Source organism: Streptomyces sp. NPDC086766, assembly GCF_044746005.1.
Lineage (GTDB): Bacteria > Actinomycetota > Actinomycetes > Streptomycetales > Streptomycetaceae > Streptomyces.
Genome location: NZ_JBIVBI010000007.1, coordinates 223,969 through 278,619, shown reverse-complemented (window position 1 = coordinate 278,619; position 54,651 = coordinate 223,969). Strand labels below are relative to the sequence as shown.

At 75.6% G+C, this 54,651-nt stretch carries 55 protein-coding genes (1 of these 55 only partly in view); 33 read left to right on the top strand and 22 right to left on the bottom strand.

From position 1 onward, the window contains the following. The 5 genes from ACIPM1_RS16505 to ACIPM1_RS16485 all read left to right on the top strand — a co-directional run. Window positions 1-899 carry the 3' portion of a phosphoketolase gene (locus tag ACIPM1_RS16505; RefSeq protein WP_402434661.1) on the top strand. 1,486 nt of this gene lie to the left of the window's left edge, so 899 of the gene's 2,385 nt are visible here — the last part of the coding sequence; its start codon lies beyond the left edge, outside the window; the stop codon is at window positions 897-899. Between the two features lie 143 nt (window positions 900-1,042). Next, window positions 1,043-1,663 (top strand): DoxX family membrane protein, encoded by a 621-nt coding sequence (locus ACIPM1_RS16500; RefSeq protein WP_356188815.1) that lies wholly within the window; start codon window positions 1,043-1,045, stop codon window positions 1,661-1,663. A gap of 322 nt (window positions 1,664-1,985) precedes the next feature. Beyond that, on the top strand, window positions 1,986-2,426 hold the full coding sequence (locus tag ACIPM1_RS16495) for a pyridoxamine 5'-phosphate oxidase family protein (protein WP_402434658.1): 441 nt from the start codon (window positions 1,986-1,988) through the stop codon (window positions 2,424-2,426). A gap of 297 nt (window positions 2,427-2,723) precedes the next feature. Continuing rightward, a complete protein-coding gene (locus tag ACIPM1_RS16490) occupies window positions 2,724-3,416 on the top strand; it encodes a response regulator transcription factor (protein ID WP_356188811.1) in 693 nt (230 codons plus the stop codon). Window positions 3,417-3,604: 188 nt separating this feature from the next. Then, a complete protein-coding gene (locus ACIPM1_RS16485; RefSeq protein ID WP_402434655.1) occupies window positions 3,605-5,347 on the top strand; it encodes a GAF domain-containing protein in 1,743 nt (580 codons plus the stop codon). A gap of 106 nt (window positions 5,348-5,453) precedes the next feature. On the opposite strand, the gene ACIPM1_RS16480 is transcribed toward ACIPM1_RS16485, so the two are convergent. The 4 genes from ACIPM1_RS16480 to ACIPM1_RS16465 all read right to left on the bottom strand — a co-directional run bounded on the left by ACIPM1_RS16480 (window position 5,454) and on the right by ACIPM1_RS16465 (window position 8,983). Continuing rightward, a complete protein-coding gene (locus ACIPM1_RS16480) occupies window positions 5,454-6,338 on the bottom strand; it encodes a universal stress protein (RefSeq protein WP_402434651.1) in 885 nt (294 codons plus the stop codon). Window positions 6,339-6,501: 163 nt separating this feature from the next. Then, window positions 6,502-7,374, bottom strand: a complete 873-nt coding sequence (locus tag ACIPM1_RS16475) for a universal stress protein (RefSeq protein ID WP_402434648.1) — start codon at window positions 7,372-7,374, stop codon at window positions 6,502-6,504. Between the two features lie 214 nt (window positions 7,375-7,588). Then, complete coding sequence (locus ACIPM1_RS16470; protein ID WP_402434645.1) at window positions 7,589-8,170, bottom strand: hypothetical protein; 582 nt, start codon at window positions 8,168-8,170, stop codon at window positions 7,589-7,591. Window positions 8,171-8,308: 138 nt separating this feature from the next. Continuing rightward, window positions 8,309-8,983: a CBS domain-containing protein gene (locus ACIPM1_RS16465; RefSeq protein ID WP_402434642.1), complete on the bottom strand. Its 675-nt coding sequence runs from the start codon at window positions 8,981-8,983 to the stop codon at window positions 8,309-8,311. Between the two features lie 240 nt (window positions 8,984-9,223). Here ACIPM1_RS16465 and ACIPM1_RS16460 point away from each other — a divergent pair, with 240 nt between their 5' ends. Beyond that, the gene (locus ACIPM1_RS16460; protein WP_402434639.1) at window positions 9,224-10,147 is read left to right on the top strand and encodes a pyridoxamine 5'-phosphate oxidase family protein; all 924 of its coding nucleotides are present in this window, start codon (window positions 9,224-9,226) and stop codon (window positions 10,145-10,147) included. Between the two features lie 168 nt (window positions 10,148-10,315). On the opposite strand, the gene ACIPM1_RS16455 is transcribed toward ACIPM1_RS16460, so the two are convergent. Further along, the gene (locus tag ACIPM1_RS16455; RefSeq protein WP_402434636.1) at window positions 10,316-11,251 is read right to left on the bottom strand and encodes a CBS domain-containing protein; all 936 of its coding nucleotides are present in this window, start codon (window positions 11,249-11,251) and stop codon (window positions 10,316-10,318) included. Window positions 11,252-11,483: 232 nt separating this feature from the next. On the opposite strand from ACIPM1_RS16455, the gene ACIPM1_RS16450 reads away from it, so the two are divergent. The 15 genes from ACIPM1_RS16450 to ACIPM1_RS16380 all read left to right on the top strand — a co-directional run bounded on the left by ACIPM1_RS16450 (window position 11,484) and on the right by ACIPM1_RS16380 (window position 26,235). Beyond that, on the top strand, window positions 11,484-11,927 hold the full coding sequence (locus tag ACIPM1_RS16450) for a hypothetical protein (RefSeq protein ID WP_402434633.1): 444 nt from the start codon (window positions 11,484-11,486) through the stop codon (window positions 11,925-11,927). Then, entirely contained in the window at window positions 11,924-13,096 is a 1,173-nt protein-coding gene (locus ACIPM1_RS16445; RefSeq protein ID WP_402434630.1) for a hypothetical protein, read from the top strand. The genes ACIPM1_RS16450 and ACIPM1_RS16445 overlap by 4 nt, the downstream gene beginning before the upstream one ends. Next, window positions 13,083-14,516, top strand: coding sequence for a V-type ATPase 116kDa subunit family protein (locus tag ACIPM1_RS16440; RefSeq protein WP_402434628.1), 1,434 nt, complete (start codon window positions 13,083-13,085; stop codon window positions 14,514-14,516). The genes ACIPM1_RS16445 and ACIPM1_RS16440 overlap by 14 nt, the downstream gene beginning before the upstream one ends. Continuing rightward, window positions 14,501-14,911 carry an ATP synthase subunit C gene (locus ACIPM1_RS16435; protein WP_402434625.1) on the top strand — a complete coding sequence of 137 codons (411 nt, stop codon included), beginning with the start codon at window positions 14,501-14,503 and terminating at the stop codon, window positions 14,909-14,911. The genes ACIPM1_RS16440 and ACIPM1_RS16435 overlap by 16 nt, the downstream gene beginning before the upstream one ends. Window positions 14,912-14,914: 3 nt before the next feature. Then, window positions 14,915-15,133, top strand: a complete 219-nt coding sequence (locus ACIPM1_RS16430) for a V-type ATP synthase subunit F (protein WP_402434622.1) — start codon at window positions 14,915-14,917, stop codon at window positions 15,131-15,133. Then, complete coding sequence (locus ACIPM1_RS16425) at window positions 15,130-15,648, top strand: hypothetical protein (RefSeq protein ID WP_402434620.1); 519 nt, start codon at window positions 15,130-15,132, stop codon at window positions 15,646-15,648. The genes ACIPM1_RS16430 and ACIPM1_RS16425 overlap by 4 nt, the downstream gene beginning before the upstream one ends. Further along, on the top strand, window positions 15,645-17,381 hold the full coding sequence (locus tag ACIPM1_RS16420) for a V-type ATP synthase subunit A (protein WP_402434617.1): 1,737 nt from the start codon (window positions 15,645-15,647) through the stop codon (window positions 17,379-17,381). The genes ACIPM1_RS16425 and ACIPM1_RS16420 overlap by 4 nt, the downstream gene beginning before the upstream one ends. Then, on the top strand, window positions 17,378-19,069 hold the full coding sequence (locus ACIPM1_RS16415) for a V-type ATP synthase subunit B (protein ID WP_402434614.1): 1,692 nt from the start codon (window positions 17,378-17,380) through the stop codon (window positions 19,067-19,069). The genes ACIPM1_RS16420 and ACIPM1_RS16415 overlap by 4 nt, the downstream gene beginning before the upstream one ends. Beyond that, on the top strand, window positions 19,066-19,689 hold the full coding sequence (locus tag ACIPM1_RS16410; RefSeq protein ID WP_402434611.1) for a V-type ATP synthase subunit D: 624 nt from the start codon (window positions 19,066-19,068) through the stop codon (window positions 19,687-19,689). The genes ACIPM1_RS16415 and ACIPM1_RS16410 overlap by 4 nt, the downstream gene beginning before the upstream one ends. Window positions 19,690-19,829: 140 nt before the next feature. Further along, a complete protein-coding gene (locus ACIPM1_RS16405) occupies window positions 19,830-20,573 on the top strand; it encodes a CBS domain-containing protein (RefSeq protein WP_402434608.1) in 744 nt (247 codons plus the stop codon). After that, complete coding sequence (locus tag ACIPM1_RS16400; RefSeq protein ID WP_402434605.1) at window positions 20,570-21,313, top strand: OsmC family protein; 744 nt, start codon at window positions 20,570-20,572, stop codon at window positions 21,311-21,313. Before ACIPM1_RS16405 ends, ACIPM1_RS16400 begins: the two co-directional genes overlap by 4 nt. Continuing rightward, window positions 21,310-21,975, top strand: coding sequence for a DUF4389 domain-containing protein (locus ACIPM1_RS16395; RefSeq protein WP_402434602.1), 666 nt, complete (start codon window positions 21,310-21,312; stop codon window positions 21,973-21,975). The genes ACIPM1_RS16400 and ACIPM1_RS16395 overlap by 4 nt, the downstream gene beginning before the upstream one ends. After that, a complete protein-coding gene (locus ACIPM1_RS16390) occupies window positions 21,972-24,857 on the top strand; it encodes a cation-translocating P-type ATPase (RefSeq protein WP_402434599.1) in 2,886 nt (961 codons plus the stop codon). Before ACIPM1_RS16395 ends, ACIPM1_RS16390 begins: the two co-directional genes overlap by 4 nt. A 65-nt stretch (window positions 24,858-24,922) precedes the next feature. Further along, window positions 24,923-25,582: a potassium channel family protein gene (locus ACIPM1_RS16385; RefSeq protein ID WP_402434596.1), complete on the top strand. Its 660-nt coding sequence runs from the start codon at window positions 24,923-24,925 to the stop codon at window positions 25,580-25,582. After that, window positions 25,579-26,235: a TrkA family potassium uptake protein gene (locus ACIPM1_RS16380; RefSeq protein WP_356188764.1), complete on the top strand. Its 657-nt coding sequence runs from the start codon at window positions 25,579-25,581 to the stop codon at window positions 26,233-26,235. The genes ACIPM1_RS16385 and ACIPM1_RS16380 overlap by 4 nt, the downstream gene beginning before the upstream one ends. A 24-nt stretch (window positions 26,236-26,259) precedes the next feature. Here the strand turns inward: ACIPM1_RS16380 and ACIPM1_RS16375 are convergent, their stop codons facing one another. The 5 genes from ACIPM1_RS16375 to ACIPM1_RS16355 form a co-directional block, all read right to left on the bottom strand. Next, window positions 26,260-26,712 (bottom strand): universal stress protein, encoded by a 453-nt coding sequence (locus tag ACIPM1_RS16375; protein WP_402434593.1) that lies wholly within the window; start codon window positions 26,710-26,712, stop codon window positions 26,260-26,262. Between the two features lie 144 nt (window positions 26,713-26,856). After that, complete coding sequence (locus tag ACIPM1_RS16370) at window positions 26,857-28,212, bottom strand: nicotinate phosphoribosyltransferase (RefSeq protein WP_402434590.1); 1,356 nt, start codon at window positions 28,210-28,212, stop codon at window positions 26,857-26,859. A gap of 614 nt (window positions 28,213-28,826) precedes the next feature. After that, on the bottom strand, window positions 28,827-30,779 hold the full coding sequence (locus ACIPM1_RS16365) for a PAS domain S-box protein (protein WP_402434587.1): 1,953 nt from the start codon (window positions 30,777-30,779) through the stop codon (window positions 28,827-28,829). A 246-nt stretch (window positions 30,780-31,025) separates the two neighbouring features. Continuing rightward, on the bottom strand, window positions 31,026-32,009 hold the full coding sequence (locus ACIPM1_RS16360) for an Acg family FMN-binding oxidoreductase (RefSeq protein ID WP_402434584.1): 984 nt from the start codon (window positions 32,007-32,009) through the stop codon (window positions 31,026-31,028). A 390-nt stretch (window positions 32,010-32,399) separates the two neighbouring features. After that, entirely contained in the window at window positions 32,400-34,124 is a 1,725-nt protein-coding gene (locus ACIPM1_RS16355) for a SulP family inorganic anion transporter (protein ID WP_402434581.1), read from the bottom strand. Between the two features lie 308 nt (window positions 34,125-34,432). Here ACIPM1_RS16355 and ACIPM1_RS16350 point away from each other — a divergent pair, with 308 nt between their 5' ends. From ACIPM1_RS16350 to ACIPM1_RS16340, 3 genes are read left to right on the top strand one after another with little or no spacing between them, the layout of a single operon-like run. Continuing rightward, window positions 34,433-35,335 carry a universal stress protein gene (locus ACIPM1_RS16350; RefSeq protein ID WP_356188754.1) on the top strand — a complete coding sequence of 301 codons (903 nt, stop codon included), beginning with the start codon at window positions 34,433-34,435 and terminating at the stop codon, window positions 35,333-35,335. A 20-nt stretch (window positions 35,336-35,355) separates the two neighbouring features. Next, window positions 35,356-36,378 carry a zinc-dependent alcohol dehydrogenase gene (locus ACIPM1_RS16345; RefSeq protein WP_402434578.1) on the top strand — a complete coding sequence of 341 codons (1,023 nt, stop codon included), beginning with the start codon at window positions 35,356-35,358 and terminating at the stop codon, window positions 36,376-36,378. 5 nt (window positions 36,379-36,383) lie between these two features. Next, entirely contained in the window at window positions 36,384-37,250 is an 867-nt protein-coding gene (locus tag ACIPM1_RS16340) for a universal stress protein (protein WP_402434576.1), read from the top strand. A 13-nt stretch (window positions 37,251-37,263) separates the two neighbouring features. Here the strand turns inward: ACIPM1_RS16340 and ppk2 are convergent, their stop codons facing one another. After that, window positions 37,264-38,067 carry a polyphosphate kinase 2 gene (ppk2, locus tag ACIPM1_RS16335; RefSeq protein WP_402434574.1) on the bottom strand — a complete coding sequence of 268 codons (804 nt, stop codon included), beginning with the start codon at window positions 38,065-38,067 and terminating at the stop codon, window positions 37,264-37,266. Between the two features lie 283 nt (window positions 38,068-38,350). On the opposite strand from ppk2, the gene ACIPM1_RS16330 reads away from it, so the two are divergent. Then, window positions 38,351-39,076, top strand: a complete 726-nt coding sequence (locus ACIPM1_RS16330) for a CBS domain-containing protein (protein WP_402434571.1) — start codon at window positions 38,351-38,353, stop codon at window positions 39,074-39,076. A 55-nt stretch (window positions 39,077-39,131) separates the two neighbouring features. After that, the gene (locus tag ACIPM1_RS16325) at window positions 39,132-39,638 is read left to right on the top strand and encodes a flavodoxin domain-containing protein (RefSeq protein WP_402434568.1); all 507 of its coding nucleotides are present in this window, start codon (window positions 39,132-39,134) and stop codon (window positions 39,636-39,638) included. A gap of 146 nt (window positions 39,639-39,784) precedes the next feature. On the opposite strand, the gene ACIPM1_RS16320 is transcribed toward ACIPM1_RS16325, so the two are convergent. The 4 genes from ACIPM1_RS16320 to ACIPM1_RS16305 all read right to left on the bottom strand — a co-directional run bounded on the left by ACIPM1_RS16320 (window position 39,785) and on the right by ACIPM1_RS16305 (window position 43,603). Then, window positions 39,785-40,924, bottom strand: coding sequence for a site-2 protease family protein (locus ACIPM1_RS16320; protein ID WP_402434565.1), 1,140 nt, complete (start codon window positions 40,922-40,924; stop codon window positions 39,785-39,787). Window positions 40,925-40,975: 51 nt separating this feature from the next. Then, a complete protein-coding gene (locus ACIPM1_RS16315) occupies window positions 40,976-42,310 on the bottom strand; it encodes a phosphoribosyltransferase family protein (protein ID WP_402434562.1) in 1,335 nt (444 codons plus the stop codon). 179 nt (window positions 42,311-42,489) lie between these two features. After that, window positions 42,490-43,080, bottom strand: a complete 591-nt coding sequence (locus ACIPM1_RS16310) for a hypothetical protein (RefSeq protein ID WP_402434559.1) — start codon at window positions 43,078-43,080, stop codon at window positions 42,490-42,492. Window positions 43,081-43,201: 121 nt separating this feature from the next. Beyond that, window positions 43,202-43,603: an STAS domain-containing protein gene (locus ACIPM1_RS16305; RefSeq protein ID WP_402434556.1), complete on the bottom strand. Its 402-nt coding sequence runs from the start codon at window positions 43,601-43,603 to the stop codon at window positions 43,202-43,204. Window positions 43,604-43,746: 143 nt separating this feature from the next. Here ACIPM1_RS16305 and ACIPM1_RS16300 point away from each other — a divergent pair, with 143 nt between their 5' ends. From ACIPM1_RS16300 to ACIPM1_RS16270, 7 genes are all read left to right on the top strand, one after another. After that, window positions 43,747-43,893 (top strand): hypothetical protein, encoded by a 147-nt coding sequence (locus ACIPM1_RS16300; protein ID WP_402434553.1) that lies wholly within the window; start codon window positions 43,747-43,749, stop codon window positions 43,891-43,893. A 49-nt stretch (window positions 43,894-43,942) separates the two neighbouring features. Then, a complete protein-coding gene (locus ACIPM1_RS16295) occupies window positions 43,943-45,013 on the top strand; it encodes a zinc-dependent alcohol dehydrogenase family protein (protein WP_402434550.1) in 1,071 nt (356 codons plus the stop codon). 19 nt (window positions 45,014-45,032) lie between these two features. Further along, complete coding sequence (locus ACIPM1_RS16290; RefSeq protein ID WP_402434547.1) at window positions 45,033-45,713, top strand: helix-turn-helix domain-containing protein; 681 nt, start codon at window positions 45,033-45,035, stop codon at window positions 45,711-45,713. A gap of 179 nt (window positions 45,714-45,892) precedes the next feature. Further along, complete coding sequence (locus tag ACIPM1_RS16285) at window positions 45,893-46,333, top strand: pyridoxamine 5'-phosphate oxidase family protein (RefSeq protein ID WP_402434852.1); 441 nt, start codon at window positions 45,893-45,895, stop codon at window positions 46,331-46,333. Between the two features lie 241 nt (window positions 46,334-46,574). Then, entirely contained in the window at window positions 46,575-47,414 is an 840-nt protein-coding gene (locus ACIPM1_RS16280) for a universal stress protein (RefSeq protein ID WP_402434543.1), read from the top strand. A 216-nt stretch (window positions 47,415-47,630) separates the two neighbouring features. Beyond that, the gene (locus ACIPM1_RS16275) at window positions 47,631-48,350 is read left to right on the top strand and encodes a CBS domain-containing protein (RefSeq protein ID WP_402434540.1); all 720 of its coding nucleotides are present in this window, start codon (window positions 47,631-47,633) and stop codon (window positions 48,348-48,350) included. Between the two features lie 118 nt (window positions 48,351-48,468). Further along, the gene (locus tag ACIPM1_RS16270; RefSeq protein WP_402434537.1) at window positions 48,469-48,888 is read left to right on the top strand and encodes an Hsp20/alpha crystallin family protein; all 420 of its coding nucleotides are present in this window, start codon (window positions 48,469-48,471) and stop codon (window positions 48,886-48,888) included. A gap of 115 nt (window positions 48,889-49,003) precedes the next feature. On the opposite strand, the gene ACIPM1_RS16265 is transcribed toward ACIPM1_RS16270, so the two are convergent. From ACIPM1_RS16265 to ACIPM1_RS16235, 7 genes are read right to left on the bottom strand one after another with little or no spacing between them, the layout of a single operon-like run. Further along, entirely contained in the window at window positions 49,004-49,306 is a 303-nt protein-coding gene (locus tag ACIPM1_RS16265) for a hypothetical protein (RefSeq protein ID WP_402434534.1), read from the bottom strand. Between the two features lie 7 nt (window positions 49,307-49,313). Beyond that, a complete protein-coding gene (locus ACIPM1_RS16260) occupies window positions 49,314-49,979 on the bottom strand; it encodes a CBS domain-containing protein (protein ID WP_356188723.1) in 666 nt (221 codons plus the stop codon). A gap of 18 nt (window positions 49,980-49,997) precedes the next feature. Continuing rightward, window positions 49,998-51,329: a Ni/Fe hydrogenase subunit alpha gene (locus ACIPM1_RS16255; RefSeq protein ID WP_402434530.1), complete on the bottom strand. Its 1,332-nt coding sequence runs from the start codon at window positions 51,327-51,329 to the stop codon at window positions 49,998-50,000. Further along, complete coding sequence (locus tag ACIPM1_RS16250) at window positions 51,326-52,168, bottom strand: oxidoreductase (RefSeq protein WP_402434527.1); 843 nt, start codon at window positions 52,166-52,168, stop codon at window positions 51,326-51,328. The genes ACIPM1_RS16255 and ACIPM1_RS16250 overlap by 4 nt, the downstream gene beginning before the upstream one ends. Before the next feature lies 1 nt (window position 52,169). Beyond that, a complete protein-coding gene (locus ACIPM1_RS16245) occupies window positions 52,170-52,988 on the bottom strand; it encodes an FAD/NAD(P)-binding protein (RefSeq protein ID WP_402434524.1) in 819 nt (272 codons plus the stop codon). Continuing rightward, the gene (locus tag ACIPM1_RS16240; protein WP_356188717.1) at window positions 52,988-53,443 is read right to left on the bottom strand and encodes a cyclic nucleotide-binding domain-containing protein; all 456 of its coding nucleotides are present in this window, start codon (window positions 53,441-53,443) and stop codon (window positions 52,988-52,990) included. The genes ACIPM1_RS16245 and ACIPM1_RS16240 overlap by 1 nt, the downstream gene beginning before the upstream one ends. Continuing rightward, window positions 53,440-54,606, bottom strand: coding sequence for a 4Fe-4S dicluster domain-containing protein (locus ACIPM1_RS16235; RefSeq protein ID WP_402434520.1), 1,167 nt, complete (start codon window positions 54,604-54,606; stop codon window positions 53,440-53,442). The genes ACIPM1_RS16240 and ACIPM1_RS16235 overlap by 4 nt, the downstream gene beginning before the upstream one ends. Between the last annotated feature and the right edge of the window lie 45 nt (window positions 54,607-54,651).

Below are 54,651 nucleotides of genomic sequence, written 5' to 3'. Positions count from 1 at the left end.
TCGTCGACTCGATGGTCAACCAGCACGTGAAGTGGCTGCGCACGACCCGGCGGCTGCCCTGGCGCGCTCCCATCGCCTCCCTCAACTACCTGCTGACCTCGCACGTGTGGCGGCAGGACCACAACGGCTTCTCCCACCAGGACCCCGGCTTCGTCGACCACATCCTCAACAAGAGCCCGGAGGCGGTGCGGGTCTACCTGCCGCCGGACGCCAACACCCTGCTGTCGGTCGCCGACCACGTGCTGCGCAGCCGCGACTACGTCAACGTGGTCGTCGCCGGGAAGCAGCCCTGCTTCGACTGGCTCTCCATGGAGCAGGCGAAGGTGCACTGCGCCCGCGGCGCCGGCATCTGGGACTGGGCCGGCACCGAGGACGGCACCCGCGACCCCGACGTCGTGCTCGCCTGCGCGGGCGACGTGCCCACCCAGGAGGTGCTGGCCGCCGCCCAGTTGCTGCGCCGGCACCTGCCCGGGCTGGCCGTGCGGGTGGTGAACGTCGTGGACATCGCCCGGCTGCTGCCCAGCGAGGAACACCCGCACGGCATGAGCGACTTCGAGTACGACGGGCTGTTCACGACGGACCGGCCGGTCATCTTCGCCTACCACGGCTACCCGTGGCTGATCCACCGCCTCGCCTACCGGCGCACCGGCCACCCGCACCTGCACGTGCGCGGCTACAAGGAGATCGGCACCACCACCACGCCGTTCGACATGGTGGTCGGCAACGACATGGACCGCTACCGGCTGGTCATGGACGTCGTCGACCGCGTCCCCGGGCTGTCGGTGCGCGGCGCCGCCGTACGCCAGCGCATGGAGGACGTCCGGCTGCGCCACCACGCCTGGATCCGGGAGCACGGCACCGACCTTCCCGAGGTCGCCGATTGGGCCTGGGACGGCTGAACGGACCCGCAGGACAAGGACGTTCGGCCCGGGTGACCGGGCCGCGCAGCCCCTGCGAACCCGGCCGCGGCGGCGGGACATTGAGAGCGCAACAAAGCGAACGACCGATATCCCGCGGCACTCCCTGAAGGGGGATGGACATCATGGCAGTGCACGACCACGGCCACCGGCACATGGGCCTTCACCTGTCGCTCCGGCGCAGGAACGCGGCGGCCACCGGGTCCGACACGGCGACGGCCGCGGCCACCGCGACCGGCGCGTACGCCCTGGCGGGGCTGCGGGTGCTGCTCGGGTTCGTCTTCCTGTGGGCGTTCCTCGACAAGACGTTCGGCTTCGGCTACGCGACCCCCTCCGGCAAGGGCTGGATCGACGGCGGATCGCCGACGAAGGGCTTCCTCGGCTCGGTGGCCGCCGGACCGATGGAGTCCACCTTCCACGACTGGGCCGGCGCCGCCTGGGCCGACTGGCTGTTCATGCTCGGCCTGCTCGGCATCGGTGTCGCGCTGATCGCGGGGATCGGGCTGCGGCTCGCCGCGGTGGCCGGCACCGTGATGATGGCGCTGATGTGGATGGCGGAGTGGCCGCCGGCCCAGCACCTCTCCGACGGCTCGCCGAGCATGTCGACGAACCCGTTCGCCGACTACCACCTCGTGTACGCCCTCGCCCTGATCGCCCTCGCGGCCACGGGCGCCGGCGCCACCTGGGGCCTCGGCCGCCTCTGGGCCCGGCTGCCGTTCGTCGGCCGCAACCGCTGGCTCCGGTAGCCGGACCGCGTCCGGGCCGGCCGGACCGCACCTCGGGGCCGGGGCACCGCCGCAGCGCAGCGGCGGCGCCCCGGCCCGGTGCGACAAGGGCCGTTCGGCCCTGCGCCGGGGGCCAACGGCCCTGGGGCCCGGCACACCGGCGGAGAGACGATCCCTTGTCGGAACAGTTCGCGGGCGACCCGTGCCCCTCCCTCGTACGGGCCGTCCGCAGCACCCTGCACACGGACCGCGCGAGGGAGAGAGGACGGCCGAAGGTGAACGCTGTCGTGAGGTGTCCCGGCCTCACCGCGCCGGGGTGCGCGGTGCCGTGCGAGGAGGCGGCATGACGGCCGATCCGGCCCCGGCCGCCGGGGTCGCCACCCGGCGCATGGTCGAACTGGGCCGCGAGGAGGCGCTGCGGCTGCTGGCGAGCGTGCCCCTGGGACGGGTCGGCTTCACCCAGCAGGCGCTGCCCGCGATCCGGCCGGTCAACCACCTCGTGCACGACGGCGAAGTCGTGATCCGCACGCACACGGGATCCGCCCTGCTCAAGCACTCGCTGACCGCGGAGGTGGTGGCGTACGAGGCGGACGAGATCGACCCGGACACGCACACCGGATGGAGCGTCGTGGTGACCGGACTGGCCACCCGGGTCACCGACCCCGACGACCTGGCCCGTTACCAGGGCCTGCTGCACCCCTGGGTCGGTACGGAGATGGCGCACGTGGTCCGCATCGTGCCGGAACTCGTCAGCGGCTACCGCCTGGAGGCGGAACCGTCCTGAACGCGGCCGCCCGGCACGCTCGCCCGGTACGGTCGCCCGGCACGCTCGCCCGGCACGTCGGCCCGGCCTGCACGTCCTGCCGGCGCGCCCGCGACGGCCGTTCGTACCCTGTATCCCGTACTCCGCGCGGCGACGCCGCGACGTGCCCGCGCCCGCGCGGTCCGGCGCGGCGCGGCCGGCCGCGTGAAAGGCTGAGCCCGCGGCCGGGGGGAAAGAGGGCCGACCGGCCCTGGCCTTTGGTCCCGGGTTGGGGGAGGGTTCCCAGTGGAAAATCGAACACATCGCGAGGAGCAACCGATGGCGGAGCGTGAGCAGGCCGGCCCCGGCACCCCGATCCGGGTATTTCTTCTGGACGACCACGAGGTGGTACGGCGTGGCGTGCACGACCTGCTGGACGACGAACCGGACATCACCGTGGTCGGTGAGGCGGCCACCGTGGAACAGGCCCTGGTACGCGTCCCCGCCCTGCGTCCGGACGTGGCGGTCCTCGACGTCCGCCTGCCCGACGGCGACGGCGTGACCGTCTGCCGCGAACTGCGTTCCCGCCTGCCCGACCTGGCCTGCCTGATGCTGACCTCGTTCGACGACGAGGAGGCGCTCCTCGACTCCATCATGGCCGGCGCCTCCGGGTACGTCCTCAAGCAGATCCAGGGCTCGGACCTGGTCTCGGCGGTGCGCACCGTGGCCCGCGGCCAGTCGCTGCTCGACCCGAGCGCCACCACCAAGCTGATGGCCCGGCTGCGGGGCGGCCAGCAGCAGGAGCCCGAACCGGACGCGCTGCCCGGACTCACCGAGCGGGAGCGGGAGATCCTGGCCCTGATCGGCGAGGGCCTGACGAACCGTCAGATCGGCCAGCGGCTGTACCTCGCCGAGAAGACGGTGAAGAACCACATCTCCCGGCTGCTCGCCAAACTCGGCGTGGAGCGGCGCATCCAGGCCGCCGTCATCGCCACCCAGGCACAGGACCGGCTGCGCGGCGAAGGGCACTGACGCCGGCCGCCGGCCCCGCCCCGCGCCCGGTCGCGCGCCCCGCCGCCCGGCCGCCGCGCAACTGGCCGCGGCGGAACCCCGCTTGCCGACCGCCCCCGGGTGATCACGTATCGTCGCCGTGCCGGAACCGCTAATGTGTCACGGGAGCGGAACGGCGTTCGGTACTTTGTGGGGCTTGGAGGAACAGCGTGGGAAGCTCCGGGGACGCTCAGGAGGCCCGCGTACGGCTGCCCCAGCTCAGGCTCGACGAGCTGCTGGAGGAGCTGCAGGCCCGCCTCGACGCGGCACGCGGCACCCGGGACCGGGTGCACAGCCTGCTGGAGGCGGTGCTCTCGGTCGGGCGGGAACTCGATCTGGAGCAGGCCCTTTTCAGCATCGTGGAGGCCGCGGCGACGCTGGTCGACGCCGAGTACGCCGCACTCGGTGTGATCGGCCCCGACGGCAGGCGGCTGTCGGCCTTCCACACGATCGGGGTGACCCGGGAGCAGATCGCCCGCATCGGCCCCTACCCGGAGGGCCACGGCATCCTCGGCGAGCTGATCCGCCACCCCGCCCCGCTGCGGCTGGCCAAGCTCTCCGAGCACGAGGCTTCGTACGGGTTCCCGGCGCACCACCCGCCGATGAACACCTTCCTCGGCGTCCCCATCCGGGTCCGGGACCAGGTCTTCGGCAATCTGTACCTGACCGAGAAGCGCGGCGGCCTCCAGTTCGACGAGGACGACGAGTCGGTCCTGTCCACCCTGGCCGTGGCGGCCGGCGTGGCGATCGACAACGCCCGCCTCTACGAGGAGTCCCGGCTGCGCGAACGCTGGCTGCAGGCGAACGCGGAGATCACCCACAGCCTCATGTCCGGCACCGCGCAGGGCGGGGTCCTCGGACTGATCGCCGAGCGCGCCCGGGACATCACCGGCGCCGCCCTCGCCGTGGTGGCGGTGCCCATGTCCGACACCGACGCCCTCACCGTCGAACTGGCCATAGGGCAGGAGGCGGAGGTGCTGCGCGGCCTGGTGATGCCGGTGACCGGCACGCTGCTCGGGCAGGCCTACGACGGCGGCGTGGCGGTGACCACCCCGGACGTCGCGCAGGACGAGCGCGTCTCGGGCGGCCTCCAGCGCTTCACCGGCCTGGGACCGGCCGGGGCCGTGCCCATCGGGTCCGGGGACCGGGTGCGCGGTGTCGTGCTGCTGGTCCGCGAGGCGGGCGCGAACGAGTTCTCCGAGCCGGAGATGGACCAGTTGCAGGTCTTCGCCGCGCAGGCCGCCGTCGCCATGGAGCTCGCCGAGCGCCGCCAGGACGCCGAACAGATCATCCTGCTGGAGGACCGCGACCGGATCGCCCGGGACCTGCACGACCTGGCCATCCAGCGGCTGTTCGCGACCGGGATGACGCTGCAGAGCGCCGGTCGCTTCGTCGAGCACACGGAGGCGAAGGAACGCGTCCTGCGCGCCGTGGACGACCTCGACGAGACCATCAAGATCATCCGGTCGACCATCTTCGGCCTGCGCACCCGCAACGACGACGCCGCCCCCGGGCTGCGCACCCGCGCGGTCCGCGTGGTCGGCGAGGCGGCGCCCGTCCTCGGCTTCGCGCCCAGCGTGCGCATGGAGGGCCTGCTCGACACGCACGTGCCGAAGGATGTCGCCGACCACGTGGTGGCCGTGCTCTCCGAGTCCCTCACCAACATCGCCCGGCACGCGCGCGCCGACCGGGCCGAGGTGGTGCTGGAGACCGACGGCCGGGAGGTCCGGCTCACCGTCACCGACAACGGCGTCGGCATACCGGCCGGGGGCCGCCGCAGCGGCCTCGGCAACATGGCCGAGCGGGCCCGCAAGCTCGGCGGGGACATGGAACTCGGCAGCCCGGACGGCGGCGGCACCCGCCTGGTGTGGTACGCCCCGGTCGGCGGTCCCCAGGAGCGGAAGGCGACGTGAGCGATGCGGCCGCCCGGGCGACCGCATCGCCACTGCCGCCCCGGAAGGTCGCCCCGGCGTCGGCGCGTCCGCGTGGAAGGCCGTACCGCGGGCGCCCCCGGGGTGGTCACTCGGCGTGCCGGTGCGGTACCGCGACGACCGGGCACCGCGCGTGGAACAGCACGCCCTGACTGACCGACCCCAGCACCATCCCGCTGAAGCCGCCCAGTCCCCGGGTGCCCACCACCAGGCCCAGGGCGTGCTCGGCGGCCTCGGTGAGCACCTGGACCGGGTGCCCCTTGACGACCTCGTGGTGCAGTTCGACCTCGGGACGGGCCGCGCCGCGCCCCGCCACGATCTCCGACAGCATCCGGCGGCATTCCTGCAGGGCCGCGTACTCGTCGTAGGCGCCCAGCAGCGGAGGACGCCAGACGTACAGGGCACGCACCACCGCGCCGCGCAGGGAGGCCTCCTCGAAGGCGAAGTCCACGGCTGCCGCGGAGTGCGGGCTGCCGTCCACGCCCACCACGTAGTAGGGCGGCTCCTGGGTGGTGTGCTCGGGCTCGGGCACCACCACGACCGGGCAGTCGGCGTGGGCGACGAGCGGCAGGGCGACCGCGGCCGAGCCGAACCGCTCCCGGGCCGCGCTCAGATGCCAGGAACCCACCACCACCTGCGCGGCCCCGCGGGCCTGCTCGGCGAGCACGTAGGCCGGCTGCCCCTCCGCCAGCAGCGCCGACGCCTCCAGCCGCGGGTTACGGGCCTCGACGAAGGCCACCGCCTCCTTGAGCGTGGCGTCGCCGGCCGCGTGCAGCTCGTCCTTCCAGCTCTCCCAGGACGGGTGCCCGCCCTGCGGCCGGTAGCCGGGGGTCGGCACGCCCTGCGCGTGCACCAGCAGCAGCGGCAGCCCGTGCCGGTCCGCCTCGTCGGCGGCCCAGGCGAGCGCCATCCGCTTCTGGGGATCCGGGTCGACACCGACCACGATCGGCCTGCGGCCATCGGTGTGCGTCATCCACGCCTCCCGAAGTCGAGCACGCGGTCACCGGTGTACGGAACCACGCTGCGGGGCGCTGCGGACCGGTCCCGGCCCGTGCGGCGGAACGTGCGGCGCCTCCCGGCGTCCGTCTTCCATGGTGGCGGGGTGCCGGGGGTGGCGCATGGGTCGTTCGGCCCTTTCAGGCCCGTACGACCGCCACCGGCCCGTAGGCGTGGTGCAGCAGGGCCTGGCTGACCGAGCCCAGTAGCAGCCCCGAGAACCCGCCGCGTCCGCGCGAGCCGACGACGGTGAGCTGAGCGGTGCGGCTCGCCTCGATCAGCGTCTGACGGGTGGGGCCGTGCACCAGGCGTGGCTCCACCCGCACGTCCGGGTACCGCTCGCGGTGCCCCGCGAGCGCCTCGGCCAGCAGCCGTTCCTCGGCGGCGGCCAGCTCGCCGGACTCGTTCGCGTAGGGCTGCGCGGCGTCCGGAGGAGGCGGTATCGGCGCGTTCCAGGTGGTCCAGGCGTGCAGCGCCACGACCGGGACGCGGCGCCGGGCGGCCTCCGCCAGGGCGAAGCGGACGGCCTCGGCGCCCGCCGGGGACCCGTCCACGCCGACCAGGACCGGGCCCGTGGGATCGGCGAGCTGCCGTACCACCAGGACGGGGCACCGCCCGTGGGCGGCGAGGGCGGCGGCGGTGGAACCGAGCAGCAGCCCGCCGAAGCCGCCCAGCCCCCGGCTTCCCACCACCACCAGAGCCGCCTCCCGCGACCGGGCCTCCAGCACCGACGACGGATCACCCGGCAGGACCGACCCGGAGACGTCCACATCCGGCGCGGCCGCGCACGCCCGCTCCACGCCCTCCTCCACCAGCCGGTCCGCCGCGTCCCGCAGCCGGGCCCGCATCGGCTGGGGGAGCACCGTGTCCAGGGACGCGTGCGCCACCGGCCAGGAGAAGGCGTGCACCACCCGCAGGGAGGCCTTGCGCGACTCGGCTTCGAGCGCCGCCCACACGACGGCGTCCAGAGCCGAGTCGGAACCGTCCACCCCGACGACCACGACGTCGCTCATGACTTCTCCTCCCACAGGCTGTCCCGGCGTGCGGCGTTTCCGCGGGCTGGTCCGGAGTTCGGCGCCTTCGCGGGCCGACCCGGGGGTCGGCGTCTCCCCGGGCCGTCCCGGCTTTCGGCGTTTCCCCTGCGGCTCGTCACGGGGTTCCCGTCGCGGGCGCGGACCGCGCGCCCGGCCGGACTACGGTCCGGTCGCCGGGGCACGCCCGCTCGCGTCACGACGCGGTACGGCCCCACTGCGGGCCGAACTTCTCCCACTCCGCGTCCCAGGCGCGGCCGCGGCGCCGGTCCAGGGCGGCGTGGATCGCGTAGTACGTGCCGGCCGCGGCCCCGCTGACGGCGAGCGCCGCCGTCACGCCCGTGGCCGCCGCCTGGGTGGTGGCCTGCGCCGGGGTGGTGGGCTGGATCGTGAGGCGGCTGTGGCCGTCGGTCCAGACGACGATCCGGTCGCCCGCCTTCAGCCCGCTGTCGACCAGTGTCCGGTCGGAGTGCCGGGTACCGTCCGGGGCCGTCCAGCGGACGGTGGCGAGGACGCGGTCGCCCGACGTGTTGAAGCGGCCGCCGCCGCGCTCCGCGTCGGTGACGAGGGTGGCGGTGGCCGGATGCCGCTCCGCGCGCTGCCGTGCGAGGGTGTCCGACGTCGCCTGCGCGCTCAGCACCCCGGCGAGCGGGCCGCCCACCGCGACGGCTGTCCAGGCGGCCAGGAGAATCCAGGCTTCGACCAGGTCTTCGCGGCGGCGCAGCGGGTTGCGCCGCCAGCGCCACAGCGACCGCCGGTCGTGTGTGTTCGCCGCCATCGTGCTCACCTCCGGCTGTCCCCTCCAGCCTCACGCCCACGCCGCCCGCGGGGCAGGGCCTTCCGGGTCATTGCTGCACGTGGGCGGAAGGCCATCCGGCCCCAGTGCGGCCGCCGCGGCCGCCCGCGCGCCGCGACCTCACCGGGCGCCGGGAGCACCGCTGGTGTCGTCCGAGCGGTAGATGAGGTCCGTCGCCACGGAGACCACGCCGTCGACGCCGCGGCACAGGCGCTCGACGACCGGGATCAGGCTCCTGGCCGCGACGGACCCCTTGAGCACGACCCGGCCGTCGGTCACCGTGACCGTCACGTCGGCCGGGGTCAGGCCGAGGGTCCGGTTCAGCACCTCGCCGGCGACCTCCTCGTGGATCGCCTCGTCCCGGCGCAGGAAGATCCGCAGCAGGTCGCTGCGGCTGACGATGCCCACGAGGACACCCGACTCGTCGACCACGGGCAGGCGCTTGATCCGGTGGGCGTCCATCAGGCGCGCGGCCTCGACGACGGTCCACTCCGGACGCGCGGTCACCGGGGGAGCGGTCATCAGCTCCTCGGCGGTGGCGGCGTCGGCCCTGCCCGGCTCCCGGCCCGTGAGCTCGGGCAGCGGAAGCAGACCGGCCGGGTCGGGCTGTGCGGCGACCTTGCTCAGCAGGTCGGCCTCCGACACGATGCCGACGGGGCGTCCCAGGTCGTCCACCACCGGCACGGCGGCCACGCCGTTGTCGGACAGAAGCTGGGCGATCTTCTTGAACGGCGTGTCCCGGCGCACCCGGACCACGCCGCGGGTCATCAGATCCTCGACCATGCGGTGTTGCATCGAGCCTCTCCCTCCGGTCCTCCGGTCCTCCGGTCCTCGGACCGGCACGGCGTGCCGGGGCGGAGGTCCGCCCGCGGCCCGTCCCACTCCAGCGTGGCAGCAGCGGACCCCCGCCGCCTGGGGACCTGCGCACCCGGGAACGGGCCGTTCGTCCCCGCCGCGCGGGACCTCGAGCCCCGTTGGTGCCGGAGGCGGCCAGGCGCGATCCTGGGGAGCGGACCCCTCGAGAAAGGCCCGGTCATGCATGCTCAGCTAGGCGACCGGCTCGTCGTCGAAAGCGCGGTCACCGGTTCCGCCCGGCGCGACGGCGAGATCGTCGGCCTCCACCACGACGACGGGACACCGCCGTACGACGTGCGCTGGTCGGACACCGGGGAGGTCACGCTGGTGTTCCCCGGCCCGGACGCCCGCGTTCAGCACCTCGGGCACGAGGCGCCGGCGCCGGAACCGGAGCCGGTGAGCGGGGCGGGCGGCCCGGACACGGGCGCCGCACCCGCCGAGCGGCCCGCGGGCCGCGCCCTGCAACCGGGGGACGTGGGCCGCCGGGTGGCGGCGGCCCGCCGGCGGCAGGGGCTCAGCCTGGAGGAGACCGCCCGCCGGGCGCGGATGTCGCCCCAGTACCTGGCGTACCTGGAGGCGCATCCGTCGGACCCGAACCTGGCGACCCTCATCCGCCTGGCCGACGCCCTGGGCACCACGCTGATCGAACTCCAGGGCGGCGACCAGGAACGGCCGCCGGGCCAGGGACACGCCCTGCTCCACCCCAGCCTGCGCGACCTCGACGAGGGGGAGTGCCGGGCCCTGCTGTCGTCGCACGGGGTCGGCCGCGTCGCGTTCACCACCATGGAGGGCCCCGTCGTGGTCCCGGTCAACTACGACGTGGTCGACGACGGTGTCGTCTTCCGCACCGCCCCCGGGACGGCCCCCGCCTCGGTGGTCGGCACGGAGGTCGCCTTCGAGGTCGACCACGTCGACGACACCATGAGCCAGGGCTGGAGCGTACTGGCCGTCGGTCCGGCCCAGGCCGTCACGGACCCCGAGGCGGTACGGCGGCTGGAGCAGCGGGCCCACTCCGATCCCTGGGCCGGCGGCGGGCGCACTCTGTGGGTGGAGATCCGCCCCACGCGGCTGACGGGACGACGGATCACCCCGGCCGACGGGTGAGCACCGGCGCGCCGGGCCGACGGACCTGAGCGCGAAGGAAGCCTGAGCACAAGGGGCGGGAGCGCAAGGGGCCGGAGCGCAAGGGGCCTGGAGGGTGGGGCCGCGACGAACGGTCGCGGCCCCACCCTCCAGGCCCCTTCGGCCGGGTCCCGTCAAGTCCCGTCAGGGTCAGGCCGTGGCCAGACGGTTGCGAACCTCCACCACGTCGTCCATGTCCTCGACCTCCGCGACCAGCTGCTCCGCGGCGGCCGCGGGCATCCGCCCCTGGAGATCGACCACACCGCCGCGGACGCCCACCTGCACGGCGTCGGCCGCGCCCGGCCCGGCCACCACGGTCACCAGATGCCGGACGTCCTTCTGGATGCCCACGTCGTCCCGGATGAGCCCGTGCAGCAGGGCGTTGCGGTGGACCGTACCCACGAGACGTCCCTCGTGGTCGGTGACGGGCACCCGCTTCAGCCGCGACAGCGCCGCCAGCCACGCCGCCTCCGCCACGGACGCACCCGGCAGGACGGTGATGGCCGGGCTCGTCATCAGCACCTCGGCGGTGTCGCCGTGCGCCTTCTCCAGGAGCCTGCGCTCCCTGATGCGGCGCAGCGGCCCGGGACGGTGCTCCTGGGCCTCGACGGCGACCTTCGCCAGCAGATCGGACTCGGACACCACCCCGACGACCCGGTCGTGCGCGTCCACGACGGCCACGGAACCGACGCCCTCGCGCGCCAGGACCCGCGCGACGTCCGAGAACGGCAGGTCCCAGGACACCGACGGGGCGGGCACCTGCATCACGTCGCGCACCTGCAACGGCGCGGTCGTCGCGGCGCCCGTGCGTCCGGGCCCGGCCGTGACCGGTGGCGGTGCGGCGGTCCCGGCTCCGGCCGCCTCCCCGGCGGGAGCCGCGGCGGCCGTCGCGGGGGGCGCGGGCCGTTCCGCCCGTCCGTAGCCCGGGGGACCGTGGTGGGCGGCCTGCTTCGACGACACGGCCGCCATCGCGCCCAGGTAACGCAGCAGCATCTCCTCGTGGACGGCCTCGGCCGGCCCGGGCGGCCTGCCGGGCACACCGTGACGCGCCTCGGCTCCGGTGGAGTACGCCTCGTGCTCGTTCACTCCAGCCTCCCGCAGTCTTCTCCGTCCCCCCGCACTCGTCGTGTCCCCTCACCAAAGTCCGGCCGCCGGGTGCCGGCCGCCTAGGGCCGGACGGTCCACCGATGGAGGCACCCAGCCCCTCAACGCAGGACAGGGCGCGGGTGGAGGCTGAGACTGAAGGATGACGCCCCGCCGGAGAGGATCCGGAGAAGCCGGAGAGGATCCGGAAAGGGTCCGGAGAGGCCCCGAGAAGATGGTGCTGCGATTCCGTGACTTCCTCGCCCGCTTCCGCCGCGTCGGCACGGCCGGAGCAGCGGCCGTCGGTGTGCCCGCCGACCGCGCGGCGGAACGTGCGACGGAGGTGCGGCCGCTGTTCGCGCTGCTCGCCGCCGCGCAGGAGGAGGCGGACGAGATCCGCCGCGCGGGACGGCGCGACGCCGACGCGGTGCGCCGGGAGGCCCGGGAGCGGGCCGAGGAGATCGTGACCGGCGCCCTCGCCGGACGGGCCGAGGCCCGCGCGGCCGGGTTCGCCGCCGGACGCGGCGCCGTCGCCGAGGAGGCGGACCGCATCCGCCGGGACGGCGCCGCGGCGGCACGCGCGCTGCGGCGCCGGGCCGGGGACAGGATGCCCGCGCTGGTGGCGCGGGTGGTCCGGGACGCCCTGCGCGTACCGGCCGACGGCGGGGGAGCCGGATGAGCGCCGGGTGGGTGGCGGGAGCGATCAGGGCCCGCGCCCTCGCCTCCCGCTGCGCCGGCCTGGACGGCGCCCGGGAGCTCGCCCGCACCTCCGGCCTCGACGAGGCGCTGCGCCTGCTGGCGGGCACTCCCTACCATCCCCGGGTGCGGGCCGCCACCTCGCTGCCCGCGGCCCAGCGGGCCGTGGCGGCCACCCTGTTGTGGCATCTGCGGGTCCTCGCCGGGTGGCTGCCCCGCGGCGGGGTGACGATGCTGCGCCCGCTCGCGGCGGGCTTCGAGATCGCCAACGTCGCGGCCCGCCTGCGCCCCTCTCCGGCCGCCCCCTCTCCCGCGCCCACCGCGCCGCTCCCCACCGCGCCACCGCACGCGGAAGCGCCGCGCGCGGGCCCGGCGCCCGGAACGGCCGACGGCGAACCGGCGGCCCACCGTCCGGAAGCCGGCCGTCCGGCGAGCGCCGAACCGGCGACCGGCGAACCGGCCCCCGAGGAACCCCGGTACACGCGACCGGCCGACGGTGCGGGCACCGCACCCCTGGAGCCGCGCACCACGCGGTCGGCGTACACGGTGACCCCCGTCGTGCCGCCCTACGACCTGGGCGCCCTGGCCACCGCGTGGCGCGGTCTGTCGCGGGCGGGCACGCCGGGCGCGCTGCGGGCCGCGCTCACGGCCTCCTCCTGGGGCGATCCCGGGGGTGAGACACCCGCCGCGATCCTGGCCTCGATGCGGCTGACGGTCGCGCTGCGCACCGCCGCAGCCGTCCCCGGCGCCCGCCGCTGGGCGGCCGGCCGGGCCGCCGTGCTCACCGCCCGGGAACGCTTCGTGCACGGGCGTACCCCGGCCGCCGGCGCCCGCCGCGGCGCCACGGCCGTCCTGGGCGCACGGGCCGTGAACGCGGCCTCCTGGGCCGACTTCCGCCACGCCCTGCCGCCCGCGGCCGCCTGGGTCATGGCCGGCGTCGACACCCCCGCGGACCTCTGGCGGGCCGAACTGCGCTGGTGGCACACGCTGGAGGCGGACGGCCGGAGCATGGCGCACACGGTGCGGCACGACGCCACGGCCGTCGTCGGCGCGGTCGCCGTACTCTCCGCGGACGCCTGGGCGGTACGGGCCGCCCTCGCGCTGGCGGCGCGCGGCGGCGCACGGCCGGAGGTGCTCGATGCCCTGGTCTGAGAACCTGCTGCCGGTCAGGATGCGCCGCGTGGCCGTCGTGGTCCCGCGCACCGGGCTGCGCGGCGCCCTGGTACGGGTGGCCGAGGCGGGCTGCGTGGAACTGGACGTGGCGGAGGGGCTGGAACCCGGGCCCGCCGCGCGCCGCCTCCATGCGGCCGGCGGCCATCCCGGCCCGCCGCTGCTGGCCACGGAACCCCCCGGCGCGGACGGGCCCGCACCGGTGACCGCCCCGGCCCTGCTCAAGGGCGAGGCCGAACTGGAGGAACGGGCGCGCAGCGCCGTCCGGCAGGGCGAGGTCGCGGCGCTGGCCGGCTGGTGCCCGTCCGGCGCCGTGGTGGGAATGGCCGACCGTTTGCGGGGCACCGGAGCCGCCTTCGTGCGCCTGCGCCGCCCCCGGGGCGTGGAGCCGCCCACGCTGCTGCGCGGCGCCCGAGCGCCCCGCCGCGCGTCCTTCACCCCGCTGGTCTCGGCGTACGGCACCGTGCCGTACGCCGACCTCGACCCGTCCTGGCCGGCCGGGATCGCGTACGTGGTGATGTTCGGGGTCATGTTCGGCGACGTCGGCCACGGGGCCCTGCTGGTGCTGACGGGCCTGCTGCTGTGGCGCCGTGCACCCCGTCGCCTGGCCGGCGTCCGCGCGGCCTGGCCGTTCCTCGTGGGCGCCGGGGTGTGCGGCATCCTGGCGGGCTTCGCCTACGGGGAGTTCTTCGGCCCCACCCACCTCCTGCCGGTGCTGTGGCTGAACCCGCTGGAGGACCCCGAGCGGCTGCTGATCGCCGCCGTGGGGTTCGGCGCACTGCTGCTGGCAATGGCCCACGGGGCGGGCGCCGTCAACCGGTGGCGCGAACAGGGGCCGGGGTGGTCCGTGCTGGCGTCGACGGGCTGCGCCGGGCTCGCCGTCCACCTCGGGCTCGCGCTCACCGTACTGGCGCTCGCCACGCACCGCACGGTGCCCGCCACCGCGGGCGCGTCGGTCGCCGTGCTGGGGCTCGGACTCACCGCGGTGGGCATCTTCCGCACCACGGCGGGCGGCCTGGAAGGCGGCACCGAGACGGCCGTACGCCTGCTCGACGTGGTCGTCCGCGTCGGCACCAACACGCTCTCCTTCGCCCGGCTGGCCGCCTTCGGGCTCACGCACGCCGCCCTGGCCGACGTCGTCTGGCGGGGCACCGCCGGACTGGCCCGGCACGGCGGCGCCGCGCTCGCCGGCGCCGCCGTCGTCCTCGTGGTGGGAACCGCCGTCACCTTCGCGCTGGAGGCCCTGGTGGCCGGCGTGCAGGCCCTGCGGCTGGAGTACTACGAGCTCTTCTCCCGGCTCTTCGAGTTCCAGGGCCGGCCGTTCCGTCCCTGGTACGTCAAGTCGGCCGGCCCGGTGCCGGCCGGCACCGATGCGGAGGTGACCGCATGCTCACCTGGTTGATCGTCCTGCCCCTCGTCGGCGCGGTCCTCGCCGCCGTGCGGTTCCTCGCGCGACGGCGGCCCCGGCAGGCCCTGCGGTGGATCCTCGCCGCCGACGCGGTGCTCCTCGGGGGCGCCCTCCTGCTGGTGCTGACCACGCTGTCCTCGGCCGCCGAGGCCGCCGGCACCGCGGGCGCGGGCGGCGCCAACGGCACGGCCCTGATCGCGGCCGCCATCGCGGTGGGCGGAGCGTCGATCGGCGCGGCCGCCGCCGTCGCCTACACCGGGGCCGCCGCCCTCGCGGCCCTCAGCGAGCGGCCCGAGCTGTTCGGCCGGGCCATGGTGATCGTCGGCCTGGCCGAGGGGATCGCCGTCTACGGCCTGGTCGTCGCGATCCTGCTCATCGGAAAGGCCTGAACGATGTCGACGGTGGCCGCCATCGGCGAGCGGGACCGGGTCTGCGGGCTGGCCCTCGCCGGAGCAGTGGTCCTCGCGGCCGAGGAGCCCGAGGCGGCGAGAGAGGCCTGGCGGGGCCTGCCCCCCGAGGTCGCCCTGGTCGTCCTCACCCCCCGGGCGGCCGAGGCGCTGGGTGCCCGGCTCGACACGCAGCCCCCGCTGACGGTGGTGCTGCCGGTATGACCGCGCCGCGCGCCCGTGCCGACGACGGCCTGGAACCGGTCCGCGAGGCCCTGCTCGCCGAGGCCCGCGAGGCCCGCGCGGTCGCGCTGGCCCGCGCCCGGGCCGAGGCGCAGGCCACCCTGGAGGCGGCCCGCTCGCGGGCCGACGCCGTGCTGGCCCGGGCCCGCGCGGCGGGCCGCCGGGACGGCGTCGCCGCCGCGGCCCGGGAACTCGTCCACGCCCGCCACGACGCCGCGCGGGCCCGGCTGGGCGCCCGCCGAGAGGCGTACGAGGAGTTCCGCCGGGAGGTCGCCGACGGCGTACGGACGGCGGCCGGGCACCGCGACGACCTGCTCGACGCGCTCACCCGGCGGGCCCGCGACACCCTCGGCGCCGACGCCGTCGTCCACCCCGGCACGGACGGCGGGATCGTCGCCGAGGTGCCCGGCCGCCGGCTCGACCTCACCCCGGCCGCCCTCGCCGAACGCGCCCTCGACCGCTTCGGCCCACGGGTACAGGAGCTGTGGACGCCGTGACGGAGGCCCCCGCTCCGGCGTCCTCGGTGGTCCGGGTGGCCGGACCACTGATCCAGTTCGGCTACGTCCCCGGGATCGCCATGAACGACCTGGTGCTCCTCGGTGAGGCCCGGCTGGCCGCCGAGGTCGTCGCCATCACGGGGGACATCGCCACCGCCCAGGCCTACGCCTACACCGGTGGACTGGCCCCCGGCCACCCCGTCCGGCCGCAGGGCCGCCCGCTCACCGTACGGCTCGGGCCCGGCCTGCTCGGCGGCGTCTTCGACGGCCTGCTGCGCCCGCTCTCCGCCGCCGGCGACCGGCTGCTCGCCGCCCTGCCCGCCCGGACCGCCGGCCCCGCCCGGACCTGGCCCTTCACCCCCCGCGCCGCCCAAGGACAGCGGGTGGCCCCCGGCGACGTCCTCGGCGACGTGCCGGGCGGTCCCGGCCGCGGCCTGCGGATCCTGGTCCCCGCGGGCTGCTCCGGCACCGTCGCGGACCTCGCGCCCGCCGGGCGGTACGGCGAGGACGACGTGGTGGCCGTCGTCGGCGGCACCCCCGTACGGCTCGCCGAACCCTGCGGCGTGCGCGCGCCGCGGCCCGTGCGGGAGCGTCTCGCGGCGACCACCGCGCTGATCACCGGCCAGCGCGTCATCGACCTGCTCTTCCCCGTGGCGCGCGGCAGCACCGTCGCCGTCCCCGGCGGCTTCGGCACCGGCAAGACGATGCTGCTCCAGCAGATCGCCAAATGGTGCGACGCGGACGTGATCGTCTACGTCGGATGCGGCGAACGCGGCAACGAGATGGCCGAGGTGATCGCCGACCTGTCCCGGCTGGAGGACCCGCGCACCGGCGGCCTGCTGGCCGACCGCACCGTCGTCCTCGCCAACACCTCCGACATGCCGATGATGGCCCGCGAGGCCGGCGTGCACACCGCCGCCACCGTCGCCGAGTACTTCCGCGACATGGGACTCGACGTGGTGGTGATCGCCGACTCCACCTCCCGCTGGGCGGAGGCGCTGCGCGAGTTCGCCGCCCGCATGGGGGAGCTCCCGGCCGAGGAGGGCTACCCGGCCGGCCTCGCCTCCCGGCTGGCGGCCTTCTACGAGCGGGCCGCGGCGGTGCGGACCCTCGGCGGCGGCACCGGGTCGGTCACCCTGCTCGGCGCCGTCTCGCCGCCCGGCGGGGACTTCACCGAGCCCGTCACCGCCCACACCGAGCGCTTCGTGCGCTGCCTGTGGGCCCTGGACCGCGACCTCGCCTACGCCCGGCACTACCCGGCGGTCTCCTGGGCGGACTCCTTCTCCCGGGACACGGCCACCCTGGACCGCGGCCCCGCCGGGCAGGCCGACCCCGACTGGGCCGAGCGCCGCGAACGCGTGGGCCGTCTGCTCGCTGAGGCGGACCGGCTCGCCGACCTCGTCGAACTCGTCGGCATCACGGCCCTGCCCCCGGCCGAACGGATGAGCGTGCTCGCCGGGCGCCTGGTGCGCGAGGGACTCCTCCAGCAGAGCGCGCTGTCCCCGGCGGACGCCTACTGCTCGCCCGCCCGGACGGCCGCCCTCGCCGACGCGGTGCTGGCGGTGGCCGAGAGCTGCGCGCGGACGGCGGACACCGCGGCCCGCGCCGACGCCGTGGAGGAGGTCGACTTCACGCCGCTGCTGCGGGTGCGCGAGGAGGCCGGCCCACGGGACACCGCGGGCATCGGCGCCGCCCGGGACACCGTGCTGGCCCGGCTGAAGGAGGTGCCGTGACCGAGGTCGAGTACACCTCCGTACGCGAGCTGCGCGGGCCGCTGGTCCTGGTCGACGGCGTGTCGGGCGTCGGCTGGGACGAGTTCGCCCTCATCCGCCTGGCGAACGGTGAGCTGCGCCACGGGCTCGTGCTGGAGGTCGACCGGGACTTGGCCCTCGTACAGGCCCTGGAGGGCACCGCCGGGATGGACCCCCGCCGCACCCGGGTGGCGTTCACCGGCGCGCCGCTGCGCGTCCCCGTCGGGCCCGGCTGGCTCGGGCGGACGTGCAACGGGCGCGGGGAGCCGGTCGACGGCGGCCCGCCCGTCTTCGGCCCGCGCACCGCCGAGGTCGCGGGCGCGCCGATCAACCCGGTACGGCGCGAGCCGCCCGCCGAGCCCGTGCTGACCGGGATCGGCGCCGTCGACGTCCTCACCACGTTGGTGCGCGGCCAGAAGCTGCCCGTCTTCTCGTCGGCGGGGCTGCCCCATCTGGACCTGGCCGTGCAGATCGCCGCGCAGGCCTCGTGCGCGGGCGAGCCGTTCAGCGTCGTCTTCGCCGGCATGGGGCTCACCCACGCCGAGGCCCTGGCGGTGCGTGAGGGGCTCGGCGAGCGCGCCGCGGCGGGCGAGCTGGCCCTGTTCCTCAACACCGCGGACGACCCGGTGATCGAACGGCTGCTGACCCCGCGGATCGCGCTCACGGTGGCCGAGTACCTGGCCTTCGGCGAGGGCCGTCACGTCCTGGTGGTGATGGGCGACATGACCGCCTACGCGGAGGCGCTGCGCGAGGTCTCCGCCTCCCGCGGCGAGATCCCCGCCCGGCGCGCCTACCCGGGCTACCTCTACAGCGACTTCGCCTCCCTCTACGAACGCTGCGGCAGGATCCGCGGCCGTCCCGGATCCGTGACCGTGCTGCCGGTGCTCACCATGCCGGCGGGGGACATCACGCACCCGGTGCCCGACCTCACCGGATACATCACGGAGGGCCAGATCGTGCTGTCGCCCGCCGTCCACGCCCAGGGGGTGTTCCCGCCCGTGGACCCCCTGTCGTCGCTGTCCCGGCTGCTGCGCTCGGGCGCCGGGGCGGGCCGCACCCGGGCGGACCACCCGGCGGTCGCCGCCCAGCTGATCGCCGCGCTGGCGCGCGCCCGGCAGGTCCGCGAACTGGCCGACCTGATCGGGCAGTCCGCGCTCAGCGCGACGGACCGCCGCCACCTCGACATGGAGGACGCGTTCCTGCGGGACTTCGTCGCCCAGCGCTCCGACGAGAACCGCCCGCTCACCGAAGCCCTCGAACGCGCCTGGCAGGTCCTGCTCCGCCTCCCCGCGGGCCAGCTCTCCATGCTCCCCGCGGACCTGCTCCACCAGCGCCTGCACGCCGAGGCCCCACCACCGGACGCTACGGACCCGCTGTCGGCCGGGACGGGCACGCCGCCGGAGGGTACGGCCCCGCCGCCGGCCGGGACGGCGCCGCGACCCGACGCGACGGACCCCGCCGCGCCCGCGGACCCGCCCGGAGACGCGGTCGCGGGCGGCACGGCGACGGGCTCGGCGAGACCGGGTGCGGACGGCGCGGAGGGCAAGGACGCCCGGCCGCGGGCGGGCCGTTCGGACGGGGCGGAGGCCGAGCCACCCGCGGACGGTCCGGGCGGCGCGGAGGCCGAGCGGCGGGCGGGCCGTTCGGGCGGGGCGGAGGCCGGGCCGTGAGCGCCCGGCCGCGGCAGCCTCCCGGGCGGGCCGGGCGGCTGAGGCTGCGCAGGCGGCTGGACGCCGCGCAGCGCGGCGCGGACCTGCTGGAGCGCAAGCTGCGCCTGCTCCTGGACCGCCTGCGCGCGCTGGAGGACACGGCGCGGGCCGCCGAGGAACGGTGGCGCGCGCTGACCGCCGAGGCGGAGGAGTGGCTGCTGAAGGGAGTGGTGATCGCCGGGGAGGGGGCTGTGGCCGAGGCGGCGCCGGCCGCCACGGGGACGCTCGACGTCCGGTGGGCGGCCCTGATGGGCGTCCGCCACCCCGACGGCAGCCACTGGACACCCCCGGCCAGGGATCCCGGCGAGGCCCTGGCGCGCACCACCGCACTGGTGCACGCCGAGACCGCCTACCGCGACGCCGTCGGCGCCGGAGCGGAGTACGCCGTGGCCCGCACCGCCGCCGCGCTGCTGACCGAGGAGGCCACCCGGACCCGGCAGCGGGTGCGCGCCCTGCGCCGCCACTGGATCCCCCGGCTCACCGCCGAACTGGCCGCCGCCGACCAGGCGCTGGAGCAGGCCGAGCACGAGGAGTCGGTCCGCCGCCGCTGGGCCGCCGCGGAGACCCCGCATCGGCGGTGAACGCCACGGGCGCACCGGACGGACCCGAGGGACCTTCGCGGGCGCGGGTGGACTGTTCGGCCCCAGACGGCGCCCGGCGGCCGGCGGTCGACTGGGGGCGGTGGGGCGTCCGGCCTGCCACCGGCGAAACCGAGGACTTCATGCGGTACTCCACGGTCGGCGACGTCATGACCCGCGAGGTGGTCGGCGTGCGGCCCGGCTGCGCCTTCAAGGAGGTCGCGCGGACTATCGACCGTCACCGGGTCACGGCGCCGCCCGTCGTCGACGCCGAGGGGCGCCCCCTCGGCGTGGTCTCCGCGTCGGACCTGCTGCGCCACGAGGCGGGCCGCGGCCTCGTCGTGCCCGACCCGGCGCGGGTGGGCGCCGAGACCGCCGCCGCCCTCATGACCGCGCCCGCCGTCACGGCACGCCCCGGGTGGAGCATCGCCGAGGCGGCCCGGACGAGGGAGCGCCACGAGCGCCACGAGGTGCGACGGCTGCCCGTCGTCGGGCCCGACGGGCGGCTGGCCGGCCTCGTCAGCGCCCGCGACCTGCTGTGGCCCTACCTGCGCGGCGACGCCGCCCTCGCCGACGAGATCCGCCGCGACGTCCTGGAGCACACCCTGCGCCTCGACCCCGGACGCGTCCGGGTCCGGGGCGACGAGGGCGTCGTCACCCTGACCGGCCGGCTCGACTCCGCCACCGACCTGCCCGTCGTCGTGCGCCTGTGCCGGGCGGTCCCCGGAGTGGTGGCGGTCCACCCGGCCCTCACCTTCTCCTACGGCGGCGCCGACCTCGACGTCGAGCCACCCCGTACCCGTACCGCCCGGGCCGTCCCCGACCGGGGCGCCCGGCGGCACCAGCCGGCCACGACGGCCGGCTCGACCGGCAGGGAGCCGAGATGACCATCCGAACGCGCTGCGGCCGCACCATCGACGTGACCCGCTTCGTCCCGCCCGGACTGCCCGCCTCCATGGACCGGGTCGTCCTGGAGACCTCCTGCACCCCGCAGGACAAGGGCGAGCTGTGGGCGTCGCTGACGCCGGAGGAGGCCAGGCGCCTGGCGGGCATGCTGCTCTACCAGGCCGCCGCCGTGGAGCCCGCGCCCGGCGGCCCGCCCGGGCGGGTCGAGGTGCGGCCCGTCGCGGGCGACGCCTACGAGATCGGCGTCCGCGGCCACGTCCTCACGGTCGACCAGCCGCAGCCCGACGGCGGCAAGGACACCGCGCCCACCCCCGTCGAGCTGTTCGTGGCGTCCGTCGCCTCCTGCGTCGCCCACTACGCCGGGCGCTTCCTGGACCGTCACGGCATCAGCCGCGAGGGGCTGCGCGTCGACGCCCGCTTCCGCATGGCCGACGACCGGCCGGCCCGCGTCGCCGGCCTCGCGCTGACCGTGCACGCCCCCGCCCTGCCCGAGGACCGGCTGCCCGCGTTCCGCGCGGTGGTCTCCCACTGCACGGTGAGCAACACGCTCGCGCAGGTCCCGGAGACCAGCCTGGAGATCGCACGCGGCGCGGACGAGACGGCGACGGCCCCCGGCGGGGGCGAGACGGCGACGGCCCCCGGCGCGGACGAAACGGCGACGGCCCCTGCTCCGGCCCCGGCGACGGCCCCTGCTCCGGCCCCGGAGCGGAGCCGAACGTGAGCGGCCCCCCGGCGGCGGCTTCCCCGCCGGGCCCTCCGGTGCGCGTGCGGGCGGAACTCGACGCGCCGCTGTCGCGCTGGTTGTGGCTGGTGAAGTGGCTCCTGGCCCTTCCGCACTACATCGCGCTGGTCTTCCTGTGGATCGCCTTCGTCCTGGTCAGCGCCGTCGCCTTCGTCGCGATCCTGTTCACCGAGCGCTACCCCCGGCCGCTGTTCGACTTCAACGCCGGTGTGCTGCGCTGGTCGTGGCGGGTCACGTACTACTCCTACGGCGCCCTGGCCACCGACCGCTATCCGCCGTTCAGCCTCGGCGAGGAGCCCTCCTACCCGGCCCGCGTGACCATCGCGTACCCGGAACGGCTCTCGCGCGGCCTGGTGCTGGTGAAGTGGTGGCTGCTGGCGCTGCCGCACTACCTGGTCGTCGCCTTCTTCCTGGGCGGCCTGCGCCTGGGCTGGTGGGACGGCGGGCTGATCGCCCTGCTCGCCGTCTTCGGAGGCTTCTGCCTGCTGTTCACCGGAACCTACCCGCGCGGCCTGTTCGACCTCGTCGTCGGTATGAACCGGTGGGTGCTGCGCGTCGCCGTCTACGCCGGCCTGATGACCGACGCCTACCCGCCGTTCCGGCTCGACCAGGGCGGTGCCGAACCCGGCGAGACCCCGTGAAGGCGCTGCGCGCCCGGGCGGACCGCTCGGCATCCCCCGGGGAGGGCGGCCCGGCCGGCGGGGCCCCGGCTCCCGCCGCCCCGCCGTCCCCCGGGCGGCCCGTCCACACCCTCGCCGTCGCCGACGTCTTCGCCGCGCTGGACACCTCGCCCCGCGGACTGGCCTCGGCGACGGCACGCCAACGGCTGCTGGACCAGGGACCCAACGAACTGCCCGCCGCCCGCGGCCCCGCCGTGTGGCGGCAGCTGGCGGCCCAGTTCACCGACCTGTTCGCGGTCGTGCTGATCGTCGCCTCCGGCATCACCTTCCTCGCCTACGCCCTGCAGGACCCGCGCCAGCCGGGCACCCTGCAACTCGCCGTGGCGATCCTGTGCGTGGTGGCGCTCAACGCCGCGATCGGGTTCGCCCAGGAGTACTCCGCGGAGCGCACCGCCCAGACGCTGCAGGCGATGGTGCCGCACCGGTGCCGGGTGCTGCGCGACGGCGCCCTCGAGGAGGTGGCGGTCCGCGACCTCGTACCGGGCGACCTGGTGGTGCTGGAGGCGGGGGACACCGTGTCCGCCGACTGCCGGGTGGTCGAGGCCCACGACCTCACGGTCAGCAACGCCGCCATCACCGGCGAGAGCGACCCCGTACGCCGCACCGCGGGACCCGACACGGCCGAGGAGGTCCTGCGGGCCCGCGACTGCGTGTTCATGGGCACCGACGTCATCACCGGCACCGCCCGCGCGGTCGTCTTCGCCACCGGCCAGGCCACCGAGTTCGGCCGGATCTTCCGGCTCACCGCGGCCGCACCCCGGCAGAAGACCCCGTTGCAGCGGCAGGTGGCGGTCATGGCCCGCCGGGTCGCCGGCACCGCCCTCGCGGTCGGCGCCGCCCTGTTCGCGATCCGGCTCCCCACCGGCCAGGGCCTGGTTCCCTCGTTCGTGTTCGCGCTCGGTGTGATGGTCGCGCTGGTCCCGGAGGGCCTGCCCGCGACCCTCTCGGTCTCCCTGGCCCTCGGCGTGCGGCGCATGGCCCGCCACCACGCCCTGGTCAAGAAGCTGCTCGCCGTGGAGGCGCTGGGCTCGACCACCGTGGTGTGCACCGACAAGACCGGCACGCTCACCCAGGCGGAGATGACCGTCGTACGGATCTGGGCCGCGGACGGCGAGCACACCGTCACCGGAGTGGGCTACGAGCCCAAGGGGCGGGTCGACGACCCGGACGCGGTGCGGGAACTGCTCCGCTCGGCCGCCCTGTGCTGCGACGCCCGCCTCGTGGCGCCCACCGGCGCGGGCCACTGGCGGGTCCTCGGCGACACCACCGAGGGCGCGCTGCTGGTGGCCGCCGCCAAGGCCGGACTGGACACGGCGGCCGAGGAGGCGAAGGCACCGCGCATCGCCGAACACCCCTTCGACTCGGTGCGCAAGCTGATGAGCACCGTGCACGACGAGGACGGCACCCGGCGGGTGCGGGTCAAGGGCGCCCCGTCGGAGGTCCTCGCCCGCTGCACCCGGCTGGACCGCGCCGGTACCGCCGAAGCCCTCACGGACGCCGGGCGCCGGCGCGTCACGGACGCGGCCGACGCACTGGCCGCGCAGGGCCTGCGGGTCCTCGCCGTCGCCGCACGCGAGGTCACCGGCCCGCCCGGGACGCGCGACCAGGACGAGTCGGACCTCACCCTGCTCGGCCTGGCCGGAATGCAGGACCCGCCCCGGCCGGAGGTGTACGAGGCCGTCGAGGCCTGTCACCGGGCGTCCATCCGGATCGTGATGGTCACCGGCGACCACCCCCTGACCGCCGAGGCGGTGGCCCGCCGCGTCGGCATCGTCCGGTCCGCCGCGCCCACCGTGGCCACCGGAGCGGAACTGGACGCCCTGGACGACACGGCGCTGGACCGGCTGCTGGCGGAAGCCGGCGAACTGCTGCTGTGCCGGGTGAGCCCCGAGCACAAGATGCGGGTGGTCACCGCGTTCCAGCGGCGCGGCGAGGTCGTCGCCGTCACCGGTGACGGCGCCAACGACGCCCCGGCCCTCAAGCACGCCGACATCGGCGTGGCCATGGGCGCCTCCGGCACCGACGTCGCCCGCGAGGCCGCGGAGATGGTGCTCCTGGACGACTCCTTCGGCTCCATCGCCGTGGCCGTGCGCCTGGGCCGCTCCGTCTACCAGAACATCCGGAAGTTCCTCGTCTACCTCTTCAGCCACAACATCGGCGAGCTGGCGCCCATCCTCGCCGCCACCTTCGCCGGCTTCCCGCTGGTCCCCATCACCGCGGTGCAGGTCCTCGCGATCGACCTGGGCTCGGACGTGATGCCCGCCCTCGCTCTCGGCGCCGAACCGCCCGAGTCCGACGTGATGGACCAGCCACCGCGGCCGCGGACCGAGCCGCTGTTCTCCCGGGCCGTCGTGCGCCGCATCCTGTTCCTCGGCGGCATCCAGGCGCTCGGCGTCTGCGCGGTGTTCTTCTGGCGCATCCACGACTCCGGCATCCCCTACGCCGACTTCACCGCCGACAACCCCGTCTACCGCGAGGCGATCACCATGGTCCAGGCGGGCATCGTCGTCAGCCAGTTCTTCAACGCGCTGGCCGTCCGCACCGAGCGCGAGAGCGTCTTCCGGGCGGGCGTATTCGGCAACCCGTGGCTGATCGCCGCGGGTCTCCTCGGGCTCGGGATCATGGCCGCGATCAGCTATCTGCCCCTGCTGCAGGCCGTGTTCCACACCGCCGCGCTGACGGCCGGCGACTGGGCCCTCCTCGCCGCCGTCGGTGTCCTGCCCCTGCTCGCCGACGAGGCGCGCAAGGCGCGGCTGCGCGGGCGCGCGCCGCGACCGGAAGGAGACGCGCGACGAGACCGGAAGGAGACGTGCGCGATGAGGCCGGAAAGGGACGCCCGATGAGGCGGGACAGGGACGCCCGACGAGGCGGGACAGGGATGCGCGATGACACCGGAAGGAGACCCGCGATGAGAATCGTCGTCGCCGGATGCGGACGCGTGGGATCCGTCCTGGCCGCCCAACTGGTCAGGGAGAACCACGACATCCGCGTGATCGACCGCGACCGGACCGCCGGGCGCCGTCTCCCGCCCGGCTTCCCGGGGCGGTTCCACGTCGGCAACGGCTTCAGCCGCAGCGTGCTGGAGGAGGCGGGCATCGGCCACAGCGACGCGCTCGTGGCCGTCACCTCCGGGGACTACAGCAACCTGGTCGTCGCCCGGACCGCCAAGGAGACCTTCCGCGTCCCCATCGTCCTCGCCCGGGTGCACGACCCCCGGCACGCCGGCCTCTACGACGGCTTCGGCATCCCGACGGTCTGCGACGTCACCTGGTCGGTCAACCGCATCCACCAGATGCTGCTCCACCGCCACCTCGTCCCCGACATCACCTTCGGCAACGGCGAGACCCTCCTCGTCCGCTCCACCCTCCCCGGCTACCTCGCCGGGCGGAAGCTCACGGAGTTCGAGGTCGACGGCGAGATCCGGGTGGTGGAGGTGACCCGCGACGGGCGGTCCCACATCCCCCACCGGGTCACCACCGCCGCCCCCCAGGACGTGGTCACCTTCGCCGTCGCCGCGCGGGCGCTGCGCCGGCTGCGCGGCTTCCTGAACAAGGAGCTCGGCACATGAACGTACTCATCGCCGGCGCCGGCCGGCTGGGGACCCGGGTCGCCCAGGTCCTCTCGGCCGCGGGCAACCACGTGACCCTGGTCGACGCCGACGAGGACCGCGTCGAGGCGCTGCGCGGGCAGTGCGACGCCCACCTCCTCGTCGGCGACGCCGGGGAGGCGGCCGTCCAGGAGCGGGCCGGCGTGGCGCGCGCCGACCTGGTGGTCGTCGCCACCGGACGGGACGAGGACAACCTCGTCATCAGCCTGCTCGCCAAGCGGCGGTTCGCCGCGCCGCGGGTGGTCGCGCGGGTCAACGACGACGAGAACGCCTGGCTGTTCGACCACCGCTGGGGTGTGGACATCGCCGTACCGGCGGCCACGCCGCTCGTCTCCCTGATCGAGGAGGCGACGGGCGCCGCGGACACCGTCGCCCTGCTGCGGCTGAGCACCGCGGGCGTCGGCATCATCGAGACCGCGATCACCACCCGGTCGAAGGCGGCCGGCCGCACTCTGGGCGACATCGCCCTGCCGGAGGGCACGCTGGTGGCGACCGTCGTGCGCGGCGGCAACCCGACCGCGCCCAGCCCGTCGATGCGGCTGGAGCCGGGCGACGAACTCCTGCTCGTCTCGCACAGCGCCGACGAGCACGAGATCCACGCGGCGTTCCAGTGATCCGCCGCCCGGGTGACCGCCGGGTCAGCGCTTCTCCTCCTGCTCCCGGTGCACCACGACGACCGGGCAGGCCGCGTGCTGCGCGCAGCGCTGGCTGACCGAGCCCAGCATCGCGCGGTGGAAGCGGCCGTGCCCGCGGCTGCCCACCACCAGGAGCTCCGCCCCCTCCGAGGCCCGGACCAGCACCTCCGACGGGTCGCCCTCGACGAGGTGCTCCTTCAAATCGGCCGGGTGCTCGTCGGGGAAGACGCTGCGGATCTCCTCCGTGAAGCGCTCCCGCGCCTGCTCCAGGTCGAAGTCGGGGTCGATCGCCGGTCCGCTCCAGCCGACCGACGACGGCGTGTCCCAGACATGGATCGCCTCGACGAGACCGCCGACCATGCCCGCGTACCGGGCCGCCCAGCGCAGCGCCGCGTACGACGACGGCGAGCCGTCCACACCCACGATCACCCGCGGTCGCGGTTCTGAGGGTTCCATGGCCACCTCACTCAGCAGTCCCTGTCGCTACGTCCCTGTCGCTACGTCCCTGTCGCTACGTCCACGTCTCCACGTCTGCGTCGCTACGTCCACGCTGCCCGGCCGCGCCGGACTGTGCCAGCCGGGACGTCCGCCGCCGCCCGGTCAGCGGGCGGATCCGGCCAGGGGAGGGGAGACGCCGTCCCCGGCCGCCAGGCGCGCGCGGAGTTCCGCGGTGGCGCGGGCCAGCCGGGCGGAGATCTCCGGCCGGGGCGCGCGGGGGGCGCGGATCCTCAGCGCGTCCTCGGGGAGTGCGGCCAGGTCGGCCAGCAGCCGCCCGTGCGCGGCGTCGAGGGTGTCGGGCGGGCCGGTGCGGCGTCCGTCCCGCATCACCGTGCGCAGCAGGGACTCCGCGCCCTCGGGTGCCGGCTCGTCCAGCAGGGCGATCACATCGGGCCGTCCGGGACGGCGGTGGATCTGCTTGCGGCCGGGCGCCGTGACCTTGGCCGAGGACAGCTTCATCACCGGGTGCCCGTCGTACTCCACGAGCTTGTACGCGGAGTCCAGGTAGGGCGCGTCCGCCGACGTGCCGACGCGGGTGCCGACCGCGTACACGTCGATGGGCGCCCCGGAGCGCACGAGGTCGTCTACGGCGTACTCGTCCAGGCCACCGCTGGCGATGACGCGCACCTCCGGCAGTCCCGCGTCGTCCAGCACGCGCCGGGAGCGGCGGGCGAGGTCCCCGAGGTCGCCGCTGTCCAGGCGGATGGCGCAGCCGGGCCCGCGGGCGAGGTCCCGCAGCACCCGCGCCGCCGTCCGGACGCCGTGGACCGTGTCGTAGGTGTCGACGAGGAAGGTGACGGGGCCCGGATGGGCGCGGGCGAAGGCGCGGAAGGCGCTCTCCTCGTCGGGGAACGCCTCGATGTAGGAGTGGGCCATCGTGCCGGAGGCGCGCAGGCCCCAGCGGACCGCGGCGGCGACGTTGCTGGTGCCGGCGAACCCGGTCAGGGCGCCGGCCCGGGCGGCCTGCATCCCGGCGGAGGTGCCGTGCGTGCGGCGCAGGGAGAAGTCGATGACGGGGTGTCCGGCGGCGGCCCGGACGCAGCGCGCGGCCTTGGAGGCGATGCTCGTCTGGTGGCTGACCTGGTTGAGCAGGAACGTCTCCACGAGTTGCGCTTCGGCGATCGGGGCCGTGACCTCCAGCAGCGGCTCGCCCGCGAACACCGCCCGGCCCTCGGGCACGGCGCGCACCTGCCCGGAGAACCGCAGGCCGCGCAGGGCGGCGAGGTCGCTTCGCGGGCGGTGCAGGGCGGTCGCGAAGTCGCGGACGTCGTCGTCCGTGACGCGGAAGGCCGCCAGGTAGTCCAGGGCCGGTTCCAGGCCCGCGCTCACCAGGAAGCCGCGCTCGGGCGGGAGGGCACGGGCGAAGAGGCTGAAGGTGGCGGGCCGGTCCATGCCCTCGCGCAGGTAGGACAGGGCCATCGTCACCTCGTACAGGTCCGTGGTCGTCACATCCGACATGCCGCTCACCTGCCCGTGCCCGTCCGGCGGGCCCCACCGTGCTCCCGGATCCCTCCCAGCCTCACGGCCCCGCTCCCGCGGGGGAAGGGCCGATCGGTCCACGGCGGTGGGCGGGAGGCGGAGGCGCCGTGGTGTGCGCGGATCCGCGGGGGAGGTGGCCGGGGTGGGGGACGGTCGGTCCGGGCGGGGAGCCGTTCGGCCCCTGCTTCTCGTCGGTGTGCGGTACGAGCATGGGAGCCGAGCCCGCGAGACGCCGAGCGACGCGGTCCGCCTGCGGGCGGCCGCGCCGTGCCGCCGTCCCCGCCGCCGCCGGGTTCGGGGGTGGCGGGGCGCGTCCCGCGGGCGGGTGCCGGTGTGGGGTCGGCGCCCGCCGCCACGGCGGCTCCTCGGAAGGGGCGGACGTGCGGTCACACCCGCCCCGGTGCCGGGCCCGCGTACGGCCGGAAAGCGACGCGGCGGGCGTCGCGGGGGAGGCCGGCCGCGCGGGCCCGGCGCGTGGACGGGCGCCGGCGAGGTCCCGCCGTCGCGAGCGGGGATCCCGCGGCGTGACGTTCCGTCGATGTGGCCGGCCCACAGGTCCGTTCACGGGTCAGGCAGGCACTCCGGAGCCCCGCTCACAGCTTCAGCGTGAACCACGTGGTCTTGCCCTCGTCGGTCGGCCGCACGCCCCAGCTCTCGGCCAGGGTGCGTACCAGGAGCAGGCCGCGGCCGGACTCCTCGTCCTCGGCGGCGAGGCGGGGCTGGGGCAGGTGCGGGCTGTGGTCGCTCACCTCGACCGTCAGGCCCGTCGTGGTCCGGCACAGGCGCAGGCCGATGGGCCCCTCGGCGTGCTGGACGGCGTTGGTGAGCGTCTCCGAGAGCAGCAGCCGGGCGTCGTCGGCGGTCGCGCCGCAGTCCCAGGAGGCGAGCGCCGCGTCGAGGAAGGCCCGCCCCTTGCGCACGGAGGCCGGGGTGGCGGACAGGTCCGTGGTGACGGCGGCCAGCGGAGCGGCCGGCAGCTGGGCCAGCAGGAGGGTCACGTCGTCGTTGTGGCTCTCGCTGTCCGGCAGCAGCGTGCCGAGGACGTGGTCGGCCGCGGCCTCCAGCTCGGTGGAGCCGGTGAAGAACCTCTCCAGGACGGCGGTGAGTTCGTCGAGCCGACCCTCGATGTCGCTGCCCGGGGTCTCGATCAGGCCGTCGGTGTACAGCACGAGCGTGGCACCGGGGACGATGTCCGTGCAGGACTGCTCGTAGAGGACGTTGCCCACGCCGAGCGGGGCGTTGACCGGCGCGGGCAGCGTGCGGACGCCCTGGTGCGGGCCGACGACCAGGGTCGGAAGATGGCCGGCCGAGCAGACGGTCACGTTGCCGCCGTCCGGGGAGATGACCAGGTAGCAGCACGTGACGAGCTGGTCCGGCACGTCCAGGTCGGCGACCACCGTGTCCAGCGCCTGCATGAGCTGGCGGGGCTGCATCCCGGTCTTGGCCAGCGCGTGCGCGGCCGAGCGCAACTGGCCCATGACGGCGGCCGCTTCGAGGCCGCGGCCCATCACGTCGCCTATGAGGACGCCGACCCGTCCGGCGCCCAGCGGGATCAGGTCGAACCAGTCGCCGCCGACACCCGCGCCCTGGGTGGCGGGCCGGTAGCGGCTGGCGGTGGCCAGGCCGGGCAGCGCGGGCGGCGTCCCCATCAGGCTGCGCTGCAGGGTGAGCGCGATGTGGCGCTGCTGTTCCAGCAGGGCCGTGAGCTCGGCCTCCGCGCGCTTGCGGTCGCTGATGTCGCGGACGATGGCGCACGCGCCGACGACCCGGCCGCGGGCGTCCCGGGTCGGCCACAGGGTGACGTCGACGTCCAGGAGGGCGCCGTTCTTGCGCACCCGCAGGGTCTCGAAGTGCTCCACCTTCTCGCCGTGCCGCAGCCGTTGCAGCAACGCGTTGACCTCGTCCTGCAGTTCGGCCGGTGCGAGCAGCGACACGTGACGGCCGATCGCCTCCTCGGCGCTGTAGCCGTACAGCCGCGCGGCGGCGGCGTTCCAGTAGGTGATGAACCCGTCGAGGGTCTTGGCGAGAATGGCGTCCTGCGACGACTCGACCAGCGCGGCGAGTTCGTTGATGCGGGCCTCGGCCGCCTTGCGGTCGCTGACGTCGCGGACCGCGGCGGACACCAGCAGTCCGTCGGTGGTCTCCATGGGGCTGAGACTGATCTCGACGGGGAACTCGGTGCCGTTCTTGCGCAGCCCGTGCAGTTCCAGGCCGGCTCCCATGGGGCGCACCTGCCGGTTGGCGGCGTATCCGTCGCGGTGGCGGGTGTGCTGGGCGCGGAAGCGGTGGGGGACGAGCATCTCTACGGGGCGGCCGAGCAGTTCCTCGCGGCGGTAGCCGAACAGGGCCTCGGTCTGGGCGTTGACCAGTCTGATGGTGCCGGTGTCGTCGACGATGACCATCGCGTCCGGCGCCGCCTCCAGCAGCCCGCGGAACCTTTTCTCGGCGGCCGACGGTCCGACGTCCGGGAGTTGCGTGCCGCAGCGGCATCCGTCGACGGCCGCGGAGTGCGCCGGCCGTGTCGTCCCGTCAACAAAGGTGCTCAAGTCCGTCCCGCCTGCCTCTTGAGGTGAATTCCGGCCATCTCAACGCACCCCTGGGACGCCCGCACCGACATGTCTCCTACTGTCCGCGCGGTGGCAGTTGCGTTATGCAACCGGGACCGGGCGCGACCGGCCGCGGACCGCTGTGATCAATCGGCGGCCGCGGGGCCGGTGGCGCGGGACGTGGGCGACAGGACGGTGGCGGGGGAGGGGAGCGGGGGCGTGACAGGGGGGGCGTGGCGGGGCGGCTCACTCCTCCTCCGCGAGCACCTCCCGGGCCGTACGGCGCGGTGACGGGGGGCCGTCGGGGCCGTAGCCCAGCCGGAGCACCATCTGCGCGTGGCCGCGCCCACCGCCCGTGCGGGACCACTCCAGCCGCTCGCGCAGGTCGGGCCATTCCAGCGCCTGGTGCAGCAGCGAGGTCCGTACGCCGTGGGCAGTGGCCACCAGCAGGACGCGCTCCAGCGCCTGACCGGCCCGCAGCCAGTCGGTGCGCCGGTCGTGCGCGGTGGACAGCAGGGCGATCAGCGGCCGGGTCTCGTACGGGCGGGCCGCCAGCACGGCCGGATGCCGGTGGGCGCCGAAGTCCCGCATCGGGACCCGGTCGCGGAAGTCCTGCGGCCCCAGGGCCGCCGGCGGCACACCGAGGGCCGCGGCCCGCGGCTCGCGCACCCAGTGGCGGCTCTCGGCCGCCCGGTCCGCGTCGGCGGTGTTGCGGTGCTCCGCCTCCCGGGTGACGCGCAGCACCCGCTCGGTGTCGTCCGGCTCGAGCAGGTCCAGGACCGCCCCCTCCGCCAGGGCGGCCTCCGCCAGCTCGGCGCGCAGGGCCGGGGGGAGCGGCCGGCCGGAGAAGGGGAACCGGCTGCTGTGCCGGCGCCACAGCGCCTCGTACAGGCCCGGCACGGCGGCACTCCGGGCGGAGCCGGCCGGTCGTACGGTGGCGAGCAGGTCCGGCCGGTCGGGGCGCGGCAGCAGCCGGGTGACCGGCTCCCAGCCGAAGTGGGCGACCGCCACCCGCAGGTTGAGGACGGCGCAGCCCACGGACAGGTGCAGCGCCCGCCCGGTCGGGTCGATGTGGCGCAGCCCCCGCTCCGCGGCGGCGCGGATCTCCAGCGTGCCGGTGTCCGGATCGAGCCGGAAGCGCCAGGGCTGGGTGTTGTGGACGGAGGGCGCGGCCACGGCGGCGGCGATCAGCCGCTCCAGGGTGGGCACGTCGAGAATGGCGGTGCTCATCGGGATCTCCTCCCGCCTCGGACCTGCCGTCCGCGCGGCCGGTCGGTGACCGTGCCAGCCTGGCAGCGCCCGGAACCGGCCCACGAGGGGCCGTGCGGCCCCAACCGGCCCCCACGGGTCCCCGACCCCGGCTCCCCCCGGGCCCCGCCCGGCTTGAACTGGTCCCCATGGGCCACACGGGTCCCGGCCGGTCCCCACCGATCTCCACGGGGCCCCGGCCCCGACGGCTCCCCCCGGGCCCCGCCCGGCCCCATCCGGCCCCCACGGGTCCCCGGCCCCACGACTCCCGCCTGGCCTCTGATCCCCACGGTCCCCGCCCGGCCCCAACTGGTCCTTACAGGCCCCCGGGGTCCCGCCCGGCCCTGTCGACGCGGTGCCGGCGGAGACGCCTCACTCCGGCCGGTCCGGCCGGCCCGCGGCCCAGCGGTGGTAGGCGGCGACGGCGGTGGGCAGGGTCGGGAAGATCAGGTCCGTACCGACCGAGTCGGTCAGCCCGTAGGCCGACAGGTCGTCGAGCAGGTCCTGCTTGACCCGGGCCAGGGCGAAGACGATGCCGCGCTCGGCGAGTTCGCGGCGCAGCGCGTCGACCGCGTCGAGGGCGGTGATGTCGACCTCGACGTTGGCCTCGGTGTTGAGCAGGAACCAGCGCACCGGCGTGGACTGCGCGTCGACGGCCGCCAGGGCACGGCGGTGGAAGTCCTCGGCGTTGGCGAAGAACAGCGGCGAGTCGTAGCGGTAGACGAGCAGCCCCGGGACCGCGCGGGCCTCGGGGTAGTCGTCGACGTCGTGCATCCCGGCCAGGCCGGCCACCAGCCCCTCCACCGCGTCGTGCGGACGGGCCACCCGGGTCAGCAGCTCCGCCACCGACAGGCCGACGGCCACGAGCACGCCGTAGAGGATGTCCAGGGCGAGGACGCCGGCCAGGCAGCCGAGGGCCAGCAGCAGCTCCCGGCGCCGGAAGGACGCCAGCCGGCGGAAGCCCGCCAGATCGACCATGCGGGTGGCGGCGTAGACGACCAGCGCGCCGAGCACCGCGGAGGGCGTGCGCGCCAGCAGCGGGCTGAGGAGGAGCAGCACGGCCAGCACCGCCGCCCCGGCGAACAGGGCGTAGGCCTGGGACCGGGCGCCCGACGTGGCGGCCAGGGCGGTGCGGCTGGCACTGCTGCTCACCGGGAACCCGTGCAGCAAGCCGGCGCCCAGGTTGGCCGCGCCCAGGGCGAGGAACTCCCGGTCGGCGTCGAGGCCGGGCCGGTCGTCGCGCCCCGCGAACGCCCGCGCGGTCAGCACGAAGTCGGTGTACGCCACGATGAGCACGCCGAGCGCGGGCAGCACCAGGTGCGCGAGGTCGCCCGGCCGCGGCAGGGCGAGGCCCGGCAGGCCGGACGGAACCTCGCCGATCACCGCGACGCCGTACCGGCCGTCCAGGTCGAAGGCGGCCACGGCCGCCGTGCCGAGGATGACGGCGAGCAGCGGGCCGGGCACGGCACGCACGTACCGCGCCGCCGCGAAGAGGAACGCCAGCGCCGCGGCGGCGAGGAGCACCGTGGGCCCGTGCGCCTGGCCGAGGTGGCGCAGGAAGGACCACAGCCGCGTGAAGAAGCCCGCCCCCGTCACCGGCACCCCGGTCAGCCTGGGCAGCTGGTCCACGGCCATGATCAGCGCCACGCCCGCCAGGTAGCCGATCAGCACCGGCCGCGACAGCAGATCCGCCAGGAAGCCCAGCCGCACCAGCCGCGCCACCACGCACAGCAGTCCGACGGTGGCCGCGAGCCCGGCCGCCAGCGCGGCGTACCGGGCGGGGTCACCGGCGGCGAGCGGGGCGACGACCGTCGCCGTCATCAGCGCGGTCGTCGACTCGGGGCCCACCGACAGCAGACGCGAGGACCCCAGCAGCGCGTACAGCCCAAGGGCGGGCAGGATCGCCCACAGCCCGGCGACCGGCGGCAGTCCCGCCACCCCCGCGTACGCCATCACCTGCGGCACCAGGTACGCGGCCACCGTGACCCCCGCCAGCAGGTCGCCCCGCAGCCAGGAACGCCGGTAGCCCAGCAGGGTGCGGAGGCCCGGCAGTGGACGGCTCCACCACGCCCCGCGCCCGCCCGCGTGCTCCGCCATGCGCCGCCTCCGCCCTCCGGCCCCAGGATCCTCCCGCGCCCGACGGACCGCGAGAGCCGCACCCTGACCCGTCCGCCGCGGTCCGCACACCCCCCCGAACGGGCCCTGCCACAGGGGCTGTTCGGCCCCCACGGCCACCGCCCCGCGGCTCGCCGGGGGGCGGCCGCGGGCCCGCGGCCCGCACGGCCCTGCCGCGCGGCCCGGCGATGGGGTCGGTCGGCCCGGAGGCGGGACCAGCGGCCCCTGCCCGCCGCGACCGCCGCCCACGATGCTCTTGGTGGATCACTCGCTGCCAGGAGGTGCAGACCATGCCGTCCACCGTCACCGTAGGTCTCGACGGCTCCGCCGAGAGCCGGGCCGCCGCCGAATGGGCGGCCCGCGAGGCGAAGCTGCGGGGACTGCCCGTGAAGCTCGTCCACGTCTGGGAACCGGTCCCCGACCCCATGGCGCAGGCGCCGCTGCTCGGCGCGGAGACGCTCCAGCACTGGACCGAGCGGGTGCCCCGCGAGGCCGCCGAGGGCCTGCGGCTGCGGCACCCCGGAGTCGAGGTGCTCACCGAGCAGATGTCCGGCCGCCCCGCCGAGGCGCTGTGCGAGGCGGCCGGCGACGCCGAACTGCTCGTCCTCGGCTCGCGCGGCCTGAGCGGCTTCGGCGGCTTCATGGTCGGCTCCGTCGGCCTGGCCGTCGTGGCGCGCGTCGAGCGTCCCGTGGTCCTGGTCCGCGCCGGGGAGCAGGCGGCGGACGAGCACCGGCCGGACCCCGCCGGGATACCGTCCGCGGCGGCCCCCTTCCGGCCCGTCGTGCTCGGTCTGGACCCCGCGAACACCAGCGAGGCACTGCTCGCCTTCGCCTTCGACGCGGCCGCGCGCCGCGGCACGTCCCTGCGCATCGTGCACGGCTGGAGCCTGCCCCCGTACTACGGCGTCAGCCTGGCCCCCGAGCCCGACCTGCGGACTCTGGAGCGGACCGAGGCCGCCGCCGTGACCGACCTGGTCGCCCCCTGGCGCACGAAGTTCCCGGACGTCGAGGTCACCGAGGAGTCCCACCTCGGCAGCGCCGTGGAGCAGCTGATCGGCGCCTCCCGGGACGCCTCCCTGGTCGTCGTGGGCCGGCGCGTCCGCCGCAGCCCGGTCGGCACCCACATCGGCCACATCACCCACGCCGTCCTGCACCACGCCGTCGCGCCCGTCGCGGTCGTCGCACACCACTGACCCTCCGAGGAGCAGCAGCCATGAAGGCAGCGGTCGTACGGGCCTTCGGTGCCCCCCTGGTCATCGAGGAACGGCCGGACCCCGAGCCCGGACCCGGCCAGGTCCGCATCCGCGTGGAGGCCTCCGGGCTGTGCCACACCGACATCCACGCCGCCCGCGGCGACTGGCCGGTGAAGCCGAACCCGCCCTTCGTGCCCGGCCACGAGGGCGTCGGCCTCGTCGAGAAGCTCGGCGAGGGGGTCGCCCATCTGTCGGTCGGGCAGCGCGTGGCCGTGCCCTGGCTCGGTCGGGCCTGCGGACGCTGCGAGCACTGCCTGGCCGGCTGGGAGACGCTGTGCGAGGAGCAGGTCAACACCGGATACGGCTGCGACGGCGGGTACGCGGAGAAGATGCTGGCCTGGGCCGACTTCGCCCAGCCGGTCCCCGAGGGCGTCCCGGCCCTCGACGCCGCCCCGCTGACCTGCGCCGGCGTCACCACGTACAAGGCCCTGAAGGTCGCGGGCGCCGCGCCGGCCCAGCTCGTGGCGATCTCGGGCGTGGGCGGGCTCGGCCACCTGGCGGTGCAGTACGCGAAGATCGCCGGGGCTCGGGTCGCCGCGATCGACGTCACCGACGACAAGCTGGAACTCGCGGCGGAACTCGGCGCCGACCTCGTCATCGACGCCCGCACCCAGGACGTCGCCCAGGAGCTGAAGCGCCACGGGGGCGCCCACTCCGCGATCGCGCTCGCGGTGGACGAGACGGCCTTCGCGGCGGTCAACTCCGGGTTGCGGCGCGGCGGCAAGCTGGTCATGGTGGCTCTGCCGGCCCACGGCACGATCCGGGTCCCGATCTTCGACACCGTCCTCAACGGCACCTCGGTGATCGGGTCCATCGTCGGCACCCGGCAGGACCTCGCCGAGGTCTTCCAGCTGCACGCCGCGGGCCGCACCAGGGTCATCCACGAGACCCGTCCGCTCACCGCCGTCAACGAGGCCGTCGACGAGGTGCTGCGCGGCGAGGTCAAGGCCCGGATCGTCTTCGACCTCGGCTTGGGAGGCTGAGCACGATGGAACTTCCGCTGGTCGTCGGTGTCGACGGCTCCGAGCCGAGTCTGCGGGCCGTCGACTGGGCGGCCGACGAGGCCGCCCTGCGCGGTGTCGCGCTGCGCCTGGTCTACGCCTCCCTCTGGGAGCGGTACGAGGGCGCCGCGCTGGCCCGGGACCTCGGCAAGCCGTCCGAGGAGGTACGCGCCCAGGACATCGTCGAGGCCGCGGCCCGGCGCGCCCGCGGCCGCCGGCCCGAGCTGGCGGTCACCACCGAGTCGCTGCCCGAGGAACCGGAGTACGCGCTGGTGAAGGAGGGCCACAACGCCGCCGCCCTCGTCCTCGGCACCCGGGGCCGCAGCGGCGTCGCCGACCTGCTGCTCGGCTCGGTCAGCCTGTTCGTGGCCGCCCACGCGGACTGCCCGGTGATCGTGCTGCGCGGCAACAACGACAACCAGGCCAGGGCGGGGGTGCACGGCCGGATCGTCGTCGGTGTCGGCGACGCGCCCTCGGCGGCGGTGCGCTTCGCCGTGCAGGAGGCCGAGCGGCGCGGGGTCCCGCTGGAGGCCGTACGGGCCTGGCGCTGCCCCGCACACGAGACCGTCGACCACCCGCTGATCGCCGGGGAACCGGAGCGGGTGTACGAGGAGCGGGCCGCCGAGGCGCTGGAGGGAGCGCTGCGGGAGGTCCCGCCGCAGGCGAAGGTGCAGCGCCGCACCGTGGAGGGGCCGGCCCGCAAGGTGCTGCTGGCCGCCTCCCACGAGGCCGACCTGCTGGTCGTCGGCACCCGGCGCCGCCCCGGCCACCTCGGGTTCCAGCTCGGGCGGGTCGCCCACACCGTGCTGCACCACTCGGCCTGCCCGGTCGCCGTGGTACCCGAACGGGCCTGAGCGGGGCCACGGATCACAGGCGCGCCGCGTGATCGGGGACGTAGGTCTGCAGATCGCGCGGCGGGCGCTCGTACCCGGTCCGCCGCGGCCGCCCCGGCAGCTCCAGGACCGGCGGCGCCACCTCCTGGTAGGGGACGGAGTCCAGCAGATGGGCGATCATGTTCAGCCGGGCGCGGCGCTTGTCGTCGCTCTCGACGACGTACCACGGCGCCTCGGGGATGTCGGTGTGCACCAGCATCTCGTCCTTCGCCCGCGAGTACGCCTCCCAGCGGGTGATGGACTCCAGGTCCATCGGGGACAGCTTCCAGCGCCGCAGCGGGTCCTCCAGACGGCGCCGGAAGCGCTCCTGCTGCACGGCGTCGCTCACCGAGAACCAGTACTTGCGCAGCAGGATGCCGTCCTCCACCAGCATCCGCTCGAAGATCGGGCACTGGTGCAGGAAGCGCCGGTGCTCCTCCTTGGTGCAGAAGCCCATCACGTGCTCGACACCGGCGCGGTTGTACCAGGACCGGTCGAACAGCACGATCTCCCCGGCGGCCGGCAACTGCTCGACGTACCGCTGGAAGTACCACTGGGTGCGCTCGCGCTCCGTCGGCTTGGGCAGCGCCACGATCCGGGCGATGCGCGGGTTGAGGTTCTCGGTCACCCGCTTGATGGTGCCGCCCTTCCCGGCCGCGTCCCGCCCCTCGAAGACGACGACCAGCCGGACGCCGTCCGCCCGCACCCACTCCTGCAGCTTCGCCAACTCGATCTGCAGGCGCAGCAGTTCCTTCTCGTACTTCTTGCGCGGCAGCTCCGCCGCGTTGCTCTCGGCCATGCCGCCTCCACCCGGCGCCCCGTCGCAGCGGACGGAGCCACCCCTGCCCAAGGTCGCACACCAGGACGCCACCGTACTTTCCGGCGGCCCGCCGCGCACCCGCGTCGCGGCGACCGGCCCGGCCCCGGGGCCGACCGGCCCCCGGATCGCCCCCGGTCAGCCCATGGGTCACGGGCCCCGGCCGCTGGATGCTCGTATCGACGGAGGTGTCCCGTCCGGCGGCGGTCCCGCCGGACGGAGGGCTTCCGGCCCCGCCGGCGGCTCCGCCGAGGAGGGAACGGACATGAAGCAGAACAAGGTCGGGTCCGTGATGACCGACGAGGTCGTGCGGGCCGAGTACGCCACTCCGTTCAAGGAGGTCGCGCGGCTGCTCGCCGATCACCGGATCAGCGGACTGCCGGTGGTGGACGAGGACGACCGGGTCCTCGGCGTCATCTCCGAAGCGGACCTGATGATGCGGCAGGCCGGGGCCGCCACCGGACCGCGCCGGCACCTCCGGATCGGCGCGCTGACGGGCGCGGGCCGGCGGCGGGCGGCGAAGTCCGGGGCCCGCACGGCCGGCCGGCTGATGACCGAGCCGCCCGTCACCGTGCACGCCGACGACAGCATCGCCGAGGCCGCCCGGACCATGGCCCAGCGGCACGTCGAGCGCCTGCCGGTGCTCGACGAGGAGGACCGGCTGGTCGGCATCGTCACCCGCCGGGACCTGCTGCAGGTCTTCCTGCGGCCCGACGCGGAGATCCGCGCCGAGGTCGTGGACGAGGTGCTGGTGCGGGCCCTGTGGCTGGCGCCGCTCAGCGTCGCGGTCTCGGTGGCGGAGGGCGTCGTCACACTGATGGGCCACCTGGAGCGCCGGAGCGAGGCCGAGATCGCCGTGTCGATGACCCGGCAGATCGACGGCGTGGTCGACGTCATCGACAAACTGACCTACCGATTCGACGACTCGCGGATCCAGCCCGAGGACCAGGCCCTGCACGGCGTGGCCGACGACTGGCTGCGCGGCAGGTGAGCGCCGGCGGACCCGGCAGGGGCACGGCACGGACGGTGGAAGGAGGGCGAGCGTGATGCCGGACAGGGTGCTGGTCGCCTACGGGACGAAGAACGGGTCGACGGCGCAGATCGCCGAAGCGGTCGCCGAGGTCCTGCGCAAGGACGGGCTCGACGCCGAGGCGCTGCCCGCCGGGTCGGTGACCGCGGTGGAGCCGTACGACGCCGTGGTGGTCGGCGGCGGGCTGTACGCCGGACGCTGGCACAAGGACGCCCGCCGCTTCGTGCGGCGCCACCGGCGGTCCCTGGCGGGCCGGCCGCTGTGGTTCTTCAGCAGCGGGCCGCTCGACGCCTCGGCGTCGGAGCGGGACATCCCGCCCGTGCCGGGCGTGCGCCGCGCGATGACGGAGCTGGACGTCATCGGGCACGCGACGTTCGGGGGCCGGCTGGAGGAGGGGGCGAAGGGCCGTATGGCACGGATGATCGTCCGCTCCGGCAGGGGCGGCGACTTCCGCGACTTCACCGCCGTCCAGGCCTGGGCGGACCGGGTCGGACAGGAGCTGACGGCGGCCGGGCGGCGCTAGTGCTGTGACCGGAAAGGGGGCACCGCCAGCCCGCGGCAAGCCGCGGGCTGGCGGTGCCCTGGCGGGTGGGTGCCCTGGCGGGTGGACGGGCCGTCCACCCGCCAGGGCGTTTTCCGTGCACGGTCCGCACGTGGGCGACGGGACCGTCAGGAACGGCTCCCGGAGGCCGTGGTCAGCCAGGTCAGGGCCCGGCTGATGTCGGCGAGCGAGACGATGCCGACGAGACGGTCCTCCTCCAGCACGAGCGCCCGGCGGTCCCGGCTCGACTCCAGGCGCTGCAACAGGTCGAGGACCGGCTCGTCCGGGCCCGCCGTCGGGACCTCGGACAGCGGGCGCATCAGCTGCGCGATCGTCGTCGTGGCACGCTCCGGCGCGGGCGCCTGGTTGATCAGGTGCACGGTGATCAGCCCCACCACCGTGCCGTCCTCGGCCAGCACCGGGAAGGTGGAATGACGGTAGGCGCCGAAGGGGCCCGCCGACAGGAACTGCTCCACGGTCGCCGCCGCGGGCACGCTCACCGGGTCGGCCGTCATGACCCGGCGGACCGGGACGTCGTCCAGCATCGTGTGCAGCTCGGCCTGGCGGGCCTCCGCCGTCGCGGTGGCGATCAGGAACCAGCCGATCAGCGCGGCCCACAGCCCGGACAGACTGCTCGCGAACAGCACCGCGGCGAACCCGGTGACCACCATGAACCAGCCCAGCGCGCGCCCCGCCGCCGTGGCCCCGCGGGTCGCGCGCAGCCGGTCTCCCGTGCGGTGCCACAGGAACGCCCGCAGCAGCCGTCCGCCGTCCAGCGGGGCGGCCGGCAGCGCGTTGAAGACGGCCAGCAGGATGTTGATCGCGGCGAGCCAGGCGACCGCCTCCACCACCAGGCCCGACACACGCAGCGCCTGAAGCCACACCGCCAGGCCCGCGAACACCCCGCCGGCGACCACGCTGGTCAGCGGGCCGACGCCGGCGATGCGCAGCTCGGCTCCGGGAGTCGGGGCCTCGGTGCGCAGCCGGGCGGCGCCGCCGAGCATCCACAGTGTGATGCCGTCGACCTGGACCCCGTTGTGGCGGGCGACGACCGCGTGCGCGAGTTCGTGCGCCAGCAGCGACGCCATGAACACCACGGAGGTCAGCAGGGCGAGCGCCCAGTACGCCAGGGGGGAGTGGCCGGGGTGCGCGTAGGGGAAGCGGCCGCGCGCCAGCATCAGGGCCACCAGGACGACGATGACCAGCACGCTCCAGTGCAGTCCCACGCGGACACCGGCGATCCGCCCCAAGGACAGTGTCTCGTTCACCGCACCTCTCACTCCCGGACTGGTGTCCTGTTCTCTGCCGCCTCGCTCCCGTCAGACGGGCTTCAGCGGCGGGGCCTGCGCGTACGGCCGTACGAGATGGGCGGTGAACCAGTCCCGGGCCAGCTCCGCCACCGCATCCAGGGCCCCGGGCTCGGTGAAGTGGTGCGTGGCGTCCGGGACGACGGCGACGCGGTGGTCGCAGTGCATCCAGTCGGCCGCGAGCCGGTTCAGGCTGAGCACCCGGGTGTCGAGACCGCCGACGACGAACAGGGTCGGCGCGCGCACCCGGGCCAGGGCCGCCGGACTGGCCAGGTCGGGCCTGCCGCCGCGGGAGACCACGGCGCGGATGTCGTCGTCCGAAGCGGCCGCCTCCAGGGCCGCGCCGGCGCCCGTGCTCACCCCGAGGTAGCTCACGGGCAGGGCGGTCTCGCGCCGGAGCCAGCGGGCCGCGGCGTCCAGGCGGCGGGCCAGCAGAAGGATGTCGAAGACGTTGTGCCGGTTGCGCGCCTCGTCCTCGGTGAGCAGGTCGAGCAGCAGCGTGCCCAGGCCCGCCCGCTGGAGGGCGTCGGCGACGCACTGGTCTCCCGGGCTGTGCCTGCTGCTGCCGCTGCCTTGCGCGAAGGTCACCACCGCGCGGGCGTAGGTGGGCAGCGTGAGCCGTGCCGCGAGCCGCGCCCGGCCGGCCGGCACCTCCACCTCCCGGCCGGGAGAGGGCCGGTCCGGGGCGGCCGGCATCCGGGGGGCCGGAGCGGACCGGCCGGCCTCGCTCAGCAGCGCGGCCACCTCATCGTCCGTGACCCGGGGGAAGTCCCGGTACCAGGCGCCGAGCGAACCGACGTGGCGCAGCGCCTGCAGGCAGACGATCTGGTCCGCCACTGTGCGCAGATGCGGCAGCGCCCGCTCGGGGGCGACCGGGACGGCCAGCACGACCCGGACGGCGCCGCGGGCCCGGGCCACCCGGCAGGCGGCCTCGACGGCGGCCCCCGTCGCCAGCCCGTCGTCCACGACCACCGCGGTGCTCTCCTCCAGGGAGGCCGGGGCGAAACGGGCGCGGCAGCGGACGGCACGGCGCTGCAGCTCGGCCCGTTCGGCCTGCTCCACGGTCTCCTGCTCGGCCCGGCTCAGTCCGCTCTCCCGGAGCACGTCCGCGTCCAGGGCGCGCACCCCGTGCTCGCCGATCGCCCCGAACCCCAGCTCCGGCTGCCACGGCACCCGCAGCTTGCGCACCACGACGATGTCCAGCGGCACGCCGAGACACCGGGCGACCTCGAACGCGACCGGGACCCCGCCCCGGGGCACCCCGAGCACCACCGCCCTGGTGCCGCGCAAGTACTCCAGGCACCGGGCCAGGCGACGCCCGGCGTCCGCGCGGTTCTCGAAACGCATGCGCCACCTCCTCGTGGTGCTCCGGCGGCGCGGGGTGGCGGGCCACCTCATGCCATTGCAGCGCGCCGGCAGCGGCCGGGGCAGGGGCGACCGACCCTGGAAAGGGGCCGTTCGGCCTGTGCTGCGCGGAGGGAGGCGAGGGCGCGGAGGGCGGCGAGGTCACCGGGAGGCGTGGCGGCTCAACCGGTCTTCTGGTTCCACCGCGGGCCCACGAGCTCCCACTCGGCTCCCCACTGCGCGTAGCGGTGCCGGTCCAGGCGCCACCGCGCGAGCGCGCCGGTGCCGAACGCCAGGCCGGCGAAGCCCAGCGCGGCCGCCGAGCCGAAGAGACCGGCCTCGATGGCCGCCTCGGTCGCACCGGGCGGCTCGGTGGTGAGGACGCCGTGCCCGTCCTGCCAGACCGTGACCGTGGACCCGGACCGCAGCCCGGTGCTCACCAGGGTCCGCCCCGTGCGGGTGGTGCCGTCGGGGGCGGTCCAGCGGACCTGCCCAGGAGCGCGGTAACTCTCGCTCCCCGCCGAGGACGTGCCCAGCGGGACGTCGGTGAGCAGGACCGCCCGGACGGCCTGCCGGTCGGCGCGCTGCCCGGCGAACTCCCGGTCGGCGGCGAGCGCCGTCACCACGCCGGCGATCGCGCCGCCCACCACGATGACGACCCACATCACCAGCAGGACCCAGGCCTCCACCACGTCGTCGTGGCGTCGCAGCGGATTGCGCCGCCACCGCCACAGCCGCCCGCCGGTTCGCCGTGTGCCCCTCGTGCCGCTCATCGGTCGCCACCTCCTCGTCCTCATGCTTCGAAGGTGGCAGCGGGGCGCGGGCGGCGGCATGGGCCGACCAGGTGACGTCCGGGGTCCGACCGGGCCCACCCGGTCCGCGCCGAAGGGCCGGTCAGCCCTGCCCGGTGGGGACCATGGGACGCCGCGGGCACACCGGTGCGGCGATCCGCTCCGCCGCCCGGTCCGGCAGCACCTCGAAGACGCCGGACAGTCCGGCGTGCCGCAGCAGCCGCAGGAACGCGGCGCTGCCGGTGAGCAGCCGTAGCCGCCCGCCGCGGGCCGCGACCCGGTTCCGCACCCGGCACAGCAGGCCCAGCCCCGCGCAGTCGACGAAGGGCACGGGACGCAGGTCCAGGACGAGGTCCGGCCGGGGCGCGGCGGTGAGCGCGTCGAGGTGCGTGCGCAGGAACACCGTCGTGGCGAGGTCCATCTCCCCGCTCAGGGTCACGACGGTGGCACCGCCGGCCGTGCGTCGCGTGTGCGGCACGGGGGAGTGGAGGGAACTGTCGGGCATGGTCACGAGCCAAGCGGCGGCGGCCGGACGGGCGGAAGGGCCGGTCGGCCCCATACGGCCCGCCGGCCGGCGCCCCGACGGGGCGCACGCGCCGTGCGCGGGGGAGCCGCCCCGGTCGGCCGGGCCATGGGGCCGACCGGCCCATGCGGATCCCCGGGCCGCCGGACAAGCTGGACCTGCGGGGCAATCCCGGCATCGAGCCGGTGTCCGGCCGCGTGTCCGCCGACGGCGGTCCGCGGGACCGGGTCCCGCCGGAGCGACTGACAGCGACAGCGCAGAGCAAGCCGTAGAGCAACAGCCGGTGCGCGAGAGCCGGAGACCAAGAGGGTGAGGAGCGCCATGAAAGGCTACGTCTTCCACGGCCCCGGACAGTCCGCCTGGGAAGAGGTCCCCGACCCGGACCTCAAGGAGCCCACCGACGCCATCGTCCGCGTCGACGCCGTCACCATCTGCGGTACGGACCTGCACATCCTCAAGGGCGACGTGCCCGAGGTGCGCCCCGGCACGGTGCTGGGGCACGAGGCCGTCGGCGAGATCGTCGAGATCGGCGGCGACGTGCGCAGCGTGCGGCCGGGGGACCGGGTCCTGGTCTCCTGCATCACCGCGTGCGGGCGCTGCCGCTACTGCCGCGAGGCCATGTACGGGCAGTGCCTCGGCGGCGGGGGCTGGATCCTCGGCCACCGGATCGACGGAACCCAGGCGGAGTACGTCCGGGTGCCCTACGCCGACCTCTCGGTGCACCCGCTGCCAGCGGCCGTGACCAACGAGGACGGCGTCCTGCTGGCCGACATCTTCCCGACCGCCTACGAAGTGGGCGTGCTGAACGGGCGGGTGCGGCCCGGGGACACCGTCGCCGTGGTCGGGGCCGGGCCCATCGGACTCGCGGCGATCGCCACCGCCCGGCTGTTCGCGCCCGAGCGCGTGGTCGCCGTGGACGTGGCCGCCGCCCGCCTGGAGGCCGCCCGCAAACTCGGCGCCGAGGCCGTGGCGGACGCCCGCGAGGCCCCCGAGCAGCTGATCGCCGACCTCACCGGGGGACTCGGCGCGGACGTGGTGATCGAGGCGGTGGGCGTGCCGGAGACCTTCGAGCTGTGCACCCGCATGGTGCGGCCCGGAGGGCACGTGGCCAACGTCGGGGTGCACGGCGGGCCCGCCACGCTGCACCTGGAAGACCTGTGGATCAAGAACGTGACCATCACGACGGGACTGGTCGACACCAGCTCGACGCCCACGCTGCTGAGGATGGCGGCCGCCGGGCGGCTGCCCACCTCCCAGCTGGTCACCCACACCTTCCCGCTCGACCGCATGGAGGAGGCGTACGAGGTCTTCGGCAACGCCTCCGACACCGGCGCCCTCAAGGTCGTCCTGGGCGGACCGCAGCGCGAGGTCGTCGCCGTGCACGCGGCCTGACGGAGGAAGTGAACGGGCCATGGCCGAACCGGCAGTGCCGCAGTCCCACCCGGTCGAGGGCCCGCCCCTGGGCGACCTCGGGCGCCGTCTCGCGCGGCGGCGTACCGAGGTCGGCCTGACCCGCAAGGAGGCGGCCGTCCGGGCGGGCATGGCGCCCAGTTACTTCCAGTACCTGGAGGAGCACCCGGGCGCCGCCCCGGGCCCCGGCGTGCTCAGCAGACTGGCGGCGGCCCTGGAGACCACGGTGGCCGACCTGTCCGGGGGCAGCGCCGATCTGCCGCCCGGTCCGGGCCGGGCCGCGCGGGCTCCCGTGTTCAGCAGGCTGAGCGCGCACGAGTGCCGGGACCTGCTCGCGAGTCACGGGGTGGGCCGGGTGGCCGTGCCGACCCTGTCGGGGCCGGTCATCGTGCCCGTCAACTACAGCGTCGTCGAGGGTGCCGTCGTGTTCCGCACCGCCCCCGGCACGACCCTGTTCGAGGCCGCGGGCTGCCAGGTGGCGTTCGAGGTGGACCGCATCGACGACGTCTTCAGCCAGGGCTGGAGCGTCCTGGTGCGCGGGCACGCCCGCGTCGTCGCCGATCCCGACGACGTCCGCCGGCTCACCGAGAGCGTGCACAGCGAGCCCTGGACGGGCGGGCGGCGCGACGTGTGGGTGCGCATCGACCCGCTCGTCGTCACCGGCCGCCGCATCACCGTCTGAACGCACCGGGCGGGCTTCCGGCCCGGTCCGGGCGGAGGGGGCCTTTCTCCGGCCGGACCGGCCGAAACCGGGTCCTTCTCCGGCCGGGCCGGGACCGACGGCCCTCCTCCCCGGCCCCCGCCCCGACCGAGCATGGAGTCACTCAGTACCGCATGACCAGGCGAAAGACGATCCCGCTGATGTACTTCAACGACGGATTCCGCGAACTGCAGCGCCAGGAGTGCCTGCAGCTGCTGGGGACGGTGCCGGTCGGGCGCATCGTCCACACGCGGCACGCCCTGCCCGCGGTGCTTCCGGTCAACTTCTGCCTCGACAGCGACGGCGCGGTCCTGCTGCGCACGTCGGCGGCCTCCGAGCTGGTCCGCGCGATCGACGGCGCGATCGTCGCCTTCGAGGCCGACGAGGTGGACGCGGCCACCCACGCGGGGTGGAGCGTCGTCGTCACCGGCTCCGCCTCCGTGATCAGGGACGCGGCCGAGCACGAGCGGCTCGCCCGCAGCGGCCCGCGCTCCTGGGTGCCCTCGCCGCAGGAGGTCTTCGTCCGTATCGAGCCCGAACTGGTCACCGGCCGCGCGCTCGTCGGCGGCCGCACCCTGTACGGCCTGGACGCGACCTCCTGAGTACGGCCTGGACCCGACCTTCTGAGCCCCCGTCGCCCTCCGGGACACCGCACGCACACGCGACGGCCCCCCTGTGCCCCTGCCCGGGAGGGAGCCGAACGGCGCTGCCGCAAGGGGCCGTTCGGCGTGCCGCCGGGATCCCGCGGCCCCTGCCCGGGACGCCGGGGCGGTACGAGCATCGTCCGGGGAGCCGCCCGGGTGCCCCGGGACGGGCGGGCGGCGCCCGGAAGGGGAGGAAGACATGGCTGACCGTCATGTGGCCGTCGGCGTGGACGGCTCGGTGGTCTCGGTGCGTGCCCTGGACTGGGCGGCGGACGAGGCGGCCCGCCGCGGCCTCGCCCTGCACGTGGTGTACGCCGTGCCCGACCGGGACGAGGCCGGGCCGGTCCTGGCCTTCGCCGCGGCCCGGGTGCGCGCACGCCGGCCCCGGCTGCCGGTGCTGACCGTCGCCGCGGAGGGTGACGCCGTACGGGCACTGGCGGGCGCGAGCAGGGCAGCGGCCCTGACGGTCGTGGGCAGCCGGGGGCTCGGCGGGATCGCCGGCCGGCTGCTGGGCTCGGTGAGCCTGCGGCTGGCCGCGCACGCGCACGGGCCGCTGCTCGTCGTCCGCGGGGACCGGCCGTGCGACCGCCGCGGAGACGTCCTGCTGGGCCTCGCGGACGACGCGGACGACGCGGGTACGGACGCCGCCGGGTTCGCCTTCCAGGAGGCGGAGCGGCGGGGGGCCCGGCTGCGGGTGCTGCACGCCGCGGCCCCCCGGCACGGCGCGTCCGAACCGCCCGCGCCGGTCCCGGCGGCCGTCCCCGGCGGGGAGCGGCCCGGGCGGCGGGAGCGGGCCGCGGAGGCCGTGCCCCGTCCCGGCCCCGCCGGTCCGCGCGAGCGCCGCCCCCGGGGTGTCGAAGGGGAGGCCGGAGCCCGCACTGCGCCGGCCCGGGCGCTGCTGGAGGCCACCCGGGAGGCCGCTGTCGTCGTGGTCGCCGCCCGGCGCCGCGAGGGCCGGCTGCGTCCGCGCCCCCACTCGCTCGCCCGCACCCTCCTGCACCGCTCCCACTGCCCCGTGGCGGTGATCCCGGCCCAGTGAACGCCGCCCGGAGACGGGTGCCGGTGCCGGGCGCGGCCCCGCGGGCGGTGGCGGCCACCGGCCGATGAGAGTCCACCGGCCGAGGGGAGCCCGCAGGCCGACGCGAGCGAGAGCCCGCCGGCGCCCCGCCCGGGGCCCTTCGGCCCATGTCCCGGGCCTCCGGGTGGACCACTCTGAAGATGTCGGCTGAGGCAATCGAGCACGCGGGAGGCCGCCATGCAGGGCGCCCGGTACACCGTGAACGACGTGATGACGCGCACCGTCGTCGCCCTCGCCGGCGGGGCGATGTTCAAGGAGATCGTCCGGACCATGGGGGAGTGGGGCGTCAGCGCGATGCCCGTACTGGACGGCGACGGCCGCGTGATCGGCGTCGTCTCCGAGGCCGACCTGCTGCGCAAGGAGGAGTTCCGCGACAGCGACCCGGACGGGCGCGCGGAACTGCGCCGCCTGTCCGAGCTGGCGAAGGCGGAGGCGGTGACCGCCGAGGAGCTGATGAGCACCCCGGCCGTGACCGTGCGCCCCGGCACCACCCTCACCCAGGCCGCCCGCGTCATGGCCCGCCACCAGGTGAAGCGGCTTCCGGTCGTCGCGGACGACGGCGTGCTCAAGGGCATTGTCAGTCGTTCGGACCTGCTCAAGATCTTCCTCCGGAGCGACGAGGACATCGCCGACGAGATCCGCCGGGAGATCGTCGCCGGCCGCTTCCCGGTCCCGCTCGACGCGGTCCGGGTGGAGGTGCGCGACGGAGTGGTCAGGCTCACCGGCCACGTCCCCGACACGTCCCTGGTCCCGCTCGCCGTACGCCTGGTGCGCTCGGTGGAGGGCGTGGTGGACGTGCACAGCGCGCTCGCGGGACCGCGCCGACGGCCCGTCCTCGAACCGGACCTGGTCAGTGACCGGACGCCCCCGCGGCCGCCGGGCGCCGGCGCCGCCTGACGCCGGCCGCGGGCACACCAGGGCCCGAAAAGCGGGCCCGGGCCGGAACGGCCGGCCCACGCGCTCCCCCGGGTGTCCACACGGGGCGCCCGGCGGGACAGGAGAGAAGGAGGGCGACATGAGCGGCGTGATCGAGTGGCCGCCGGGCAGGCCGACACTGCCCGACCTGTTCGGCTGGGCCGAGGCCGGGTTCCCGGGCAGGTACGCGGCGGGACCGCACGGCATCCCGATCGAGGAGCACATGGCCGACGGGACGTACGTGCTGCGGGCGGAGCTCCCGGGCATCGACCCCGCGAAGGACGTCGAGATCACCGTCACCGAGGAAGTCCTGACGCTGCGCGCCGAGCGGAGCGAGAAGACCGAGGAGAGGCACCGCACCGAGTTCCGCTACGGCACGTTCGCCCGCTCCGTCCGGCTCCCGGCCGGCGCCCGGGGCGACGAGGCGACCGCCGAGTACAAGGACGGTGTGCTGACCATCGCGGTCCCGGTCCAGGAGGAGAAGCCGGGTCCCAGGACCATCCCGGTGCGGCACGGCTGAGCGCGCGAGGGCGCCGTACGCCGACCCGCTGTGCGCGGCCGGTGGTACCCGCTGTGCGCGGCCGGTGGACCCCACCGGCCGCGCACACGTGTCCCCGCGCTCGTGCGGCGCCTGCTCAGCAGATGCGCGGCATCAGCTCGCCGAGCGGCAGGTCCAGCACGCGCCGGGCGCCCACCAGCGTGCGCAGCGTCACCCGGCCGAGGCGGGCCGTCCGCGAGCCCCTCGCCGACGCGGACCGCGTCCCGGCCCTCCGGGAGCGAACGAAGGGCCGCCGGCGCCTCGTCGGCCGCGGCGGCGCCACGAACCCGGCCAGGCAGCCCTCGTTCGCGACCACGAGCGGCCGTGTCGCGATGCGGCCCAGCTCGTCGAGGAGCCGCCGGGCCAGGGCCGGATCGCGGTACTCGTCGAGGTGCTTCACCGTCGGGTCACCGCGGTTCGGTCAGCGCCGACCCGCTCGTGAGGTGGCACTCGACGTCGACGACGCCCTCCACGGCGCGCACCAGGCGCGCGGCGACGGGCACCAGCGAGGTGTCCCGGATGCGGCCGCTGAGGGTGACCACGCCGTCGGACACCTGTACCCCGATCGGTTCGACGGGGGCGGGGAAGAGGACGGAGACGACCTCCCGCCGGATCTCCTCGGCGATGTCGTCGTCGGTGCGCAGGAAGACCTTCAGCAGGTCCCCCCGGCTGACCACGCCTTCGAGCATCCCCTCGTCGTTGACGACGGGCAGCCGCTTGACCTTGCGCTGGGCCATGATGCGGGCGGCCTCGGCGAGAGTGGCGTCGGGATGGACGGTCACGGCCGGGGCGCTCATCAGCTCACCGGCGGTCAGCGCCCCCGCCTTGGCGAGGTCGGACAGCCGGCGCAGCTGCGTGAACCGGTCGGGATCGCTGTCGCGGAACTCCTCCTTGGGCAGCAGGTCGGCCTCGGAGACGACGCCGACCACGCGGCCCTCGCCCTCCAGCACGGGAAGGGCGCTGACCTTCCACTGCCCCATGAGCTGGACGACGTCCTTGAACGGGGCGTCGCGGCCCACGGCCACGACGGTGTGCGTCATGACGTCGCTGACGATGTGCGGGCTGCCGTGCATGGTCTTCTCCTCGGGGTGTCAGGTGCGGTCGACGGTGAGGTCGAGGAAGTGGGTGGAGCAGGAGATGCACGGGTCGTGGTTGCGGATGGTCCGCTCGCACAGGTGCGTCAGCTCCTCGTCGTCCACCTCGCGCCCGGCGAGGGCCGCCTGCGCGGCCCGCATCAGGTCGTCCTCGATGGCGCCCTGGTTCTGCGCGGTGGGCGGCACGATGCGGGCGTCGGTGACGGTGCCCTCCGCGTCCAGCCGGTAGCGGTGGTAGAGCAGGCCGCGTGGCGCCTCCGAGGCGCCGTGCCCGGTGCCGGCCGCGGGGGGTACGTCGACGTACGGGCGGTCCGGCGGTTCGTAGGCGTCGATCAGGCGCAGGGCCTCGTCGACCGCGTACACCACCTCGACGGCCCGTACCAGGATCGAGCGGTAGGGGTTGCGGCACACGGCCCCCTCGCCGGGATCCCCCAGCCCCGCCTCGACCGCGGCCTGCCGCGCGGTGGCGGACAGCCCGGCCCCGCCGACCGCGAACCGCGCGAGCGGGCCGGTCAGATGGCGCCGCCCGTCCAGCCGCGAGTGCAGCGCGGTGGAGTGCGGCACCTGCTCCTCGCGGACGTGGTCGGGGAACTCCCGTACGGAGAAGGCGGTCAGGGTGCCGTCGGTGCGCAGCGCGGTGGGGGTGCCCGCGTCGATGGCGTAGGTGTCCGGCAGCGTCAGGGCCAGCAGGTCCGCGTCGACGGCGGCGTCGGGGAAGTCGAAGGACGCCGCCCAGCGCACCGTCTCCCAGGCGTCGTCGGCGGCCCGCCGCAACCGCTCGGCCGACGGGCGCAGTTCGGCCCGCGTGGGCGCCCGGTGGAAGCCGCCGACACGGACGTTGACCGGGTGGATGGCGCGGCCCCCGAGGAGTTCCATGAGCGCGTTGCCCGCCTGCTTCAGGCGCAGCCCCCGCTCCACCGCGGCGCGCTGGGTGCGGGCCAGCTCGACGGCGTCGGCGCAGCCGAGGAAGTCGGGCGCGTGCAGCAGATGGATGTGCAGGGCGTGGCTCTCGATCCACTCGCCGCAGTACAGCAGCCGGCGCAGTGCGCCGATCGGCCCGTCGACGGTGACGCCGCAGGCGTCCTCGACGGCCCGGCAGGCGCTGGTCTGGTAGGCCACCGGGCAGATCCCGCACACCCGGGCGGTGATGTCGGGCGGCTCGGTGTACCCCCGGCCGCGCAGGAACGCCTCGAAGAACCGGGGCGGTTCGTAGATCGACAGCCGTGCCTCCTCGACCCGGTCTCCGGCGAGGCGCAGGTGCAGCGCGCCCTCGCCCTCCACCCGGGCGAGCGCGCCGACCCGCAGGACGCGGGATCCTCGATGGGTCACGTCTCCTCCTCGGCGCCGGGCGGGGTGCCGGGCAGCACCTCGGCGAAGGCGGTCGCGTTGAAGGTGCGCAGCAGCCGTTCGACGGCCAGGTCGTCCAGACCGTCGCGGTGCAGCAGCGGGATCATCGCGCGCAGGTTCGGCGACCCCGACGGGCCGAAGCAGCCGTAGCAGCCACGGCCGTACGCCGGGCAGAGCGCGCCGCACCCGGCGTGCGTGACCGGGCCGAGACAGGGGGTGCCGTGGGCCACCGTGACGCAGACCGTGCCCCGGCGCTTGCACTCGAAGCACACGCTGTGGTTCGGCACGTCGGGCCCGCGCCCGGACAGGAACGACGTGATCACCTCGATCAGCTGGCCCCGGTCGATGGGGCAGCCGCGCAGCTCGAAGTCGACGTCCACATGGGCCGCGACCGGCGTGGAGGTGGCGAGGGTGTCGATGTAGTCGGGGCGCGCGTAGACGGCCCGGGTGAACTCCTCCACGTCGGCGAAGTCGCGCAGCGCCTGGATGCCGCCGGCGGTGGCGCACGCGCCGATGGTGACCAGGAAGCGGGACCGGGCGCGGATCTCCCGCACCCGGACCGCGTCGGCGGGCGTGGTGACCGACCCCTCCACGAGCGCCAGGTCGTACGGCCCCGGCTCCACGGCGCTGGACGCCTCGAGGAAGTGCGCGATGCGCACCCGGCCCGCCAGCGCGAGGAGTTCGTCCTCGCAGTCCAGGAGCGTGAGCTGGCAGCCGTCGCAGGAGGCCAGCTTGAACACCGCGAGCGTGGGCGGGCGCGGCGCCGGGGGAGCGGTCGTGCCACCGCCGCCGTACGTCGTGCCGCCGCTTCGGCCGGTCATGTCACAGCTCCCGCACCGAGAGGAGGGAGACGGCCCGGTCCCAGCCGATCACCGGGCCGTCGCGGCACAGCAGCACGCCGCCGAGCTGGCAGTGGCCGCAGTGGCCGGTGGCGCACCGCATGTTGCGCTCCAGCGAGACCCGGATCCGCCGGGGGGGAAGCCCGCGGTGCAGCAGGTCGCGGGCGGTGGCGCGGATCATCACCTCGGGACCGCACACGAAGGCGGTGGTGTTCCGGGGGGCGAACCGGGCGCCGTTGAGCAGGGTGGTGACCACACCGACGTGGCCCCGCCAGCCGGGCAGGGGGCGGTCGACGGTGACCTGGCAGTGCGGCGGTCCCGGGGACGTCGTCCAGGCGCGCAGCCGGTGGGCGTAGATCAGGTCCGCGGGGGTCCGCGCGCCCACGAGGAGGTTCAGCCGCCCGTAGGCCCCCGGGGCGGCCCGGACGGCCTGGACCACCGGACGCAGCGGGGCGAGGCCGATGCCGCCCGCCACGACCAGCAGGTCCTGCCCGGCAGCCTGTTCGAGGTCCCAGCCGGTGCCGAAGGGGCCGCGCAGCCCGACCTGGGTGCCGGGCTCGACGGCCGTCAGCGCCGCGGACACGGCCCCCACCGCGCGGATGGTGTGCCCCAGTTCCCGGCCGTCGATGCGCGACACCGAGACCGGGATCTCCCCTACCCCGAAGGCGTACACCATGGCGAACTGCCCGGGCGCGAAGGGACGCAGCACCGCCGGGCCGGCCGGCGCCAGCAGGAGACTGACCGTGTCGGCCGTCTCCCGGCGCGTCCGCGTCACCCGGTACGGCACCGGGCCCTCGGTCATCACCTGCTCCCGCTGCCGTAGGGGGCGTAGAGGTCGAGCAGCCGGATCCGGGACGAGTGCAGCCGGTGGGCGACCACCCGGCCGACCCAGACCGCGACGGCCCGGCCGAACTCCGGGTCCTCCTCGCACATCCTGCGCACCGTGGCGGCGTCGAACTCCCAGGCCCGCACCGGGCTCATGGCCTCGGCGCCCAGTTGCCAGACGTAGGGCGGGAAGTGCCAGGACCAGCCGACCAGTTCGCCGTGTCCCAGGGACTCGATCACGGCGGCGCGCCGGCCGGGGACGTGCAGGTCGAGGGCGACGGTGCCGGTCTTGATGATCCAGAAATGGTCGGCGTGCCGGCCCTCCTCGAACAGCCTGGCGCCCATGTCGAAGGAGACCTCGTGGGCGACCCTCATCAGCCGCTCGCGGTGCTCGGCCGGCAGGGCCGCGGCCAGGGTGGTGGTGGAGGTCATCGCTCCCGCTCCTCTCGTTCCTGCCGCCGCAACCGGTCGGCGAGTTCGTCGTGCAGTGCCGTCGCTTCCTCGGTGATGTCGATGGCGACCGGGCACCACGTGATGCAGCGTCCGCAGCCCACGCAGCCGGAGCTGCCGAACTGCTCGTACCAGGTGGAGAGCTTGTGGGTGAGCCACTGGCGGTAGCGGCCCCGCGGCGAGGCCCGGACCGGGCCGCCGTGCAGGCGGGAGAAGTCCAGGTCGAAGCAGGAGTCCCAGCGCTGCCAGCGCTCGGCGTGGTCTCCGGTGAGGTCGGTGACCTCCTCGGTGGTGGTGCAGAAGCAGGTGGGGCAGACCATGGTGCAGTTGCCGCAGGTCAGGCAGCGGGCGGCCACGTCGTCCCAGCGGTCGGCCTCCAGGCTCTCGGCCATCAGCGCGCGCAGGTCCACCGGCGGCATCGACCGGCCCATCCGCTCCCGGGCGCCGTCCACGGCCGTGCGGGCCGCCGCGGTGTCCGCGGCGGGATCGGCCGGGTGGTGCGGAAGGGCGGAGAGGACCTCGTCACCGGCCTCGCTGCCGACGCGGACGACGAAGCGGTGCCCGCCGCCGTCGACGAGTTCGGTCAGCGCCAGGTCGAAGCCCGCGTCGGCCGCCGGGCCGCTGCCCATGGAGGCGCAGAAGCAGGTGCCGCCCGGTTCGGTGCACTCGGCGGCGACCAGGAACGCCCCGGTGCGGCGGTCCCGGTAGCCGGGGTCCTCGTAGCGGCCGCCGGTCAGCACCCGGTCCTGGATCGCGATGGCCCGCAGGTCGCAGGCGCGCACGCCGAGGAAGGCGTACGACGGCCGCGCGGGACGCTCCTCGGTGACGGTCAGGCCGCCGTCGGGCGCGCGGTCCACGCTCCACAGCTTCTCCCGCTCCGGATGCAGGAACGCCTTCCAGGAGTGCGGACCGGTGGTGTGCGCGAACGCGGCTCCGTCGGCGCGGGGCACCAGACGGTAGCGGCCCGCCTCGACCTCGGTCCCCCAGCCGAAGGGCAGCTCGTCCGCCGACGACAGTTCGGCGAGCACGACGGCGCCGTCCCGGACGGTCGGCCCGACGACCGTCCGGCCCCGCGCGCGCAGGGTCCGCACCAGAGCGTCCAGACCGTTCCTGTCCAGGACGGCGGTCGTGCGGCTGTCGGTCATCGTCGCCCTCCGGGCTGCCGTGGGCCTGCTGAGTTCAGCGTCTGC

What these genes read in the sequence shown, in the direction of transcription:
- ACIPM1_RS16500 (WP_356188815.1), top strand. Translation starts at nt 1,043, where the DNA reads ATGGCAGTGCACGACCACGGCCACCGGCACATGGGCCTTCACCTGTCG.
- ACIPM1_RS16495 (WP_402434658.1), top strand. Translation starts at nt 1,986, where the DNA reads ATGACGGCCGATCCGGCCCCGGCCGCCGGGGTCGCCACCCGGCGCATG.
- ACIPM1_RS16490 (WP_356188811.1), top strand. Translation starts at nt 2,724, where the DNA reads ATGGCGGAGCGTGAGCAGGCCGGCCCCGGCACCCCGATCCGGGTATTT.
- ACIPM1_RS16480 (WP_402434651.1), bottom strand. Translation starts at nt 6,338, where the DNA reads ATGACGCACACCGATGGCCGCAGGCCGATCGTGGTCGGTGTCGACCCG.
- ACIPM1_RS16475 (WP_402434648.1), bottom strand. Translation starts at nt 7,374, where the DNA reads ATGAGCGACGTCGTGGTCGTCGGGGTGGACGGTTCCGACTCGGCTCTG.
- ACIPM1_RS16470 (WP_402434645.1), bottom strand. Translation starts at nt 8,170, where the DNA reads ATGGCGGCGAACACACACGACCGGCGGTCGCTGTGGCGCTGGCGGCGC.
- ACIPM1_RS16465 (WP_402434642.1), bottom strand. Translation starts at nt 8,983, where the DNA reads ATGCAACACCGCATGGTCGAGGATCTGATGACCCGCGGCGTGGTCCGG.
- ACIPM1_RS16460 (WP_402434639.1), top strand. Translation starts at nt 9,224, where the DNA reads ATGCATGCTCAGCTAGGCGACCGGCTCGTCGTCGAAAGCGCGGTCACC.
- ACIPM1_RS16450 (WP_402434633.1), top strand. Translation starts at nt 11,484, where the DNA reads ATGGTGCTGCGATTCCGTGACTTCCTCGCCCGCTTCCGCCGCGTCGGC.
- ACIPM1_RS16445 (WP_402434630.1), top strand. Translation starts at nt 11,924, where the DNA reads ATGAGCGCCGGGTGGGTGGCGGGAGCGATCAGGGCCCGCGCCCTCGCC.
- ACIPM1_RS16440 (WP_402434628.1), top strand. Translation starts at nt 13,083, where the DNA reads ATGCCCTGGTCTGAGAACCTGCTGCCGGTCAGGATGCGCCGCGTGGCC.
- ACIPM1_RS16435 (WP_402434625.1), top strand. Translation starts at nt 14,501, where the DNA reads ATGCTCACCTGGTTGATCGTCCTGCCCCTCGTCGGCGCGGTCCTCGCC.
- ACIPM1_RS16430 (WP_402434622.1), top strand. Translation starts at nt 14,915, where the DNA reads ATGTCGACGGTGGCCGCCATCGGCGAGCGGGACCGGGTCTGCGGGCTG.
- ACIPM1_RS16425 (WP_402434620.1), top strand. Translation starts at nt 15,130, where the DNA reads ATGACCGCGCCGCGCGCCCGTGCCGACGACGGCCTGGAACCGGTCCGC.
- ACIPM1_RS16405 (WP_402434608.1), top strand. Translation starts at nt 19,830, where the DNA reads ATGCGGTACTCCACGGTCGGCGACGTCATGACCCGCGAGGTGGTCGGC.
- ACIPM1_RS16400 (WP_402434605.1), top strand. Translation starts at nt 20,570, where the DNA reads ATGACCATCCGAACGCGCTGCGGCCGCACCATCGACGTGACCCGCTTC.
- ACIPM1_RS16385 (WP_402434596.1), top strand. Translation starts at nt 24,923, where the DNA reads ATGAGAATCGTCGTCGCCGGATGCGGACGCGTGGGATCCGTCCTGGCC.
- ACIPM1_RS16380 (WP_356188764.1), top strand. Translation starts at nt 25,579, where the DNA reads ATGAACGTACTCATCGCCGGCGCCGGCCGGCTGGGGACCCGGGTCGCC.
- ACIPM1_RS16375 (WP_402434593.1), bottom strand. Translation starts at nt 26,712, where the DNA reads ATGGAACCCTCAGAACCGCGACCGCGGGTGATCGTGGGTGTGGACGGC.
- ACIPM1_RS16370 (WP_402434590.1), bottom strand. Translation starts at nt 28,212, where the DNA reads ATGTCGGATGTGACGACCACGGACCTGTACGAGGTGACGATGGCCCTG.
- ACIPM1_RS16360 (WP_402434584.1), bottom strand. Translation starts at nt 32,009, where the DNA reads ATGAGCACCGCCATTCTCGACGTGCCCACCCTGGAGCGGCTGATCGCC.
- ACIPM1_RS16355 (WP_402434581.1), bottom strand. Translation starts at nt 34,124, where the DNA reads ATGGCGGAGCACGCGGGCGGGCGCGGGGCGTGGTGGAGCCGTCCACTG.
- ACIPM1_RS16350 (WP_356188754.1), top strand. Translation starts at nt 34,433, where the DNA reads ATGCCGTCCACCGTCACCGTAGGTCTCGACGGCTCCGCCGAGAGCCGG.
- ACIPM1_RS16345 (WP_402434578.1), top strand. Translation starts at nt 35,356, where the DNA reads ATGAAGGCAGCGGTCGTACGGGCCTTCGGTGCCCCCCTGGTCATCGAG.
- ACIPM1_RS16340 (WP_402434576.1), top strand. Translation starts at nt 36,384, where the DNA reads ATGGAACTTCCGCTGGTCGTCGGTGTCGACGGCTCCGAGCCGAGTCTG.
- ppk2 (WP_402434574.1), bottom strand. Translation starts at nt 38,067, where the DNA reads ATGGCCGAGAGCAACGCGGCGGAGCTGCCGCGCAAGAAGTACGAGAAG.
- ACIPM1_RS16330 (WP_402434571.1), top strand. Translation starts at nt 38,351, where the DNA reads ATGAAGCAGAACAAGGTCGGGTCCGTGATGACCGACGAGGTCGTGCGG.
- ACIPM1_RS16325 (WP_402434568.1), top strand. Translation starts at nt 39,132, where the DNA reads ATGCCGGACAGGGTGCTGGTCGCCTACGGGACGAAGAACGGGTCGACG.
- ACIPM1_RS16315 (WP_402434562.1), bottom strand. Translation starts at nt 42,310, where the DNA reads ATGCGTTTCGAGAACCGCGCGGACGCCGGGCGTCGCCTGGCCCGGTGC.
- ACIPM1_RS16310 (WP_402434559.1), bottom strand. Translation starts at nt 43,080, where the DNA reads ATGAGCGGCACGAGGGGCACACGGCGAACCGGCGGGCGGCTGTGGCGG.
- ACIPM1_RS16305 (WP_402434556.1), bottom strand. Translation starts at nt 43,603, where the DNA reads ATGCCCGACAGTTCCCTCCACTCCCCCGTGCCGCACACGCGACGCACG.
- ACIPM1_RS16300 (WP_402434553.1), top strand. Translation starts at nt 43,747, where the DNA reads ATGCGGATCCCCGGGCCGCCGGACAAGCTGGACCTGCGGGGCAATCCC.
- ACIPM1_RS16295 (WP_402434550.1), top strand. Translation starts at nt 43,943, where the DNA reads ATGAAAGGCTACGTCTTCCACGGCCCCGGACAGTCCGCCTGGGAAGAG.
- ACIPM1_RS16290 (WP_402434547.1), top strand. Translation starts at nt 45,033, where the DNA reads ATGGCCGAACCGGCAGTGCCGCAGTCCCACCCGGTCGAGGGCCCGCCC.
- ACIPM1_RS16285 (WP_402434852.1), top strand. Translation starts at nt 45,893, where the DNA reads ATGTACTTCAACGACGGATTCCGCGAACTGCAGCGCCAGGAGTGCCTG.
- ACIPM1_RS16280 (WP_402434543.1), top strand. Translation starts at nt 46,575, where the DNA reads ATGGCTGACCGTCATGTGGCCGTCGGCGTGGACGGCTCGGTGGTCTCG.
- ACIPM1_RS16275 (WP_402434540.1), top strand. Translation starts at nt 47,631, where the DNA reads ATGCAGGGCGCCCGGTACACCGTGAACGACGTGATGACGCGCACCGTC.
- ACIPM1_RS16270 (WP_402434537.1), top strand. Translation starts at nt 48,469, where the DNA reads ATGAGCGGCGTGATCGAGTGGCCGCCGGGCAGGCCGACACTGCCCGAC.
- ACIPM1_RS16260 (WP_356188723.1), bottom strand. Translation starts at nt 49,979, where the DNA reads ATGCACGGCAGCCCGCACATCGTCAGCGACGTCATGACGCACACCGTC.
- ACIPM1_RS16250 (WP_402434527.1), bottom strand. Translation starts at nt 52,168, where the DNA reads ATGACCGGCCGAAGCGGCGGCACGACGTACGGCGGCGGTGGCACGACC.
- ACIPM1_RS16245 (WP_402434524.1), bottom strand. Translation starts at nt 52,988, where the DNA reads ATGACCGAGGGCCCGGTGCCGTACCGGGTGACGCGGACGCGCCGGGAG.
- ACIPM1_RS16240 (WP_356188717.1), bottom strand. Translation starts at nt 53,443, where the DNA reads ATGACCTCCACCACCACCCTGGCCGCGGCCCTGCCGGCCGAGCACCGC.
- ACIPM1_RS16235 (WP_402434520.1), bottom strand. Translation starts at nt 54,606, where the DNA reads ATGACCGACAGCCGCACGACCGCCGTCCTGGACAGGAACGGTCTGGAC.